54 protein-coding genes (1 of these 54 running past the window's edge) are annotated in these 57,671 nt (G+C 54.6%); 10 read left to right on the forward strand and 44 right to left on the reverse strand.

The features are described 5' to 3' along the window. Window positions 1-570 precede the first annotated feature (570 nt). Both BUA65_RS01965 and BUA65_RS01970 read left to right on the forward strand, forming a co-directional pair. Complete coding sequence (locus tag BUA65_RS01965) at window positions 571-1,095, forward strand: cation:proton antiporter regulatory subunit (RefSeq protein ID WP_072867097.1); 525 nt, start codon at window positions 571-573, stop codon at window positions 1,093-1,095. Beyond that, window positions 1,085-2,305, forward strand: coding sequence for a cation:proton antiporter (locus tag BUA65_RS01970; RefSeq protein ID WP_072867098.1), 1,221 nt, complete (start codon window positions 1,085-1,087; stop codon window positions 2,303-2,305). Before BUA65_RS01965 ends, BUA65_RS01970 begins: the two co-directional genes overlap by 11 nt. Before the next feature lie 142 nt (window positions 2,306-2,447). Here BUA65_RS01970 and BUA65_RS18730 read toward each other — a convergent pair whose 3' ends face one another. Beyond that, on the reverse strand, window positions 2,448-2,663 hold the full coding sequence (locus BUA65_RS18730) for a glycine betaine ABC transporter substrate-binding protein (RefSeq protein ID WP_242656207.1): 216 nt from the start codon (window positions 2,661-2,663) through the stop codon (window positions 2,448-2,450). A 234-nt stretch (window positions 2,664-2,897) separates the two neighbouring features. Between BUA65_RS18730 and BUA65_RS01980 the strand changes: the two genes are divergently transcribed. Continuing rightward, a complete protein-coding gene (locus BUA65_RS01980; protein ID WP_165613176.1) occupies window positions 2,898-4,142 on the forward strand; it encodes a metallophosphoesterase family protein in 1,245 nt (414 codons plus the stop codon). A 148-nt stretch (window positions 4,143-4,290) separates the two neighbouring features. Here BUA65_RS01980 and BUA65_RS01985 read toward each other — a convergent pair whose 3' ends face one another. The 3 genes from BUA65_RS01985 to BUA65_RS01995 all read right to left on the reverse strand — a co-directional run bounded on the left by BUA65_RS01985 (window position 4,291) and on the right by BUA65_RS01995 (window position 6,633). Next, window positions 4,291-5,013: an amino acid ABC transporter ATP-binding protein gene (locus BUA65_RS01985; protein ID WP_072867100.1), complete on the reverse strand. Its 723-nt coding sequence runs from the start codon at window positions 5,011-5,013 to the stop codon at window positions 4,291-4,293. Further along, the gene (locus BUA65_RS01990) at window positions 5,006-5,701 is read right to left on the reverse strand and encodes an amino acid ABC transporter permease (RefSeq protein ID WP_072867101.1); all 696 of its coding nucleotides are present in this window, start codon (window positions 5,699-5,701) and stop codon (window positions 5,006-5,008) included. Before BUA65_RS01990 ends, BUA65_RS01985 begins: the two co-directional genes overlap by 8 nt. A gap of 80 nt (window positions 5,702-5,781) precedes the next feature. Then, window positions 5,782-6,633 (reverse strand): basic amino acid ABC transporter substrate-binding protein, encoded by an 852-nt coding sequence (locus tag BUA65_RS01995; protein ID WP_072867102.1) that lies wholly within the window; start codon window positions 6,631-6,633, stop codon window positions 5,782-5,784. Between the two features lie 351 nt (window positions 6,634-6,984). On the opposite strand from BUA65_RS01995, the gene BUA65_RS02000 reads away from it, so the two are divergent. After that, window positions 6,985-7,905, forward strand: coding sequence for a DMT family transporter (locus BUA65_RS02000; RefSeq protein WP_072867103.1), 921 nt, complete (start codon window positions 6,985-6,987; stop codon window positions 7,903-7,905). Window positions 7,906-7,921: 16 nt separating this feature from the next. Then, entirely contained in the window at window positions 7,922-8,203 is a 282-nt protein-coding gene (locus BUA65_RS02005; RefSeq protein ID WP_072867104.1) for a DUF503 domain-containing protein, read from the forward strand. Between the two features lie 176 nt (window positions 8,204-8,379). On the opposite strand, the gene BUA65_RS02010 is transcribed toward BUA65_RS02005, so the two are convergent. The 18 genes from BUA65_RS02010 to BUA65_RS02095 all read right to left on the reverse strand — a co-directional run bounded on the left by BUA65_RS02010 (window position 8,380) and on the right by BUA65_RS02095 (window position 25,457). Further along, on the reverse strand, window positions 8,380-9,051 hold the full coding sequence (locus tag BUA65_RS02010; RefSeq protein ID WP_242656212.1) for a zinc dependent phospholipase C family protein: 672 nt from the start codon (window positions 9,049-9,051) through the stop codon (window positions 8,380-8,382). 115 nt (window positions 9,052-9,166) lie between these two features. After that, the gene (locus BUA65_RS02015) at window positions 9,167-9,475 is read right to left on the reverse strand and encodes an STAS domain-containing protein (protein ID WP_072867106.1); all 309 of its coding nucleotides are present in this window, start codon (window positions 9,473-9,475) and stop codon (window positions 9,167-9,169) included. A 230-nt stretch (window positions 9,476-9,705) separates the two neighbouring features. Then, window positions 9,706-10,590: a phosphate ABC transporter permease PstA gene (pstA, locus tag BUA65_RS02020; RefSeq protein ID WP_072867107.1), complete on the reverse strand. Its 885-nt coding sequence runs from the start codon at window positions 10,588-10,590 to the stop codon at window positions 9,706-9,708. Next, on the reverse strand, window positions 10,587-11,546 hold the full coding sequence (gene pstC, locus BUA65_RS02025; RefSeq protein ID WP_114281444.1) for a phosphate ABC transporter permease subunit PstC: 960 nt from the start codon (window positions 11,544-11,546) through the stop codon (window positions 10,587-10,589). Before pstC ends, pstA begins: the two co-directional genes overlap by 4 nt. A gap of 98 nt (window positions 11,547-11,644) precedes the next feature. Continuing rightward, window positions 11,645-12,541 carry a phosphate ABC transporter substrate-binding protein gene (locus tag BUA65_RS02030; protein ID WP_072867108.1) on the reverse strand — a complete coding sequence of 299 codons (897 nt, stop codon included), beginning with the start codon at window positions 12,539-12,541 and terminating at the stop codon, window positions 11,645-11,647. A 261-nt stretch (window positions 12,542-12,802) separates the two neighbouring features. After that, window positions 12,803-14,194, reverse strand: coding sequence for an oxaloacetate decarboxylase subunit alpha (locus tag BUA65_RS02035; RefSeq protein WP_072867109.1), 1,392 nt, complete (start codon window positions 14,192-14,194; stop codon window positions 12,803-12,805). Window positions 14,195-14,223: 29 nt separating this feature from the next. Continuing rightward, complete coding sequence (gene mdh, locus BUA65_RS02040; protein ID WP_072867110.1) at window positions 14,224-15,156, reverse strand: malate dehydrogenase; 933 nt, start codon at window positions 15,154-15,156, stop codon at window positions 14,224-14,226. A gap of 34 nt (window positions 15,157-15,190) precedes the next feature. Then, window positions 15,191-15,628, reverse strand: a complete 438-nt coding sequence (locus BUA65_RS02045; protein WP_072867111.1) for a biotin/lipoyl-containing protein — start codon at window positions 15,626-15,628, stop codon at window positions 15,191-15,193. Window positions 15,629-15,658: 30 nt separating this feature from the next. After that, a complete protein-coding gene (locus tag BUA65_RS02050; RefSeq protein WP_072867112.1) occupies window positions 15,659-15,853 on the reverse strand; it encodes a hypothetical protein in 195 nt (64 codons plus the stop codon). A gap of 23 nt (window positions 15,854-15,876) precedes the next feature. Continuing rightward, the gene (locus BUA65_RS02055) at window positions 15,877-17,412 is read right to left on the reverse strand and encodes an acyl-CoA carboxylase subunit beta (RefSeq protein WP_084061982.1); all 1,536 of its coding nucleotides are present in this window, start codon (window positions 17,410-17,412) and stop codon (window positions 15,877-15,879) included. A gap of 18 nt (window positions 17,413-17,430) precedes the next feature. Continuing rightward, complete coding sequence (gene mce, locus BUA65_RS02060) at window positions 17,431-17,841, reverse strand: methylmalonyl-CoA epimerase (RefSeq protein ID WP_084061984.1); 411 nt, start codon at window positions 17,839-17,841, stop codon at window positions 17,431-17,433. Next, on the reverse strand, window positions 17,838-18,263 hold the full coding sequence (locus BUA65_RS02065) for a cobalamin B12-binding domain-containing protein (protein ID WP_072867113.1): 426 nt from the start codon (window positions 18,261-18,263) through the stop codon (window positions 17,838-17,840). The genes mce and BUA65_RS02065 overlap by 4 nt, the downstream gene beginning before the upstream one ends. 18 nt (window positions 18,264-18,281) lie before the next feature. After that, window positions 18,282-19,952: an acyl-CoA mutase large subunit family protein gene (locus BUA65_RS02070; protein ID WP_072867114.1), complete on the reverse strand. Its 1,671-nt coding sequence runs from the start codon at window positions 19,950-19,952 to the stop codon at window positions 18,282-18,284. 20 nt (window positions 19,953-19,972) lie between these two features. Continuing rightward, window positions 19,973-20,839, reverse strand: a complete 867-nt coding sequence (gene sucD / locus BUA65_RS02075; protein ID WP_072867115.1) for a succinate--CoA ligase subunit alpha — start codon at window positions 20,837-20,839, stop codon at window positions 19,973-19,975. A 32-nt stretch (window positions 20,840-20,871) separates the two neighbouring features. After that, window positions 20,872-21,987, reverse strand: coding sequence for an ADP-forming succinate--CoA ligase subunit beta (gene sucC / locus BUA65_RS02080; protein WP_072867116.1), 1,116 nt, complete (start codon window positions 21,985-21,987; stop codon window positions 20,872-20,874). 73 nt (window positions 21,988-22,060) lie between these two features. Next, complete coding sequence (locus tag BUA65_RS02085) at window positions 22,061-22,615, reverse strand: Fe-S-containing hydro-lyase (RefSeq protein ID WP_072867117.1); 555 nt, start codon at window positions 22,613-22,615, stop codon at window positions 22,061-22,063. 29 nt (window positions 22,616-22,644) lie between these two features. Then, window positions 22,645-23,487 (reverse strand): fumarate hydratase, encoded by an 843-nt coding sequence (locus tag BUA65_RS02090; protein ID WP_072867118.1) that lies wholly within the window; start codon window positions 23,485-23,487, stop codon window positions 22,645-22,647. Window positions 23,488-23,750: 263 nt separating this feature from the next. Next, the gene (locus tag BUA65_RS02095) at window positions 23,751-25,457 is read right to left on the reverse strand and encodes a sigma 54-interacting transcriptional regulator (RefSeq protein WP_072867119.1); all 1,707 of its coding nucleotides are present in this window, start codon (window positions 25,455-25,457) and stop codon (window positions 23,751-23,753) included. Window positions 25,458-25,635: 178 nt separating this feature from the next. Here BUA65_RS02095 and lexA point away from each other — a divergent pair, with 178 nt between their 5' ends. After that, a complete protein-coding gene (lexA, locus tag BUA65_RS02100; RefSeq protein WP_072867120.1) occupies window positions 25,636-26,244 on the forward strand; it encodes a transcriptional repressor LexA in 609 nt (202 codons plus the stop codon). Between the two features lie 24 nt (window positions 26,245-26,268). Here lexA and BUA65_RS02105 read toward each other — a convergent pair whose 3' ends face one another. From BUA65_RS02105 to BUA65_RS02175, 15 genes are all read right to left on the reverse strand, one after another. After that, entirely contained in the window at window positions 26,269-26,904 is a 636-nt protein-coding gene (locus BUA65_RS02105) for a DUF1847 domain-containing protein (protein WP_072867121.1), read from the reverse strand. 64 nt (window positions 26,905-26,968) lie between these two features. Further along, entirely contained in the window at window positions 26,969-27,622 is a 654-nt protein-coding gene (locus BUA65_RS02110) for a succinate dehydrogenase/fumarate reductase iron-sulfur subunit (RefSeq protein ID WP_072867122.1), read from the reverse strand. 2 nt (window positions 27,623-27,624) lie between these two features. Beyond that, on the reverse strand, window positions 27,625-29,307 hold the full coding sequence (locus BUA65_RS02115) for an FAD-dependent oxidoreductase (protein ID WP_072867123.1): 1,683 nt from the start codon (window positions 29,305-29,307) through the stop codon (window positions 27,625-27,627). A 26-nt stretch (window positions 29,308-29,333) separates the two neighbouring features. After that, window positions 29,334-30,551: a Coenzyme F420 hydrogenase/dehydrogenase, beta subunit C-terminal domain gene (locus BUA65_RS02120; RefSeq protein WP_072867124.1), complete on the reverse strand. Its 1,218-nt coding sequence runs from the start codon at window positions 30,549-30,551 to the stop codon at window positions 29,334-29,336. Between the two features lie 36 nt (window positions 30,552-30,587). Beyond that, a complete protein-coding gene (locus BUA65_RS02125; protein ID WP_072867125.1) occupies window positions 30,588-31,994 on the reverse strand; it encodes an MmgE/PrpD family protein in 1,407 nt (468 codons plus the stop codon). A gap of 39 nt (window positions 31,995-32,033) precedes the next feature. Continuing rightward, window positions 32,034-32,930: a succinate--CoA ligase subunit alpha gene (locus BUA65_RS02130; RefSeq protein WP_072867126.1), complete on the reverse strand. Its 897-nt coding sequence runs from the start codon at window positions 32,928-32,930 to the stop codon at window positions 32,034-32,036. After that, on the reverse strand, window positions 32,931-34,157 hold the full coding sequence (locus tag BUA65_RS02135) for an ATP-grasp domain-containing protein (RefSeq protein ID WP_072867127.1): 1,227 nt from the start codon (window positions 34,155-34,157) through the stop codon (window positions 32,931-32,933). 12 nt (window positions 34,158-34,169) lie between these two features. Next, the gene (locus tag BUA65_RS02140) at window positions 34,170-35,072 is read right to left on the reverse strand and encodes an HpcH/HpaI aldolase/citrate lyase family protein (RefSeq protein WP_072867128.1); all 903 of its coding nucleotides are present in this window, start codon (window positions 35,070-35,072) and stop codon (window positions 34,170-34,172) included. A gap of 262 nt (window positions 35,073-35,334) precedes the next feature. Beyond that, the gene (locus BUA65_RS02145) at window positions 35,335-37,035 is read right to left on the reverse strand and encodes a sigma-54 interaction domain-containing protein (protein ID WP_072867129.1); all 1,701 of its coding nucleotides are present in this window, start codon (window positions 37,033-37,035) and stop codon (window positions 35,335-35,337) included. A gap of 18 nt (window positions 37,036-37,053) precedes the next feature. Then, window positions 37,054-38,337, reverse strand: coding sequence for a TRAP transporter large permease (locus tag BUA65_RS02150; protein ID WP_072867130.1), 1,284 nt, complete (start codon window positions 38,335-38,337; stop codon window positions 37,054-37,056). Between the two features lie 31 nt (window positions 38,338-38,368). Further along, window positions 38,369-38,878 (reverse strand): TRAP transporter small permease, encoded by a 510-nt coding sequence (locus BUA65_RS02155; RefSeq protein ID WP_072867131.1) that lies wholly within the window; start codon window positions 38,876-38,878, stop codon window positions 38,369-38,371. Window positions 38,879-39,000: 122 nt separating this feature from the next. Beyond that, window positions 39,001-40,029 (reverse strand): TRAP transporter substrate-binding protein, encoded by a 1,029-nt coding sequence (locus BUA65_RS02160; protein WP_072867132.1) that lies wholly within the window; start codon window positions 40,027-40,029, stop codon window positions 39,001-39,003. Window positions 40,030-40,162: 133 nt separating this feature from the next. Then, window positions 40,163-41,224, reverse strand: a complete 1,062-nt coding sequence (locus BUA65_RS02165) for a TRAP transporter substrate-binding protein (protein ID WP_242656208.1) — start codon at window positions 41,222-41,224, stop codon at window positions 40,163-40,165. Window positions 41,225-41,378: 154 nt separating this feature from the next. Continuing rightward, window positions 41,379-42,065, reverse strand: coding sequence for a response regulator (locus BUA65_RS02170; protein WP_072867133.1), 687 nt, complete (start codon window positions 42,063-42,065; stop codon window positions 41,379-41,381). After that, window positions 42,062-43,702 (reverse strand): ATP-binding protein, encoded by a 1,641-nt coding sequence (locus tag BUA65_RS02175; protein WP_072867134.1) that lies wholly within the window; start codon window positions 43,700-43,702, stop codon window positions 42,062-42,064. Before BUA65_RS02175 ends, BUA65_RS02170 begins: the two co-directional genes overlap by 4 nt. A 278-nt stretch (window positions 43,703-43,980) precedes the next feature. Between BUA65_RS02175 and spoVK the strand changes: the two genes are divergently transcribed. The 3 genes from spoVK to BUA65_RS02190 are packed head-to-tail and all read left to right on the forward strand — an operon-like array spanning window position 43,981 to window position 47,182. After that, a complete protein-coding gene (spoVK, locus tag BUA65_RS02180; protein WP_072867135.1) occupies window positions 43,981-44,943 on the forward strand; it encodes a stage V sporulation protein K in 963 nt (320 codons plus the stop codon). A 44-nt stretch (window positions 44,944-44,987) separates the two neighbouring features. Next, on the forward strand, window positions 44,988-46,235 hold the full coding sequence (locus BUA65_RS02185; RefSeq protein ID WP_072867136.1) for a methionine gamma-lyase family protein: 1,248 nt from the start codon (window positions 44,988-44,990) through the stop codon (window positions 46,233-46,235). Further along, on the forward strand, window positions 46,232-47,182 hold the full coding sequence (locus BUA65_RS02190; RefSeq protein ID WP_072867137.1) for a selenium metabolism-associated LysR family transcriptional regulator: 951 nt from the start codon (window positions 46,232-46,234) through the stop codon (window positions 47,180-47,182). Before BUA65_RS02185 ends, BUA65_RS02190 begins: the two co-directional genes overlap by 4 nt. A 2-nt stretch (window positions 47,183-47,184) precedes the next feature. On the opposite strand, the gene hfq is transcribed toward BUA65_RS02190, so the two are convergent. The 7 genes from hfq to mutS are packed head-to-tail and all read right to left on the reverse strand — an operon-like array spanning window position 47,185 to window position 56,702. Further along, window positions 47,185-47,427: an RNA chaperone Hfq gene (hfq, locus tag BUA65_RS02195; RefSeq protein ID WP_072867138.1), complete on the reverse strand. Its 243-nt coding sequence runs from the start codon at window positions 47,425-47,427 to the stop codon at window positions 47,185-47,187. Continuing rightward, window positions 47,424-48,419 carry a tRNA (adenosine(37)-N6)-dimethylallyltransferase MiaA gene (gene miaA, locus BUA65_RS02200; protein WP_072867139.1) on the reverse strand — a complete coding sequence of 332 codons (996 nt, stop codon included), beginning with the start codon at window positions 48,417-48,419 and terminating at the stop codon, window positions 47,424-47,426. Before miaA ends, hfq begins: the two co-directional genes overlap by 4 nt. Continuing rightward, window positions 48,419-49,282: a class I SAM-dependent methyltransferase gene (locus tag BUA65_RS02205; RefSeq protein ID WP_242656209.1), complete on the reverse strand. Its 864-nt coding sequence runs from the start codon at window positions 49,280-49,282 to the stop codon at window positions 48,419-48,421. Before BUA65_RS02205 ends, miaA begins: the two co-directional genes overlap by 1 nt. After that, window positions 49,239-51,014, reverse strand: coding sequence for a DNA mismatch repair endonuclease MutL (mutL, locus tag BUA65_RS02210; RefSeq protein WP_072867141.1), 1,776 nt, complete (start codon window positions 51,012-51,014; stop codon window positions 49,239-49,241). Before mutL ends, BUA65_RS02205 begins: the two co-directional genes overlap by 44 nt. Then, window positions 51,015-52,385, reverse strand: coding sequence for a histone deacetylase family protein (locus tag BUA65_RS02215; protein WP_072867142.1), 1,371 nt, complete (start codon window positions 52,383-52,385; stop codon window positions 51,015-51,017). Then, window positions 52,382-54,064, reverse strand: a complete 1,683-nt coding sequence (locus BUA65_RS02220; RefSeq protein WP_072867143.1) for a hydantoinase/oxoprolinase family protein — start codon at window positions 54,062-54,064, stop codon at window positions 52,382-52,384. The genes BUA65_RS02215 and BUA65_RS02220 overlap by 4 nt, the downstream gene beginning before the upstream one ends. A gap of 49 nt (window positions 54,065-54,113) precedes the next feature. Continuing rightward, window positions 54,114-56,702 (reverse strand): DNA mismatch repair protein MutS, encoded by a 2,589-nt coding sequence (mutS, locus tag BUA65_RS02225; RefSeq protein ID WP_207543838.1) that lies wholly within the window; start codon window positions 56,700-56,702, stop codon window positions 54,114-54,116. A 172-nt stretch (window positions 56,703-56,874) separates the two neighbouring features. On the opposite strand from mutS, the gene miaB reads away from it, so the two are divergent. Further along, on the forward strand, window positions 56,875-57,671 hold the 5' portion of the coding sequence (miaB, locus tag BUA65_RS02230) for a tRNA (N6-isopentenyl adenosine(37)-C2)-methylthiotransferase MiaB (protein ID WP_072867145.1). It continues 544 nt past the right edge of the window; the window shows 797 of its 1,341 coding nt (coding positions 1-797); it begins with the start codon at window positions 56,875-56,877; its stop codon lies off the right edge, out of view.

Genomic DNA, 57,671 nt, shown 5'->3' on the forward strand with positions numbered 1-57,671 from the left:
CCAGCCCTCCCGGTGTTTCCGCTGGCGCAGGGCATTCTGGAGACGGCAGATGGCTTCTCGTGCTTCCTCCAGGGAGACCTCTCGCCTGAACGTTAATGTCATCGCCTGGTGACTCAGTTTTCGTTGGTTGGCCAATCGGGTAACCCCCCTGGAAACATCCTTTCACCTATATATAGTACCGGGGGGTCGTTCAAGCCCCGGAAGCAACGGCAAAGTGGCCAGCGGAGGGCCGGGCACGAGCTTGCCGGTGAATTGAAAGCCTGTCGTGAACCACAAGGCTTGCAAGCGCAGTGCCCGGCCCGGAGCGCATCGAAGTGGCAGGAGTTTCCGGGGCCGGTTGACATAATACTTATTATGGGAACCAGTTCATAATTCAACTAAGGAAAAATCTTATCTATATCAATTTTACTTCTTCCCCTGAACCCACATGGAGGAGTGAATTTTATGTTAACCTTTTTATTTAAGTCGCCCACTGGGTCACCTCCATGGTATATGGTATAATGTTAGTGGATTAATTCAACTCGCGTATAAGAATATTGGGCACAAGAATTATTGAAGGAGGAGTCAACCATGGGGCTAATTAAGGAAGCGGAGCTACCCGGGTTAGGGAAAAAATATCTGCTGGAACTGGAAGACGGAGAACGTATCGGGGTGGTTGTCTATGACGAAGGTTTGCGGGACCTGTTTTATTTCCCAGCCGGGGAGAGCGAACCTGCGTACACAGTAACGCTTACCGACCAAGAAGCCCGCCAGATAGCCTCTATTCTGGGTGGAGTTTTTTATCAACCTAAAATGCTGGAAAAATTGGAAATGGCTATTGCCGACCTGCGCATTGAGTGGCTGAAAGTAGCACCACAGGCACCGGCAGTAGGAAAAAGTATTGGTGAGTTAAACCTGCGTAAAAACCACGGGATTACCGTTATCGCCATTATTGAAGACGCCGGCCGGGGCAAAAAGAAATGCACGGCCATAAACCCTGGTCCCAATTTTGTGTTCCTTCCCGGCCAGATGGTTGTGGCAGCGGGAAGAGCGGGAGACATTGAGGCCTTCGAGGAAATGATCACAGGGGGAGGGGTCCAAAACGGTGCCGTTTGAGACCACGACCAATCTAACCATTATTTTCTTCCTCATCACCCTGGCCATTTTACTAGCCAACAAGCTTCATTTCTCATCCATCCCCTTGCTCATCCTTCTGGGCATCCTTTTTGGCCCCTACGGTCCCCACAACGAATGGTTTGATTTAAGACTGGTGCAGAACTGTGAACTAGTGTCTTTCCTGTCTCATCTGGGGGTCCTGCTACTGCTTTTCTACCTGGGTCTGGAGTTTTCGGCCAGCCGGGTGGTGCAAAACGGCCCCACCATCCTCAAAGGTGGCACTGTTTATGTGGGGCTGAACTTTCTGCGCGGCCTAATCCTCGGTTGGGTGTTTTTTCATTCCCTGCCTGAAACGCTCATTGTGGCCGGGATCACCACCATTTCCAGCAGCGCCATGGTGACCAAGCTGCTCATGGAACTAAAACGCACCGCCAACCCGGAGACGGAACTGGTTCTGGGTTTTATGGTCTACGAGGACGCTTTCATGGCTGTTTATCTTTCCTTACTCTATACCTACTTTTTAACGGGAGGAACTTCCTTTACAAGCGGGCTCCTTAGCGGCCTGGTTACTCTGCTTTTTATCCTCGCCGTTCTATTCTCAGGTCCGCGATTTAGCCCCTACCTGGAAAGATGGCTGCACATCCGCAGCGGAGAGTCTTTTATTGCCATTGGCTTTACCCTTCTCCTCTTTACCGTCCTGGTAGCTGAAAAGCTACACGTGGCTGAAGCAGTAGGCGCTTTGCTCCTGGGCCTGATCCTGGCTGAAACCTCCCATGCCAAACGTCTCATACAGATGATTGCGCCCATGCGCGACCTCTTTGGAGCCGTTTTTTTCTTCGCCTTTGGTATGGGTATAGACTACCGTGAGTTTTCGGCCGTAGCAGGTATCACTGCCGTGGTGGTATTGGCTACCGTCTTTGGCAACCTCTTCACCGGATGGTTCAGCGCCTGGATTTGTGGCTATCGCGGACGACCGGCCCTGAACGTGGCCAGCATCATGATCCCCCGGGGGGAACTGGCTATTTTGGTTGCCGGCATAGCAGCCAGCGCTCAACTTACGGCAGTGTTTCAGCCCTTTGCCGCCCTTTATGTACTGGCACTCGCGTTAGTCAGTCCATCGCTGGCTAAAAAGTCGGGCCGGATACACAACATCGTGACTAATATTTGGTCAAGCCTGCGCCCTGCAAAACAATCTTCCAAGGCCAGTTAGTTAGACCCCTCCTCCCCCCGCTTCCCTACCCGGTATTCAAAAGCACCGATACGGGTAGACACGACGCCACGGACAACAAACCAGTCCTATTTTAGCCCCCTCCAGGTTGGGACCGAGATTATCCACCTTGTCTTTCACTTGTTTATAATAGTCCCCGGGGTGTGCGGTAACCAGGCGGCCACAATGCAAAATGGCCAGCTCCTATACCCGTCCACATTACTCCCGCATCAACTGCCTTGAGCTCAACGTCATAACCTAGTTTCATGAGCACATGCTTCACCACGTGGGTACTGGCAATCTCGGAATCCCACTCCACATAGCCCAGCTTGATTAAAATCCCTCCCCCATCCTTTTCCACTTGCCGGATGCAAGGGCTGAAGGATAAACTCTAGTTAAAGAAATGAAACATTTTGCGGGAAAGGAAAGAAAAATGGCTTTACCCATTGCAAAGAATTATCCGTTTAAAAAACCTAAACCTGCCCCTCACCCGTTAATACCACTTTTACTAACCACCCTGGCCGGGATATGCTTATTTGTTACTTTCCTGGGTCCGGCCACTTATGAGATCCAGGGTTTTCAAGTGGGAATTTCGTTGAAGCCAGCACTGGAAGGACAAACCATAGTGGAACTACCACCCCTGGGAAGCCTTTCAGCCCGCACCCACGCCACCCCTTTGGAGATAACGGTAATTCTCAAAAATGTTAATCTAGATATTTTTAACCACCAATCCACCTTTACGGTCAAAGCGTTTCAGGATATTTTTTTTCCGGCAGCCAGAGAAGCTCTGAACCGGTTTGTACTCCGACAGCTGCTGGTGGCGACCCTAGGCGCAGTCTTGTTAACGTGGCTTATATTGCGTTCGTCCATCAAGCGATTGGCATTTGCCGCTGCGGTAGGCCTGTTTTTAATGTTGGCCGTGCTGGTGCTTACCCGGTACAGCTACAGTTATGATGCTTTCCGCCAGGCTGAGTTCCAGGGAACCGTGGCGGCCGCTCCACAGGTATTGAATTTGACTAGTCAAACCCTCGATAAGCTGGCAGAGTTACGATCTAAAACCACGCTGGTGACGGCAAACTTAGAGTCATTGTCGGGACGCATTGGACAACTGGATCTACTCAACGCACCTGGAACAGGAAGCACCAAGTTATTGCTGGTTGCCGATATCCATAACAATCCCCTGGGGATAGACCTGATTCACGCGCTAGCTAAGCACTTTAATGTGGACGCCGTACTTGACGCAGGTGATCTTACCGACTACGGCTCCCTTTTAGAAACCGAACTCATAAAATCGCTACGGGAACTGGACATTCCCTACGTTTTTGCTGCCGGCAACCACGACTCTCCGGCGGTAATGAATTTTGTGCGTCAACTCCCCCGGGGCCATGTGCTGGAGGGAAAGGTAATAACCATCGCCGGAATTAAAATTTTAGGCATGCCAGACCCGTGGGCCTACCGCCCCGTTCCAGGGACAGGAAATGATTTTCAGGAGACAGTTAAGCAATTGGAAGAGACCTTATCCCGTAATAAATTTAAACCTGATATTTTACTCGTGCATAACCCGCAGGTAGCCGAAAAATTTGCCGGCCGCATACCTGTTTTGGCCAGCGGACACACTCACCAGCCCGAGATCAAAAAAATTGGCCCTTCCCTGCTGGTGAACCCGGGGACCACTGGCGCCGCCGGTATCCGTGGCCTACAAGCGAGCCAGGAAGTGCCCTATTCAGCATCTATTCTTTACTTTACCCCCGGCGAAAAGCCGGAAACCACAGCCATAGATATGATCAAATACGAACCCCTTTCCGGGCGCATTACGGTAGAAAGACAGGTTATCGACTAAAATTTAGTTAACAAACCGCGGGGCTTTCGGTTAACCTGTAAAGTGGGATTAAGGCTCTATCTTAACCATTGTCGCACCTATCTTCTTAAGGCTAGAGATATAAAATGGCCGGGTAACAAATGCCCGGCTTTAATTTTCTTCGGCTGTTTTACAGGATTTTACTAAGGAACACCTTTAAGCGTTCATTTTTGGGGTAATTGAAAATTTGCTCCGGAGTTCCTTCTTCCACAATGCGCCCCTCGTCCATAAACAGGACCCGGTCCCCCACCTCCCGGGCAAATCCCATCTCGTGGGTGACCACCACCATGGTCATACCCTCCCGGGCCAGGTCCTTCATTACCGACAGGACTTCGCCGACCATCTCGGGATCTAGCGCCGAAGTAGGTTCGTCGAAAAGCATCACCTTGGGACGCATGGCCAGCGCCCTTGCAATCGCCACCCTTTGCTGCTGTCCCCCCGATAGCTGGTCGGGATAGGCATGGGCTTTATCACTCAAACCAACCTTGGCCAGGAGGTTATGGGCGATTTCTTCCGCCTCGTGTTGCGTCATTCCCCGCACCTTTATGGGAGCCAGGGTGATGTTTTCCAGGGCTGTTTTATGGGGGAAAAGGTTAAAGCGCTGGAAAACCATACCCACTTCCTGCCGGACTTTATTAATGTCCGTTTTGGGATCCATGAGATTGACCCCATCCACCACCACTTCCCCGGCAGTGGGCTGCTCCAGGAGATTAAGACATCGCAAAAAGGTACTTTTCCCCGAACCACTGGGGCCAATAACCACCACCACTTCCTGGGGAGCCACATGGCAATCAATTCCCCGCAAGACCTCCAGGTGGCCAAAGCGCTTGTATAAGTTGGATACCTTAATCACCCGTCTTCAACCTCCTTTCCAGGTAATCCACTAACCGGGAGAATGAGACGACCATAACGAGGTATATAAAGGCCACGGTAAGATAGATCTGAAAGGCCTGGTAGGTAGCCCCCACAATGAGCTGGCCCCGGCGGAAGAGTTCCTCAAAGCCGATGACCGAAAGGAGGGAGGTGTCTTTAAGCATGGCGATAAACTCGTTGCCCAGGGGGGGGATCACCCGCTTAAAGGCCTGGGGCAAAATAACGTAGCGCATGGCCTGTCCATGGGTCATACCCAGGGAGCGGGCCGCTTCCATCTGTCCCTTCTCAATGGACTGAACGCCGGCCCGGAAAATCTCGGCTATATAGGCTCCACTGTTAAGACTACAGGCAATCACTGCTGCAAGAAAAATGGGTATATTTTCAAACACCGGGGTGATACCATAGGCCTGCACCAGCTGATTTTGAATATCTTTTAAAATCTGGGGGATGCCAAAATAAACAATCACGATCTGAACCAATAGCGGAGTGCCCCGGAAAAAATCCACATAACAGACGGCCAGAAAACTTAAAACACGATTCCGGGAAAGCCGCGATAACCCGGCAATTAAACCAAGAATACACCCGATAAACACGGAAATGGCCGTAATCTGCAATGTTTTTACGGCACCTAGCAATAGAACCGGCAGAGAACTTATAACAGTTTCCAAAAGACTTCACTCTCCCCGTAGACCGCTAACAGGCAAATATGCGTAACACGGAAGTGTTACGCATATTTGGCCTTGTCCCTTTATTTGGCCGGAGGCTCGCCGGGCAGGAATTCGGGAGGCTCCTTGCCAAACCACTTTTTATAGATCTCGGCATACTTGCCGTTTTCCTTCAAGGTCTTCAAGGCGCTGTTTACCTTTTCCAGAATATCCGGCTTGCTCTTGGGCACCGCAATGCCGTAGAATTCACTGGTCCGCAGGTCACCCACAATCTTAACGTCTTTGTTTCCCTGCTGGATAAAGTAGAACGTTACCGGGTAATCGTTTACCACGGCATCCACGTTGCCATTCTTTAAGGCCATAAAGGCCTCGTTAATGGTGTTATAGTCGGTGATTTTGGCACCGGGAATCTTGCGTGCCTCGTCCGCTCCCGTGGTAGCAATCTGCACCCCTATTTTCTTGCCGGCCAGATCGTCAAAACCTTTGATGGTGTTGTTGCTGGCCTTCACCGCCACACATTGGCCGGACTGGTAATAGGGCAGGGAAAAATTAACCTGTTCCTTGCGCTTGTCGGTAATGGTCATGGCCGAAATGGCCAAATCCACGCTGGCACTCTGCAGGGCGGGTACAATGCCGTCAAAATTCATGCTCCGGATTTCATAATCCCAGTTATTGACCTCGGCAATGGCCTGGATCAGTTCCATGTCAAATCCCACGTACTTGCCAGTGTTGGGATCTTGAAACTCAAAGGGTGCGTAGGCCGTATCCGAAGCCACCAGTATCTTTTGCTTGCCGGTTGGCTGCTGCCCGCCCCCGGTCTGGGCACTGGTCTGCTTACTGTCCTTAGTATCTTTTGCCTGTTGCCCGCCGCAACCGGCCACCGCTAGGGCCAAAACAACCAGCATGACCACTATCACTTTTACAGTTCTCAGCACAACTTGTCTACCTCCTTCGGTTATGTATTTAGCCAACCAGTACATTTCCGTAAGGGCACTCCGGATTTACCCCGCTGTAATTTGAACAACCAGACAACTATTTGAATTTTTGGACAACACCTCCCTCGTCACTTGGTCACAGACACTACACTTTCGCTTTAAAACGCCAAAATCCTGCTTAAAAGGTTTAAAAACCTGCATTTTTTTATGGAACCTCTTTCCACTTCCAGCTATCTCCCTTTATCTTAAAAATGTTGTTTATCTCGGCTTTCTCCCAAGTGCAGATAGCCCGGTTGACAGCCCTGAGCTGCCGTGAGACAATAAAAAAGATGCGGTCGGGAGGTGGCTTGATTGACCGGACAGAGGCAGAATCTTTTACAGTTAAAGGCCGATTTGGCCCTGCTGGGAGTAAGTTTTATCTGGGGTGTTACCTTTGTGGTGGTGCAAAACGCCCTCTCCTCCATCGGACCCTATTACTTCCTGGGCATTCGTTTTCTGCTGGCCTTCCTTTTTCTGGCCGCAATTTATCACCGGCAGCTAGTGCGACTTAACCGGGACACCCTGGGGGCAGGTTGCATCATTGGAGTATTTTTATTTGGAGGCTATGCCTTTCAAACCGTGGGTTTGCAGTATACCACCGCATCTAACGCCGGTTTTATTACTGGTCTATCGGTAGTGCTGGTGCCTGTTTTCAGTGCGCTTTTTACCAGACAAGCGCCCGGCGTTTTTGCCGCCATAGGCGTAGTCCTGGCCGCCACCGGGCTGGGGCTGTTGTCCCTGGGAAGAGGATTAAGTTTTAATTACGGGGATTTGCTGGTTTTCTTTTGTGCCCTTTGCTTTGCGTTACATATCATCACGGTTGGGCGTTATGCCCGCCACCTCCACCCTCCCCTGTTGGCTTTAATTCAGATCGGGATTGTTTCCCTGGCCGGTTTTCTTTTTGGACTGGCTACCGAGACCTGGCCGGAGCATTTGAACCGCCCGGTATGGGTAGCTCTGCTGCTGACCGCTATACCGGCCACCGCCCTGGCCTTTCTGATTCAAAACAACGTTCAACGCTTTACCTCCGCTACCCATACGGCGATTATCTTTACCATGGAACCCGTCTTTGCCGCTTTAAGCGCCTATTTTTTAGCAGGGGAAATACTCACCCCGCGCCAAATCATTGGATGCATCTTGATCCTCAGTGGCATGTTGCTGGCCGAACTGAAGGGAAAACACATCCGGATGATAAGTAAAACATCAAAAGAAGTGCAAACCAGCACCCTGTAGGCAGGAGGAACGCATATTGATTGTAGGTATACTGGTAATGGAGTTACGCATGAGTGAAGCTGATTCTCTAAAAAGCAAGCGGCGGGTGTTAAAAAGTTTGCTGGATAAGGTAAAGGCCCGCTACAACGTTTCCGTAGCCGAAGTAGGTAAACAGGACACCTGGCACTTCTCTACCATAGGGGTGTCTTTTGTCAGTAACGATAGTGCCCATGTTCACCAGACCCTGACGGCAGTGGTACGCTTTGTTGAGGACCTGGGAACGGTGGAACTGCTGGATGTGCGGATGGAGCTACTATAAATTTTGTCGGCATCATGTGAACCAGCTTTCCTCTCCCCCTTGTTACAGTTGCCCTTACAATTTCGTTATATAAGGGTATTTGTCTTCAAACATATATTGTCTTTTAAAAAAACGGGACTGACGGTATTGTACCGCAGTCCCTTTATATTGAAGAAGGAGGTAGTGGGCGGTAAAGGTTATGTAACCAAACTAAAAAAGTAAGCTAAAAAGCCGGCCGTTGTGCGCTGGGCCAGGCCCAGCAGCACACCAGTGACTTCGTGATATTCCTGCCCGGCGCTAACCCGAGGGTAATATTCCCTAGCCAGGCGGGCATTGGCATATACCCAATCACCGGCCCGGGTAGCAACCTGGTAATAGCCACCGCGGTTAACCCTGAAGAGGCCACAGTGTTCCCGCACCCAGGCTTCGTATCGTTGATGCCCGTTAAAAGCTACACCGCGCGCATGATGGGGAACACATAAATCCTGTACCAGGTGGACAGCGGCTCCCAGGTAAAAAAAGGCCAGATCCTTTTTTCCTTGATACCAGCAGGACAGCGCCTGCTGAAAATACTCCTCGCACTCACCGGCCGCATCGGGCCATGAGCCGAGGCCTCTACCGGAAAGGGGATCCAGGTAGTGGGCGAAACATTTCCACCCCCGGTCGGCCCAGAGTGTGCCCCGGTTGAATGTCACCAGGTGCCTGCGCAACAATTGGACCTGTTTTTTTAAACCATCCTGTTCTAAAATGGTTAAGGCCTGCTGGTTACAAAAAGTATGGGTTACTCCCCCGCGATCCACCAGGTTTTGCAGAGGATCGGCCACGGCTAAGAACCGCTTGGCTATGGCCCACGTCGAAGGGTTAATCACCAATGGCAAGTCCTCCCCCGTAAGCGCTCTATTATCATAACCTGATTTTGCAGGGATTAATCAGCGCACACGGGGGAAAACTCGACCCCACCTTTTTATCAAAGGGTGGGAATTATTACCCCACCTTAGTAAAGATTTGCTCGTCCAACCAGAGACGGGCTCCCACCGCCAGAAACTTGGAAAGCACCTTGTCCTGGGCATTGATCAGTTCCACCCGGATACCTCGCTGAGAGAGTTGATCAATGAAACTAAAAAGCTGGCATACTCCTGGCTCATCAATAAACTCCAGCTCACGCAAATCCAGGACAATGTGCCCTTCTTCCCGGGCCACATCTTCCACTACTCTTTGCAACTTCTTAAAATGGTGGTTCACCACAATACCGCTCACGCGAAGGAAATTGCCATCTCGCCAAATCTTAACCAAACAAGCCTCACCTCCTGGCCTTTATTATAACGTTCTTTTATTAACCTGCTGGTAAGTTTTAATTAAACTACGGTTAATTGTTTATGAACTTTTAGCAAGTTTTGCAGAACCTTTCACCGCTAGATAAAAAAAGGCCGGCCAATATGCGGCAAATTGCCGGCCGGGCCGGCTAGTAAAATTCTTCCCGGGCTTCTCTACTTAAACTGCCGTCCCCGTAATGTGTGACAAAATTACGTAGCGGTCAGCCGGCGGTAGATGCGCCGGCCCAGCCAGCGGGCACAGATATTAAAAAGCAGCACAACCAGAATAAGGACGGCAGCCGAACCGTCGGCCACCCGGCGCACGTCTGGGATCAATGCCTCGGAATTAATTTTCCAAATGTGCACCGCCAGGGTTTCGGCGGGACGGAAAGGGTTAAGGGGCGAGGTGGGACTCCACGGATTGAGATCGGAAAAATTTAAAATGGGGCTGCTCATGCCGGCAGTATACAGCAAAGCTGCCGCCTCACCAAAAACCCGCCCGGCGGCAATAATGGCCCCCGTAACCAAGCCTGGGAGAGCGGAAGGCAATATTACCCGCCACATAGTTTCCCAGCGAGTGGCCCCCAGGGCCAGGCTGGCCTCCCTTAGCTCAGAGGGAACGCTGCGAATGGATTCTTCGGAAATCCGCACCATCAACGGCAGGTTAATTACTGTCAGAGCCAGCGCCCCGGACATTAAGCTGTACCCCCATCCGGTCATGTTGACAAAGATAAGCAGGCCAAACAAGCCCACCACAATGGAGGGCAGGGAGGTAAGGGCTTCGATGGACAGGCGGATGTATTCGGTAACACGTCCCCTACTGGCGTATTCGGCCAGGTATATACCCGCCAGCAAACCCAGGGGGGCTGAAATGAGCATAGTTAACAGGAGCAAGTAAAAGGAGTTAAAAATTTGGGGTCCCACACCGCCGCCAGCAATGATAGTCTGCGGGGGCGTAGTCAGAAAACGCCAATCAATAACCCGGATGCCGTGCCAGAGAATATAGCCCAAAAGCAAAGCTAAAATGGCCAGAACCGCAGCGGCACCCATCCAGAACATAATGGTGGCCAGGCGATCCGCCAGCCGGGCATTCACCTAACCATCCCTCCCCGCACGACCACCCGAATAACCATAATAAACAGGAAAGACATGAACAGGAGAATCAAGCCCATGGACCACAGGGCGCTGTTCCACAGAGAGCCCATGATGGTATACCCCATATCCATGGTGATGGCGCTGGTTAAAGTAATCGTTGGATCCAGAAGGGAATGGGGAATGGTCCGGGTGTTGCCAATAACCATTTGTACGGCCAGGGCCTCACCAAAAGCCCGGGCCAGGCCCAGGACAACGGCCGTAATTAAACCCGAGCGGGCCGCCGGCACCAGCACCAGGCGGATGGTCTGCCAGCGGGTAGATCCCAGGGCCAGCGCCGCTTCCTTCCACTGGGGCGGCAGGGCCCGCAAACTGTCGGTAGATACGCTGATTATGGTTGGTAAAATCATGATGGAAAGAACAATAAAACCGGCTAAAACGGAAAACCCTTCCCCACCTAAATAATTGCGGATAAAAGGCACCAGCAGACTTAAACCCACATATCCGTAAACCACCGAGGGTATGCCGGCGAGAATCTCAATGGCTGGTTGCAATACTCTCTGTCCCCATACAGGCGCAATTTCCACCATAAAAACAGCCACAACGACGCTTAAGGGTGCGCTAACGGTCACCGCCAGCAGGGAAACCAGGAGGGAACCCAAAATGAAAGTTAATGAGCCAACAGCAGGGCCGCCTTCCTCAAGGGGCCGGTCGGGCCACCATTGGGTGCTAAAAAGAAACTCCGTCACCCTGACTCCGTGTACCGTAAAGGTGGCCAGTCCTTTACTCCCAATGAAATAAATAATAGATACAGTGAGTAACACCACCAGTGCTGCTGCCAGAAAGGCCGCCGAGCGCCCCAAAAATTCCCCGCATCTTTTGCGCCTTTGAATATTCCCTTTATCCGGGAACCGGAAGCTTTTTTCTGCATCCGGCCCCGGAGAAAATTCCTTGTGCATAACTACCTCCTCTTCTAGCAACACGAAAGGCAGCGAGGCAGTGCCGGTTCCCTAACCGCCGGCTGCCCCGCCACTGTCTAAAGCTGATCTCCAAGGTCTTATTTCTTGGTTACATTACCCTGGGCATCCCGTTCTACCTGCATCTTGGTAATGGGGATATAACCCATTTTCTCAACCAGTTGACCCTGGACCTCGTCACTGAGCATGTAATCCAGAAAGGCCTTCTTTAGGCCGGTGGGTTCACCTTTGGTGTACATGTGCTGGTAAGCCCATACCGGGTACTTGCCGTTGGCAATATTTTCTACAGTGGGTTCCACCTCATCGAGCTTGAGGGCTTTAACACTATTGTCAATGTAAGACAGTGCCAGGTAAGAGATAGCGCCCGGTGTTTCAGCGACCATCTTGCGCACAGTACCGGAAGAATCCTGCTCCATACCGGCGGCGCTGTCTTCCACGCCACCCAGGGCAAATTTCTTGAAGGTGGCACGGGTACCGGAACCCTTGGGCCGGTGGATGACCACAATTTTCTGATCCGGTCCGCCAACTTCTTTCCAGTTGGTAACCTTGCCGGTGAAGATATCCACCAACTGCTGTTTGGTCAAGTTATCCACCGTTAGGCCGGGGTTAACCACGGTAGCCATCCCCACCACACAAACTTTGTGGTCCACTAACTGGGAGGCATCAATGCCGCTCTTTTCTTCAGCAAAAATATCGGAGTTACCGATATCCGCCGCACCAGAGGCCACCTGGGTCAGGCCGGTACCGCTGCCACCACCCTGGACCACAATCTGTGCCTTGGGGTATTTAGCCATGAACTGGGTGGCAACTTGTTCCACCAGCGGTTGCATGGCTGTAGAACCAACCGCCGTAAGGTTACCTGCAATCTCTGCTTGTCCACCGGAAGACTGCCCTCCACCACCGCAACCGGCCAGGGCTACTACCAGCATCAGCACTGCAGCCAGCACCAAAATCCACTTTGCCCTGCTACCCAACATTCAATCCCCCTTTTCTTTTTCTTAAAAAAATCTTTTTTCTATTTCAAGCAGCCTTACAGGGGCTGCACTTTTTTTCACTAAGAACATTGTAGAGAAGGAGTGTTATGGGTAAGTTATCCTCAGGTTAGCGATAGGTTAAATCTATGTTAATTGGGGATTGATTTTACTTTCTTTCTGGTGTTAGATCGAATTCCAAAACAAAAAGCGCCAGTATATTACCAGCGCTCACAAATGACCCCAAGGGAGTTTTGCCTAATGCATTTAAGCGGGGTAGAATTCGCTACCCTGAGCAGCCAGCTCCAGGTCTACTTTTAGCTTTTTGGCCAGGCGTTCTTTCAGAAACTGGGGCGCGACCTGCGGGAAGAGGGCCACCGAAAGGACATCTTCCTCCTTTTGCATGTAAGGAGCCGCTTCCTTACGGGCCGCAGGCAAACCAGGCTCCAGCAAGTCCGCCGGCCGGCAGGTGATGGGCTTTTCGTCGCCAATAATCATCTTGCGCACTTCTTCATCCACCGGTGCCGGAGGCTGACCATAGTATCCCCGCATGTATTGTTTAACTTCATTGGTAGGCAATTTATAGCGGCCCAACAGCACATTGAGCACGGCCTGAGTACCCACAATCTGACTGGAAGGGGTCACCAGGGGCGGGTAGCCAAACTCCTTACGCACCCGGGGCAGTTCCTCCAGCACCTCGGGCAGCCGGTGGAGGGCGTTTTGCTGGCTTAGCTGGGAAATAAAGTTGGACATCATGCCGCCGGGAATTTGATAAATCATGACGTTGACATCCACGCTCGGTGAGGCCACATCAAATTCCTTATAATGCTTGCGCACTTCCTTGAAATACTCGGCAATTTCCGAAAGCAGCTTGAGATCTAGCCCCGTATCATAGGGGGTACCTTGCAAGGCGGCCACCATGGTTTCAGTGGCCGGCTGGGAGGTCTGCAGTGCCATGGTGGAAATGGCACAGTCGATGACATCCACACCCGCGTCTATGGCCCGCAGGTAGGACATGGAGGCCATGCCGCTGGTGTAGTGGCAGTGGAGCTGCACCGGTATCTTCAGTACCGATTTCCACTCTTTGATGATCTCGTAGGCCGGTTGGGGAGCCAGAATACCCGCCATATCCTTCAGGCAAATGGAATCTGCCCCCATCTCCTCCAGGGTCTTGGCGGTTTTTACGTAGTACTCCAGGTCATGTACCGGGCTGATGGTATATACCACCGTTGCCTGGGCGTGAGCACCCTCCTGTTTAACTACCTCGATGGCCTTTTGCATGTTGCGTACGTCGTTTAAAGCATCGAAGATGCGGAAGATATCCAGGCCGTTGTAAACCGTCTTTTTAATAAATTCGGTGAGCACATCGTCGGGGTAGTGTTTGTAGCCTACCACGTTTTGCCCGCGCAGGAGCATTTGCAAGGGAGTCTTTAAATGGCGGCGCAGGATGCGCAGCCGCTCCCAGGGGTCTTCATTGAGAAAGCGCATGCAAGCGTCAAAGGTAGCTCCACCCCAGACTTCCAGGGAATGAAAACCCACCTGATCTATTTTTTCGCAAATGGGCAACATGTGTTCTATGCGCATGCGGGTGGCCAGCAGGGACTGGTGGCCATCCCGCAGGGTGGTGTCGGTGATTTTTACCTTGCGTGCTTCAGTCATTTCTATCCTCCCCTCGACTGGCACAATTTTTAAAGCTGGGGCAATACCTCCATCAACTTGCGCACGGAGTTTGCGGACTTATCCAGGGCGGCCTTTTCTTCAGGCGTAAGCTCGATCTCCAAGACCTTTTCCACGCCACCCCCGCCGATAATGGCCGGCACACCCAGATAAATATCATGGTAACCGTATTCCCCCTGCAGATAGGCGGCCACCGGCAATATCCGTTTCTTATCCTTTAACACGGCCTCCACCATTTGCACCACGGAGGCACCGGGAGCATAAAAGGCACTGCCGGTCTTCAAATAGTTAACAATTTCAGCGCCGCCCTTGCGGGTGCGTTCCACCATGACCGCAATGCGCTCGGCGGGAATCAGCTTTTCAATGGGAATGCCACCGGCGTAGGTGTACCGCACCAGGGGCACCATGTCATCCCCGTGGCCGCCCATGACAAAGGTGGTCACATCCTCAAAGGAAATACCCAGTTCCAGGGCCACAAAGGTGCGGAAGCGGGCGGAGTCCAGGACGCCGGACATACCGAACACCCGGTTGGGCGGGAAGCCGCTGGTTTTTAAGGCCACGTAGGTCATTACATCCAGGGGGTTAGTCACCACAATGATGTAGGCGTTTGGTGAATACTTAACCACCTGTTCGGTAACTGACTGGACGATTTTGCAGTTAGTGGCCAGCAGGTCATCCCGGCTCATCCCCGGCTTGCGGGCAATGCCGGCGGTGATTACCACCACGTCCGAGTCCTTTGTATCTTCATAGTTGTTGGTACCGGTAATTATAGCATCAAAACCTTCCACCGGCGCCGCTTCCATAAGGTCCAGGGCCTTACCCTGGGGAATTCCTTCCACCACGTCAATGAGCACGATATCGCCCAGTTCTTTGGCCGCAGCCCAGTGGGCGCAGGTAGCTCCTACGTTTCCAGCCCCAACAATGGTTATCTTTTTTCTTTTCAAAACTGGTCCCTCCCTAAAAAACTCTTCTCAAAGATTAACCTATGATTACCAGCACATCGCCGTTGTTTACCGTCTGTCCCGGTTTCACCCGTACTTCTTTCACCGTTCCAGCTACCGGGGCAGTAATTTCGTTTTCCATCTTCATGGCTTCCAGGATCACCAGGGGATCACCCGCCTTGACCTGGTCCCCTACTTTAACCTTGACCGCATTGATATTCCCGGGCATGGGAGCGGTAACCGTTCCAGCTCCGGCCGGAGCTTCCGGTCGAGGGGCGGCAGCGGCAGCCGGTGCCGGCGCCTGTGCCGGGGGAGTGGTGGCTGCCGGTGGAGGTGCGGCCTGGGCCGGCGGGGCCGGGGGAGCAGCCGGGCGACTTTGTACCAGCTTAACGCTTGGCGGGGCGGCTGCCTCTTGGATTTCCTGTACCTGAACTTCAAAGGGTTCTCCGTTAACCAGCACTTTAAATTTTCTCATTACCTTCCCTCCTGTTTACCTAACCAAAAACTAACTGCTTAGATCCCGTCCGAGCATAAGTTCACGCAAACCAGCCATTTTCCAGGCGTTAGTCCGCTTCACGGGGCGAATGGAAGTAATCCGGCTGCCGGTGCTCAGATACCCGGCGGCCGCCAGGGCGGCAGTAATTGCCGCCACAATCTGGGGACGCACAGTAAAGGATGTTACTGGTTTGTTCAAAGCCATCAAAACCGCCTCTCCTTTCGAAGCTATACCGGCATGTTGCCGTGCTTCTTGCGGGGTCTCGTTTCCCGCTTGCCGGCCAGCGACTCCAGGGTAACCATAATCCGCGACCGGGTGTCCCGGGGATCAATAACATCCTCTATATAACCCCTGGCGCTGGCTACATATGGATTGGCAAACTTCTCCCGGTACTCGGCAGTCAGCTTGGCCCGCATTTCCATGGGGTTTTCCGCCTCGGCAATTTCCTTCCGGTAGATGATATTGACAGCACCCTCTGGCCCCATCACAGCAATTTCCGCGGTAGGCCAGGCAAAGACGGCATCAGCCCGTAGGGAGCTGCTGCACATGGCCAGGTAGGCTCCCCCGTAAGCTTTTCTCAAAATAATGGTGATTTTGGGTACGGTGGCCTCAGAGTAAGCATAGAGCATCTTGGCCCCGTGCCGGATAATTCCGCCATATTCCTGGGCTGTTCCAGGCAGGAAACCAGGCACATCCATAAAGGTGATCAGGGGTAGGTTAAAGCAGTCACAAAAACGGACGAAACGGCTAATCTTGTCGGAAGCGTTGATATCCAAGCAGCCGGCCAGATAGTCGGGCTGGTTTGCTACTATCCCCACCGCCTGTCCATTTATCCGGCCAAAACCAATTACCGCGTTGCGGGCATAGAGGGGCTGCACCTCAAAGAACTGACCGCCATCCACAATGAGATTAATTATTTTGCGTACGTCGTAGGACATATTCGGGTTATCGGGGATGATCTGCAACAGTTCTTCCGGATTGCCTGCCGGTTCCTGGGGAGCGTACAGGGGGGGGTCCTCCAGGTTGTTGGAAGGCAAGTAACTCAACAAAAGGCGAACCATCTGCAGGCACGTTTCTTCATCGGGGGCCATAAAGTGGGCTACCCCGCTGGTCTGGTTGTGGGTGGCTGCCCCGCCCAGGGCTTCCATGGTCACCTCTTCACCGGTTACAGCCTTAATTACCTGGGGTCCCGTAATAAACATCTGGCTGGTACCCTGAACCATAAAAATGAAGTCAGTCAACGCCGGGGAATACACCGCTCCTCCCGCACATGGTCCCATGATCACGGAAATCTGGGGGATTACTCCGGAAGCAATGGTGTTCCGGAAGAAAATTTCACCGTAACCGTTAAGGGCATCCACGCCCTCTTGAATGCGCGCTCCCCCAGAATCATTTAGGCCGACCACCGGAGCACCCGTCTTCATGGCTAGATCCAGTACATGACAGATCTTGGCGGCATGAATGCGCCCCAGGGAACCTCCTGCCACTGTAAAGTCCTGGGCAAAGATGTACACCTTACGCCCGTCAACTTTACCGTAACCGGTAACAACACCTTCGCCGGGGTTTTTGAGATTGGAAATGTCGGGGTCACCGGCAAAAGTATTTATTTCAACGAAAGTACCGGGATCAAAGAACATTTCAATCCGTTCCCGAGCGGTTCTCTTCCCGGCTTCGTGCTGCTTCTCGATACGTTTTGGCCCGCCGCCCGCATGGATTTGCTCGCGCAGCTGTTTTAATTGTTCCAGCCTTTCCTGCATACCCAATGGCGTTCCCTCCCTTAATTAATTGTCACGCTCGCACAATTCCACCAGCGTGCCAAAAGTGGACTTGGGATGAAGAAAAGCAATCCTGGCCCCCCCGGCACCCCGGCGAGGCTTTTCATCAATGAGTCGCACACCTTTGGCTTTTAATTCCTCCAGCGCCTGCTCCAGATTTTCCACCCGGAAGGCGATGTGCTGGATACCCTCGCCATTTTTCTCAATAAACCGGGCAATGGGCCCGTCAGGGGTAGTGGACTCCAGAAGCTCCACTTCACTGTCGCCGGTAGGCAAGAAGGCAACCTTTACCTTTTGCTCCTCCACCACTTCGGTTCCTGTTACCTTCAACCCTAAAAGGCCCTCGTAAAACTCAATGGCCTTGGCCAGGTCCTTAACGGCAATGCCGATGTGATCGATTTTTTTGATCCCGATCACTGTTTTCCCTCCCCCTTCTGGGTCCTTTTCGCCACTTCCTCCCGGATAAAGCGGATAATCTCCGTTGTGGGGGTGCCGGGGCCAAAAATTTCCGCGATCCCCGCTTCCTTCAAGAGAGGGATATCCTCATCGGGGATGATCCCCCCGCCCACCACCAGTATGTCATCAGCTCCCTGAGCCCGCAATCCCTCCACCACCGCCGGGAAAAGGTGCATGTGCGCGCCGGAGAGAATGCTCAAGCCCACCACCTGCACATCCTCCTGGAGGGCTGCTTCCACAATTTGCTCGGGGGTCTGCCGCAAGCCGGTATAAATAACTTCCATTCCAGCATCCCGCAGGGCCTGGGCAATAACCTTGGCCCCCCGGTCATGACCGTCCAGGCCCGGTTTGGCCACCAGGACCCGAATGGGCCGTTCACTCATCTATCTCCCCTCCTTGCCTTAAAAGACAATTTGCTGGCGATACTCGCCAAAGACTTCCCGCAGGGTATCGCAAATTTCTCCCAGGGTGGCATAAGCTTTTACGGCGTCAATGAACAGGGGCATCAAGTTTTCCTTCGTGGATGCCGCTTCCCGCAGGTTGTTTAATACCTGCTTCACTTTCTGGTTATCCCGGCGGGCCTTCAATGCCTGCAGCTTGGCCGTCTGGCGTTCCGCTACTGCCGGATCCACCTTTAACAAATTCTTGGGCTTCTCATACTCCATCTGGAATTTGTTAATGCCAATAACCACCTTTTTGCCACTTTCAATGTCCATCTGATAGCGGTAGGCGCTGTCCTTAATTTCTTTCTGCATAAATTCAATCGCCTCGGGAGCACCGCCCAGCTCGTCAATCTTATTAATATAAGCCATGGCCTTTTCTTCAATTTCATTGGTCAGGCTTTCAATATAGTACGAACCGCCCAGGGGATCCACCGTATCGGTAACGCCAATTTCATAACCGATTACCTGCTGGGTGCGCAGGGCTATGAGCACCGACTCGTCGCTGGGCAAGGCCAGGGCTTCGTCGTATGAGTTGGTGTGCAAGGACTGGGTGCCGCCCAGCACTGCACTCAGGGCCTCAAAGGCGGTACGCATGATGTTTACCATAGGCTGCTGGGCCGTCAGGCTGCAACCTGCCGTTTGGGTATGGAAGCGAAGCATCCAGGAGCGGGGATTCTTGGCACCAAACCGCTCCTTCATAATCTTGGCCCAAAGCCGCCTGGCCGCCCGGAACTTGGCAATTTCCTCGAAGAAGTTTAGGTGAGCGTTAAAAAAGAAGGATAGGCGGGGAGCAAAATCGTCCACATTTAAGCCGGCATCAATAGCCGCCTGGACATAGGCAATCCCGTCGGCCAGGGTAAAGGCCACTTCCTGCACCGCCGTGGAACCGGCCTCCCGGATATGGTAGCCGCTGATGCTGATGGTGTTCCAGTTGGGAACATTCTTGGAACAATAGGCAAAGACATCGGTAATCAGGCGCATGGATGGACCGGGCGGAAAAATATAGGTTCCCCTGGCGATGTATTCTTTTAAGATATCATTTTGGATGGTCCCGTTGAGCTTGTCGGGAGTAACTCCCTGCTTTTCCGCCACGGCAATATACATGGCCAGCAGGATGGCGGCCGGGGAATTAATGGTCATGGAGGTGCTCACCTTGTCCAGGGGAATGCCCTCGAACAGGGTTTCCATATCCTCTAAGGAATCAATGGCTACCCCTACCTTGCCCACCTCGCCCCGGGCCAGGGGATGATCCGAATCATAACCAATTTGGGTGGGCAGGTCAAAGGCCACGCTCAAACCAGTCTGTCCCTGTTCCAGCAGGTAGCGGAAACGGGCGTTAGTTTCTTCGGCTGTACCGAAGCCGGCATATTGGCGCATGGTCCACAACCGGCCCCGGTACATGTTGGGCTGCACTCCCCGGGTAAAGGGGTAGGAACCCGGAAAGCCGAGGTCCCGTTCGTAATCAAGATCAGCTATATCTTCCGGAGTATACAGGGTCTTGATTTCAATACCCGAATCGGTAGCAAACTCGGCCTGCCTCTCCGGTCTTTTTTTCACCTGGGCTTCCAGCCGTTCCCGGTATTCCTTGGCCGACACCCGGATGCTTTCCAGCTTTTCCTTTTCGAACATCCATCTCCCCCCTTAAAGACTCAACCTAGAGCTTCCTTAATCAACCCGGGCACCTCGAAAGGCAGGGTAGCCACCCCGGCACCGGCAGCCGTCAGTGCCTGTACCTTGCCCTCAAAGGTACCCTTCCCCCGCTCAATGATTGCCCCGGCATGGCCCATGCGTTTACCGGGAGGGGCGCTCTTCCCGGCAATATAAGCCACCACAGGCTTGGTCATTTTCTTGATGAACAAGGAAGCCTCTTCCTCCGCATTCCCCCCAATTTCACCTACCAGCACCACGGCCCTGGTTTCCGGATCCTTTTCGAATTTCTCCAAAACATCCACAAATGACAAACCAACCACCCGGTCACCACCCAGTCCGACCACCGTCGACTGTCCTAAACCGTTGGCTGTTAGATTGGCCACGATCTCGTAGGTCAGGGTGCCGCTGCGCGCCACTACACCAATGTGGCCCGGCACGAAGAACTGATTGGGTGGAATGCCAATTTTGCACCGTCCCGAGGAAACAATACCAAAGGTGTTAGGACCAATCACTATTGTGCCCCGTCGCCGGGCAAAAGCAATGATCTCCAGTTCATCATGGACGGGAATATGCTCGGTAATAATGACCACAACCCGTACCCCGGCGGCAATGGCTTCAAAAGCGGCATCTTTGGCAAAGGGAGCCGGAATGAAAAGCACGGAGGCATCAATTTGATGGTTTTCCATGGCCGCAGCCACGGTATCATACACGGGAACCCCTTCTACCGTCTGGCCACCCTTACCCGGGGAAACCCCAGCGACAATCCGTGTTCCATAGCCCAGCATCTGCTTGGTATGAAACGTGCCCTGGTTACCCGTTATCCCCTGAACCAGAACATTGGTTTTTTCATCAACTATAATGGCCACTCCTGACCGCTCCTTCCTTATCGAGGGTGCCTTTAACCCTGGGCCCTGGCCAGTTCCACAGCCTTGGCCGCAGCCTCATGCATAACTTTGTAGGCTTCAATGCCATTTTCCCTGAGGATGCGTACACCCTCTTCTTCGTTGGTACCAACTAGACGAATGACTACCGGAACATTGATTCCCTTCTCCTGCTTCACCTTGACCAGTGCCCTGGCCACATCATCACACCGGGTAATGCCCCCAAAGATGTTAATGAAGATCACCCGGGGATTGGTGGACAGGAGAATTTCTAATGCTTTGGCTGTGGCCTCCATCCCGGTGCCGCCGCCGGCATCAAGGAAATTGGCTGGCGCACCACCGTAATACTGAATGATATCCAGGGTGCCCATGGTAATGCCGGCACCATTCGCCATCACGGCAATATTCCCATCCAGCTGAACGTAAGAGAGTCCCAGAGCGTGAGCCTGCCGTTCGGCCTCGGTACGGTCATCCACTACGGGCAGATCCTTTTGCCGGTATAAGGCCTCGTCATCGATAGTCACCTTGGCGTCGGCGGCAATTAATTTTTCGCCGCTCAACACTAGCGGGTTGATCTCTACCAGTTCAGCATCCTTCTCCCGGAAAATACGGTAAAGAGTAGGTAACAAACGGCCAAATTCCTTAGCCACCGCGCCCGTTAGACCCAACCGGCGGCAAACTTCCCGGCACAAATAGGGCTGGACGCCCAGGCAGACATCCAGGTGTTCCTTGACGATGAATTCATCGGGGACCTCTTCAATATCCATGCCGCCTTGAGCGGAAGCAATTAAAACCGGCGCTTTGGCTGCCCCATCTACAGTAATGGCGACATAAAACTCATGATCGATGGCCAGCTTTTCTTCCACCAGGACCATTTCGACTTTCAGGCCCTGAACAGTCATGCCCAAAACCTGAGCAGCCGCCTCGCGAGCCTCTTCCGGGGTATCGGCAAACTTAATCCCGCCCCCCTTACCTCGTTTACCCGAAAGCACCTGGGACTTGATTACCACTGGGGCACCGATTTCCGCCGCTACTGCCGCCGCTTCATCCGGAGAGGTAACCATCTTACCCCGGGGTACGGTTAAACCGTAGCGGGCAAAAAGCTCCTTGCCCATATATTCATAGAGTTTCACAATTTTTCCCCCTTTGGCCAATAGCCCTTTTAAATCCCACGAAAAAACTTTTAGAAAAGGAAACTACCAGCCGCTACCGGCCAGCATAAATTTTGACTCCTTCTTCATACAAATCAGCACCAAGAACATCATTAACCACAATTACCGGAAAGTCCTCCACCACCAGCTCATGGATGGCCTCCGGACCCAGTTCCGGGTAAGCCACTACCCGGCATGATTTGATGGCCCGGGCTAGCAATGCCGCTGCACCTCCCACGGCAGCGAAATAAACGGCCTTGTATTGCTTCATGGCCTTAATTACTTCCGGAGAGCGTTTCCCCTTGCCAATCATACCCTTCAAACCCAGGGCAATTAAGCGCGGTGCATAAGGATCCATCCGGCCGCTGGTGGTGGGACCAGCCGAACCAATCACCCGCCCGGGTTTGGCTGGCGAAGGCCCCACGTAGTAAATAACCTGTCCCTTGATGGGAATGGGCAACTCTTCTCCCCGGTCCAACAACTCCACCATTTTTTTATGAGCCGCATCCCGGGCCGTATAAAGTGTACCGTTTAACAAAACCCGCTGACCAATGCGTAGCTTCTCTACTACCTCATCGGTAAGCGGGGTTGTCAACCTGATCTGGGGCAAATTCTTCTACCTCCCACACAATACTCGCGTTAGAGTATTGCTTCTTTGTGCCGGCTGGCATGGCAGTTAATGTTTACTGCTACCGGCAAGCTGGCTATATGACACGGAAAGACTTCCACGTGCACCGCCAGAGCAGTGGTGCGACCGCCCAGGCCCTGGGGACCGATACCCAGGTTATTAATAGCCTCCAGAAGCTCCCTTTCCAGGCAGGCAATCTCGGTATCAGGATGGGGTTGTCCCAACGGGCGCAGGAGGGCTTCCTTGGCCAGCAAGGCAGCCTTTTCAAAGGTGCCCCCAATACCCACACCCACCACCACGGGCGGGCAAGGATTGGGGCCGGCTGCTCTTACCTGCTCGATGACAAACTTTTTAACCCCCTCCACCCCTTCAGCCGGCTTAAGCATGCGCAGGCCGCTCATGTTCTCACTGCCGCCCCCTTTGGGAGCAACAATGATCTTGAGTTTATCACCGGGGACAATGCGGGTGTGAATTACTGCCGGCGTGTTATCCCCCGTATTTTTGCGGCGCAGGGGGTGATCAACGATGGACTTACGCAGGTAACCCTCCTGGTAGCCCCGGCGCACCCCTTCGTTTACTGCTTCGTACAGGTCCCCCCCGGAAACGACCACTTCCTGCCCCACTTCCAGAAAAACAACGGCAAAACCGGTGTCCTGGCACATGGGGACCTGCTCCTCCCGGGCAATACGGGCATTTTCCAGCAACTGTTGCAGGATATCCCTGCCCGTGAGGGAAATTTCCTGACCCAAGGCCTCTTTGAATGCCGCCAGTACATCTTCACCCAGCTCGTAGTTCGCTTTCTGACATAATTCGGCTACCGTGGCTGTAATGGTAGCAGTATCTACAAGTCGCAAAAAGCCTTTCCCCCCTTCCACCTTCACTAAGCAACTATTTCACAAGTGCAATTTTTATACCAAGTGCAGGACAAACCGACCAATACATCAAAAAGTGTTTTTGCCGCCTACTTAGGGCAATTCTAAAATATAAAAACAAAAGGGGTATCACCTTTTTTTTCTAAACTCTATAAAGAGAGACTTGAGATATCCATTATTTCTAGGGTAAAAAGGATAGACACTCTGTTCTAACCTTTAGAATTAGTCTAATAATTATAATCTTGTTAATTGGTGAAATCTTCAGTTCGACTTTTCTTTAGCTTGTTATACAGGGTGGCCAGGGAAATATTCAGCGCCTGGGCGGCCCGCCGCTTGCCTTCCACACTGGTACCAAATTTGGCGATAGCTTTTCTGATCAGCAATTGTTCCATCTGATCAATGGGAATAAGCTCAATATCCCGTTCCGGGGATGCCTTAAACTGGCTGACATGCTGGATAAAATGTTTCTTGGTAAAAACCTCCTCGTCTACGGTTACCATCACCCGTTCAAACACATTTTCCAGCTCCCGCACATTACCAGGCCAATCGTAGCTGTAGAGAATCTCCTCGGCATCCTTAGACAAGCCCTTCACTTTTTTGCCCAGTTTGCGGTTAAGCTTGATAATCAAGTTATTGATCAGAATAGGTAAATCTTCCTTGCGAACCCGCAAGGGTGGAATGGTAATCTCGACTACATTTAGCCGGTAGTAGAGGTCTTCACGGAACCTGCCCTGGCGGATTAATTCCCGCAGGTTGCGGTTGGTAGCCGCAATAACCCGCACATCCACTTTTATAGTCTGGGTGCCTCCCACCCGCTCAAACTCCATTTCTTGCAAAACCCGGAGCAGTTTTCCCTGCAAGTTCAGATTCATATCTCCAATTTCATCGAGAAAAATGGTTCCACCATGGGCCAGTTCAAACTTGCCGATCTTAGATTTAACGGCTCCGGTAAAGGCTCCCTTAGCGTACCCGAAAAACTCGCTCTCCAAAAGGCTGTCCGGGATGGCGGCGCAGTTAACCTTAATAAACGGCTTATCCCTGCGGGGACTGGCATGATGAATGGCATGGGCAAACAACTCTTTACCCGTACCGCTCTCTCCCAGCAACAGAACGGTGGAGTTTGTACGGGCTGCCCTCTCGGCCACCTGGATACAGCGGCGCAGTTCGGCACTATTGCCCAGGATATCGGCAAAAGTATATTTACTGGTGGTAACCTGGCCGAATTTATCGGAGAGATTCTCGATAATGCTGGTGCTCTGGCGCAATTGTTCCATCAAATTCATGACATCGGTAAAGTGCTGAAAAACCACCACCGCTCCTTCCATCTTGCCGTCCACAATGATGGGGGCGGCGTTGGAAATGACTTCCGCATTACTCCCCCCTACCCTTGTACGGTGCCCCACCACACTGCGGCCGGTGCGCAACACCGTGGCCAGAGCTCCGTCGGGGGAAGCTTCAAAAATATTCTGTCCAATCCTTTCCTTTTCACTGATACCGGTAATCCGGGTAAAGGCCGGATTGACGTATTTGATCACCCCGCGGGAGTCCGCCACTTCGATGGCCTCCTGGACCGAATCAAGGATGGCGGCCAATTCTCCCTGTACCCGCCGTGCTTCAAGCAACTTCTCCTTTTCCCTTAATACGGCCAGCATAAGATCCAGCGCCCGGGCCTCCATGATGGACGTTTTCCGCGGTTTTATCTGGTGCAGGTACATCTGGATTTCCGGTTCTCCGGTAGCCTCGATCAAAACATCCACGCCGGGCAAACGCACTATTTCCGTATAATCGGCAGTAGTAAAAACCCCGTCTGCAGCCGCAGCTTTAACTCCCGGAGATGAAGGATCGGGATCGGCCACCCCCAAAATTTCCACATCTCCCACAGCCTTTAACATGCGGTAAATGGAATAACCGTCCTCATTGCCCCCGATAATGGCTACGGTTAACCTGGGCATGCCGCTTCACCTTCTATGTGGTCCAAATTTTACGGGATTATTCCGACATTTTAGGGGATTATTTCGACGCTTATTTTCTAATCCCTTCTAAAAAATAAAAAACATTGATTTCGAACAACCGTTTTTTCACCAATACCTTTATGGTATAATTCAAAAGAAAAAGGGAGGTTGACGGTTTATGAACACCGCACTCACCCCCCGGGAGAAGATTATTTTAGAAGTAATAAAAGAAAACATACGCACCAAAGGCTATCCCCCTTCGGTTCGGGAGATCGGTCAAATTGTCGGGCTAAAATCCAGCTCTACAGTGCATTACTATTTAAAGCGTTTAGAAGATAAAGGCCTCTTACGCCGGGATCCCACCAAACCCCGGGCATTAGAACTACTGGAACACACTTTGTCCTTTAGCCGGCCCATGCAGATGGTCCCCCTTTTGGGACGGGTAGCGGCAGGTGAACCCATCCTGGCCGTGGAAAACCAGGAAGATGTTTTTCCCCTGCCGGCCAGTTTTACCGGAGAGGGAGAATTCTTCATGCTTACCGTCCGGGGCGACAGCATGATTGAAGCCGGCATCCTGGATGGGGACCTGGTGGTAGTCCGGCGCCAGCCCAGTGCCGATAACGGGGACATTGTGGTAGCTCTTCTGGAGGACGAAGCCACGGTAAAAAGATTCTTCCGGGAGAACGACCATATTCGCCTGCAACCGGAAAACAAGGCCATGTCTCCCATCAAGGTAAAAAACCCGCTAATCCTGGGCAAGGTAGTGGGCCTGCTGCGTAAACTTTAAAGTTAAAACCCCTCCCCCCTGTCCCTAATCCTTTTTGTAAGCTGCCAGCTTCGGGATATAATAATGAGCAGCGTAAACGGCTCCCAAGGGATTATGGGCCAGCACGCGGTCCTTGACTGCCAGAACGGTGACCGGAGCTGCCGAATATTTGATGAATAAACTATCGTGACCGACACAAAGGCCTAATAAAACGTTCAATTCCGTTCCGGCCCGGTTCAATATGTGTGCCTGCACGATGGGATTGCACATGGGTTCAAATTGACCGGGGCGGACCTTTTGTTCGTCAGTAATGCCCAAAAACTCCTTTGGCACCGAGCCAGTTTTACACATTACCGATATAACGCTAAACCCTGCTTGTTTCAAAATTTTTGATACCTCAGCTGCTTCCCTGCGCAAGCCCACGCAAAAGGCCAAACCCAGCATGGTGAAGCCAGCCCTCCGGCTGAACTGAATGATTTCCTCCAACCTTGTCCATTTTCCGTAACCGGCAGATTCAGTTAAGGCCGAGCTAAGGGCTAGATTAAATACGCCCGGTTCCTGGTATTCCTTTCTGGCTTCCTCATAAACGCTGCCTTCGGATTTCATGGGACAGTGCTCCGGAATCTTCCCCGTCTGACCCGAGTAGCAAGCATAAATTCCACATTCTGCACACCTGCTCATCATGGCTCACTTCCTTTCTCAATCGCAAAGGAATGGCATGTTAATGGCCATTCCTTTGTCTGATTTATACGTGGCATACGTCCTCAGGCACCGTGATTCCTTTGGGACACTTCTCAGGTAAATTTTTGATGAATAACCTTAAAATGTCACGAGGTACCTTCATTAACTGCAGGCGGGCGGCACCCAGGACATCCCGGGGATCCAGGGCCAGCCGCAAACCCTTTACCAGGGCCGCCGGTTTTACTTCTCCGGGATCATCCATGGCTGCGTGACAAACCCCACAGAGAATGCAGGTAGCCGGGCTTTCCAGTTTCCGTGCCACCTCCGGCGCCATGCGACCGTCGTGATTGTCCCGGATAACCACCCAGGGAACCACTGCTTTAAGAGATTCAAAGAAGGGGTCCAGATCCACCACCAGATCTTTCAGCTGCCTAAAGTGGGGTAGCGGCTCCAGGGTAATGCGTCCGCCCTCAGTTATGGCGTTACGAATCAGGGTCTGGCAGGCCAGGCCGGGGCGCCCGTTGATACAAAGGGCACAGGAACCACAAATGGCGCTACGGCAGGAGCGGCGAAAGGATAACCCTGGATCCTGCTGCCAGGCCTGCAGCAGGGCATCCAGCACCGTGTTATGCTCTTCCACCAACACGGTAAATTCTTGAAAGTAGGGTTTTACATCCACTTCGGGGTTAAAGCGGCAGATGTTTAACACCACGTTCATTCCTAGTACCCCCTCTCTTGCGGTGCATAACGGGTGATCTTCACCGGACCGTTACTAAACTCCGGTCCGTCTTCCCCGCGGCGCACAAAAGTATGGCACAGCCAGTTCTGATCATCCCGCTGCGGGTAGTCAAGCCGGTAATGGGCTCCCCGGCTCTCGGTGCGGCGCAACGCCCCCCGGGCAATGACTTCACACAAATCTAAAAGGTACCCTACCTCAAGATAATCCATCAGGGCGTAGTTAAAGGGCTGCATTCCGCCGGGGGCCTTAAGCCTTTGGTAACGTTCTTTTAGTTTAGCCAGCCGGTTAACCGCGTCTTCCAGCTCACTGCCCACCCTGAATACCCCAACCTGGTTGGTCATCAGGTTGGTCATCTCCTGCCGGATGGCAAAAGTGCTGTCCTCCTGAACCCCTTGTCCCCGACCGGCTAACAGGGATGACCAGGATTCATAAGCACGGGTTATGGTTGCTGCAGAAAGGGTTGGCCAGGGCTCCTGCCGGGCCAGTTGGGCAGCCCGATGACCAGCCCGCCGGCCAAAAACCACCGTCTCCAGCAGGGAATTACCCCCCAGCCGGTTGGCCCCGTGCACGCTCACATTGGCCACCTCGCCTGCGGCCAGAAGGCCGGTCAAACTGGTCATACCCCAAACATCGGTGCGTACTCCGCCCATACTGTAGTGCTGGGCCGGTTCGATGGGCATGGGTGCCCTGGCGGGATCCACCCCGGCATACCGGATGGCTAGATCCCGCACCTGGGGCAGGCGCTCCGCCACCAGGGCCTCTCCCAGATGGGTTAGATCCAGATGCACGTACTGTCCCTCAAATCCGCGCCCCTCCTTAATCTCCTTGAAAATGGCCCGGGAAACCACATCCCGGGGAGCCAGTTCCATCTTCTGAGGTGCGTAATGAACCATAAACCGTTCACCGTCATAATTGCGCAGGTAACCGCCCTCTCCCCGGGCCGCTTCGGAAATAAGAATGTTGGTACCGTACAAGGTGGTAGGATGGAACTGGACGAACTCCATATCCGAAAGAACTGCTCCCGCCCGGTAAGCAATGGCCATGCCGTCTCCCGTGTTGGCGTGGGCATTGGTGGTTTTGGCAAAGGCCCGGCCGTATCCACCCGTGGCCAAGATGACCGCCTTGCTGCGGATTACTTCCAACCTGGCCCGGGCCAGGTCATAGGCCAGCACCCCGGCCACCTGCCCGTCTTCCACCAGCAACTCCACCAAATGCCATTCCGGGTAAATCTTAATTCCCCGCCTGAGAACCTGTTCAAAAAGGGTATGCAGGACCACATGGCCGGAGAAATCGGCGGCAAAGCAGGCTCGGGGAAAGCCGGCACCACCCAGGGAGCGCTGGGCCACCCTGCCTTCGGGGGTACGGGTCCAGGGCACACCCATCCTCTCCAGCTCTAAAATCACTTCCGGCCCCTCGCTGCAAAGTACCTCGATGGCATCCTGATCCCCCAGGTAATCGCTCCCCTTTACGGTATCAAAAATATGGGCTTCCACACTATCGTCTTCCCCAAGGGCGGCGTTAAACCCCCCTTGCGCTGCCCCGCTGTGGGAACGGGTGGGGTAGATCTTGCTCAAAACGGCCACATCGGCCTTTTGCGAGGCCACCAGCGCAGCCATCAGGCCAGCCAGCCCGCCCCCTACCACCAGCACTTCGTGGATTAGCATTAAGGACACCTCCTTAATCTTCAAAGTCACTCTTGGGGGTTTTGATGAGTTTCCGGCGCCAGATGTAACTCACGGGCAAAGGGGATGCAGTGGATCTCGCGGTGATATTCCGGTACGGGCCAGCCGAAACGACGCCGTTGCCTTAACCGGAAGGCTGCCGCGTGCTTTTTCAGCTCGTATCCTATCCCGGCGGCCAGGCGGGCAGCTTCCAGGGGAATTGTTTCCACATAGCCGTTTTTCACGGCCCCATCCAGCAGCTCTTCACCAGCTGGACTGCGCACCAGGCAAGAAGATGCTCCTAAAGCCTGCCCGGCCCGCACCTGCGGGTCCCAGTAGTCCCCTACCGACAGGTCCGCCAGTTCCGCAGCCCAATCCACGCACATCTCGCAGCGATCCCGTTTGAAAGCAGGCATGAGATGGTGGTACATATACTCGTGGCGGTCCAGGAGCAGCCTCCGCCCGTCCTTCAGTTCCACCACCAGGTGGCCCGGCCAATCGCCGCCCCGGTAGCTCAGCGAGGCAATATCTTCCAGCCTGTCCACCCCCAGACGTTCTACCAGCAGGTGGCGCGTACCCTCAAAATAAAACTGGGAAGCGCAGAAAAGCCCCACCATCAGCACCACCCCCCGTGCCAGGGAAACGGGCTGACCGTAAAACTGCATCTTGCGCAAGCCGTGGATATGACAGGGCAAGCCCACCACCGCCAGGCGCCGGTAACCCTGTTCCAGAGCCTGGTTTAAAAGGGTGTTTACCGGTACACAGGCATATTTGCTCCTGGCAGCGGCCAGGAGTTGCTCACCATTAACCGCCAGCCTGGCCTCGGTACGCCAGGGCAGATCCTGCCGGAAACCGGCTACCAGCGCGCCATCGATAATGCCCTTTTCCAGGGCATAAATCAGCAGGGCCGTAACCAATCCCCCGCTGGCACCCAGTTGCCTGGTGACCCGGTCAGTGGCCCAGCCAACCCGGGCTTCCCGGTAAAAACCCAGGTCGGGAATCTGTTCTTCCCTAACCCGGCCAAAAACAAACTGTTCCAGGGCAGGTAAGTTCACCTCTTCCCCGGGGCAGACGGTGGTACAGATATTGCAGCCGGCACATTCCCCGGTTAATTCAGGCAGTGGTTCGTCATCCACATAAGCCCAGCCGATGGCCCCTGCCGGGCACACCCCGGCGCAAGTTCCACAGGCAGTACACAGCCCCCGCTGGATAACCCGGTTTTGCAATTCAGTAAAGGAACCTTTCATTAATACTGGCCTCCCCGGCTACACCGTGTTTCGTGTTCACCTTTCGTGCTGTGTTATTCCGCAGGAGGAGTGCCATACCCTCCCATAGTGGTTTGGCGAAAGTACCTGGAACAAATCGGCCACATCTACCACGTTCTCCAGATCCAGAACCGCCTGCGCCAGAACCCGCGACCTCTGTTCTCCCCAGGGTCCGGCAGCCAGAGCATGGAACTTGGTCACCAGTTCTTCGGCAGTAACCGGATTTTCCGGGTCGCCCCGGGGAAAATCCGTGCGCCCCTGGTATACCTGACCCGAATGGGTTTCTATCTCCACTATTGCCGGCCAGCGGGCGGGATGAAGGGCATCAAGCTCTTCGTCCATCACCAGGCTAACCCGGGACATGAGATCATGGATCACGGGATCCGAGAGTTTTTCCGGGGTGAAGTCCTCAAGGCCGCAGCGCCCGGTTTGCAGGGCCAGGGCCACACAGAAAGGCAGGCTGAACTTGGCTGCATAAACCGTGGCCGGCTGGTGATTGGCGGTAATGTCCAGGGCCGTGCGGTAAGTGCGCACGATAATGGTAGCCACGTCGGCAGGTTTAAGGCCGTGGCGGGCAACCAGTTCCAAGGTTACATCCACCGCGGGATGGGTATGGCGGCAGGAGGCGTGGATTTTAAAGGAATTTTCTTCCACCTTGTAGGGTTGCTTGCCCAAGTTCGCGGTAATTTTACTCAGGTCAAACCGGGGAGCCGTAGCCCGGCAGAACCCCCTTTCCCCTTCTAGAATACGCATGGCTCCGGTAAATCCCTCCCTGGCCAGCAAAGCGGCCAGCACGCCATTCTGGGCGGCCTTACCTGGGTGGAGATGTTTGGACATGGCTCCGTCGACTAGAAATTCCCACAATCCGGCAGCCTGGGTACCGGCATTGCCCAGGGCCCAGACCAGCTGTTCTTTATTTAAACCCAAAAGTTTTCCGGCCGCAGCCGCCGCACCAAAAGTACCGCAGGTACCAGTGGTGTGCCAGAAGTAATAGTGTGACGGGGTAACGGCTTCGCCAACCCGGATGGCCACTTCATAACCTACCACAATGGCCTCCAACAACTGGCGACCGCTCGCCCTGATCATCTCCGCCACAGCCAGGGCAGCCGGTATCACTGCCGCCCCGGCATGGATGATGGCAGCCCGGTGTACATCATCCAACTCCATGATATGGGAGGCGATGCCGTTAGCCAGGGCCGCATTGAGGCAGGAGATTTTCTCCCCGGTTGCCAGCAGGGTGGCCTGGGGAGAGCCCCCCTGCTGCTTGACAACCGCCTGGATTTTTTTGGCGGGCGCCTGCAGGCCGCCGGCCGCAGCCGAACCCAGCCAGTCCAGGAAAGCCATTCTGGCCATATGTACTGTGGCCGCGGGAAGCATATCATATTGGATCTGGCCAATAAAGTCAGCCAGCCGGTGGGACAACATGGAAAATCACCTTCTTTCTTCATTGAGATTCCCTCGTCCCTACCCCAGAATCTGTTTTAAAGTGGGAATCAGGTCATCGAAATTTTCCAGGACATGGGCACCGGCTTCCCTCAACCTGGCAGCCTTGAGGGAAGGACGACCGTAATTGCCGGAAATCAGGGCTGCGGCGTGTCCAAAAACAGTTCCTTCAGGCATGTTTTCCGTAAAGCGGCCGGCAATGTAAGCAATTAGCGGCTTGGTAAACCCTCTTTCCTGGATGAAGGCTGCCGCTTCCTCCTCCTGAGAAGTACCCGGCTCGGAAAAAACGACCACGGCGCGGGTCTGTGGGTCGGCTTCAAAAAGAGCCAGCAGGTCTTTAATGGTACTGCCAATGAGAGCATCCCCGCCAATGCTAACACTGGTGCTCACCCCGTAACCGGCACGCTTGATCATCCAGGAGGTTTCAGCAGTCATCCCACCGCTTCTGGAAATCACTCCCACCGGGCCGGGCACAAAGCAACGCTCCACATTATCTCCCCCAATGGCCCCCAGTTTCACCCGTTCCCCGGGATTGATCATGCCCACGGAATTGGGGCCGATCACCCGCACCCCGGCCCGGCGGGCCAGATTTAAGCATTTCACCGCATCCTTTTGCGGGACGTTTTCGGTGGGAATAAGAATTAGCTTGATCCCGTTGGCCACCGCCTCAGCCACGGCATCGTAAACAAAGGCAGGAGGGACGTAGATCAAGGACGTATCCGGTTGATGTTCCCGGCAGGCCGCCTTTAAGGTGTCGTACACCGGTACGCCGTGGACCTCCTGCCCACCCTTCCCCGGTGTCACCCCGGCCACGATACGGGTGCCGTAGGCCAGGGTGTGCTTGGTGACCATACTGGCCTCCCGGCCGGTGATCCCCTGAATCACAATGCGGGAATGGCGATCAATAAGAATGCCCATTTATGGTTGTCCCCCTTCCCCGTAAACTTCCTTCATCCGGGCCACCATCCGGGCACAGGCCTCGGTTAAAGTTACCTCATCCCCGTAATACTCCACCCCGGCTGCCGTAAAGAGCTCCCGGGCTATGGCGTCATTCACGCCGGCTTCCCGCACCACTACCGGAAAGGTGGTCGGATTGATGTTCAGTTCCTCCAGCGCCCGGATTATCCCCCGGGCCAGCACATCCACCTGCGTGTTATTGGTAATGTTATGGGCGACAAATAACCCTTTCACTCCAGGTTTGGAAAGGATTCCTTTGGTCAGGCCGTATACCTTTGCTTCGGGCGGGTTACCCCCTACTTCCGAATAATTGGCCGGTCGCCCCCCCAGGGACATCAGGGTATCAAAGCACAGGAGGCTGCCGCCACCGCCCCCGCACATGAATCCGATATCCCCGCCGGGCATCTCAGTATAGCGGGCTGTACCCCGATAGGGGTCGGATTCATTTACTTCCACCATTTTCTTTTCCAGTTCCGTAAGGGGACGCCAGGCCCGCTCGCTGCCCAGCTGGACCATGTCCGCAAGACGGGACTGGCGGTACATGGCGCTATCATCCACGCTCATCACTGCCGCCGCGGCTACCAGTTCTCCCCCGGTGGTTACTACCAGCGGGTTGACCTCCAAAAGATAGGCATCATAGCGGTCAAAGGTGGCATAGAGTTTGCTCAACAGCGCCCCTGCAGCACCCAGCAGTTTGCCCCCTACCCCCAGGTCCGCCCAGATCTCCCTGGCCCGAAAGCCAGGCAGGCCTTCAAAGGGATCCACATGGTGAATGACCATTTCACCCGGGTAGGAGCGGCTCAATTCCTCTACATCCACCCCGCCCCTGGTGCTGGCGATGATCACCGGCGCCTGTCTGCTCTTATCGTAGGTAATGGAAAGGTACCATTCCTGGGCCACGTCCAGTTTTTCTTCCACCAGGACCTTTTCCACGGGGAAATGCCGCACCGTGATGCCCAGCAACTCCCCGGCCCTTAAAGCTGCTTCCTGTGGCGTATCGGCAAATTTAATGGCACCGGCCTTACCCCGTTTGCCCACGGGCACCAGCGCCTTGAGCACTACGGGTTTCCCGATGCGTCGGGCGGCCTCTTCAGCCTCTACTGCGCTAGCGGCCACCTCATACAACGGCACCGTTATACCCATTTCTTTGAGCAACTGCTTGCTGTGATGTTCCAGCAGACGACCCACTGTTTTCCCCCCTCAAACTTTTTGTTCTCCCGATCCTTTTTCCCCCGCCAGACCTAAAGCCCGGGCAATGGCCAGTGTCCGCCTGGCCCAGGCTGCCACGGGGTAATCAATAAACTTACCCTCCAGCTGCACTGCCGCAATGCCTTCAGCTTCGGCCTGTGCAAAAGCCTGCACCACTTTAGCCGCATAATCAATTTCCCCGGACGTGGGAGAAAAGATTTCGTTTACAGGTCCCAGTTGCACCGGGTGGATCACCAGTTTACCGGCAAAGCCCAGACTGCGCACCAGGCGGCATTCTGCCGCCAGCCCTTCCTCATCTTTAATGTTGGGGTAAATTGTATCGATGGGTCCTTCAATGCCAGCCGCCCGGCTGGCCACCACCAGATGGGAGCGGGCATAAAAGATCTCCGTACCCTGACCGGTCAGCGATGTGCCGATGTCCAGGGTGTAATCCACGGCCCCGAAAGCCAGCCGTTTTACCCGCGGGCAGCTAGCGGCCACCCCATAGGCATTCATCACTCCCCGGGCCGTTTCCACCAGGGGAATGAGTTCCATCTCACCAGCCGGTAAGCCGTATTCCCTTTCCAGCTGGCCAATGAGCCAGTCGACCCGCCTTACTTCCTCGGCGTCTTCAGCCTTGGGCAGCATGATACCCGCCGGTCGCCCCCCGACCACCGCCATCAGGTCACCCACAATCCAGCGGGTGTTGACCCCGTTTACCCGTACGTAGACGCTCTTCCGGTCAGCACGACCCAGGACGTCCAGGACCAGGCTCCGGGCGCGTACTTTTTCCGACACCGCCACGGCATCTTCCAGGTCCAGGATCACCGCATCAGCTTCCAGGGATAAAGCCTTGTCCACCTTGCGCAAATCGCTGGCAGGAGCAAAAAGAAAACTACGCAGTGGCTTATGCATGCACCTCACCTCTTGCCAAAATAAACACGCAAAGTCCGTACCAGAATAATGGAGGATAACAAGGGACCCGGAACTACAGCAAAGTAGAGGTCCGGGGATGAAAGCACCACCGGAGGAGAATAGGCTAGTATTTCAATATTGAAATGGCCTTTGTAATCACGCAAGGTAAACCCCGTTGCAAATATGAAAAGCCACGGCTCTTATTATGGCCATGGCCTGCATAGGGAAAAATGTGTATTTCTTAAGTAGGGAAAACTTAAATTTAAACGGAAACCCGCGCCTTCTCAGGAAGCAAGCCCAGCCGCTTCATTTTGCGCCATAACGTGGTAGTGCTGATTCCCAGCCTCTCGGCTGCCCGCCGGCGATGGTAACCCGTTTCTTCCAATACCCGCAGGATGGTGGACCGTTCCACGGCCTGGGTGGTACCCTTTAACACACAGGAGCCTGGTGTTTTTACAAAAGGCGTTTCATCCTTGGCCCTATCCTGCTCCCCGGGGGAGCTGTTGCCGGACAGAGGAACCGGTGAAATTTGCCCGGCGCAGGAACCGCTAACCGTGTTTTCCGGTAGCCGGCAGGAGCAGTTGCGAATAAGGGCGGGAAGATCCGAGGGTAGGATTACTTCGTGGGTGGCCAGGTTCATGGTTCTTTCAATGCAGTTCTGCAATTCCCTTACATTGCCCGGCCAACTGTAAGCCATCAGGCATTCCAGGGCCTCGGGGGAAATATCCCGCACAAAGGTACCGAAGGTGTCCCGGAACTGCTTGATAAAGTGCCGCACCAGCAAGGGGATGTCCTCCACTCTTTCCCGCAGGGGGGGGATGCGCAGGTCCACCACATTGAGGCGGTAAAACAGGTCTTGGCGAAACTTGCCACTGGCCACCATTTGCCACAGGTCCTTATTGGTGGAAGCAATTACCCGCACATCCACGGGGATGGGTTTCTTCCCCCCGATGCGCACCAATTCCCTTTCCTGCAGTACCCGCAATAACCGGGACTGTAGTTCCAGTTCCATTTCGCTAATCTCATCCAGGAAAAGGGTACCGCCGTTAGCTTGTTCAAAAACCCCCGACTGGCCCTCCTTGCGGGCGCCGGTAAAAGCCCCTGCTTCATAACCAAATAGCTGGCTTTCCACCAGGCTGGCCGGTATGGCCCCACAGTTGATGGCTACAAAGGGACCACCGGACCGCTGGCTGGCATTGTGAATGGACTGGGCAAAGAGTTCCTTCCCGGTGCCCGTTTCTCCATAGAGCAACACGGTAGAGTTGGTTACCGCAACCTGGCGGGCCTGGCGGATGCAATGCTGGATGGCCCGGCTAGTGCCGATGATATGGGCGAAGGTATAGCGGGCATAATCACGCTGGCTGGTAGTAGCCAGCATTTTTTTCTGTTTTACCGCCAGGACATTGTTAAAACCCATACCAAACTCCGCGGTGACTGGAATGCGCACAGCCATGGCCCCCTCCTCCAGGAGGGACGGCCCTATAACCGGCCGCCCCAGTTCCATGGCCTGCCTGCCCAGATAAGTGAGTTCCCCCATGCCCCTGTCCGATTCCTTTCCGTCCGGGTCTACGGCAAAAAAACGAATCCCCTGGCGATCAAACAGCACCGCCTCCCCCCCGGCCACCCGGGCAATCAAGGGAAGGGCCTCCCGGAAGATGGCCTTTAAATCCCCCTCCCGGCGGGCGCGGAGCACGTTGTTTACGGCCAGCAGGCAATCCCCCAGGGGCAGGAAGAAGTGTAACACCCCTTCCTCCCGGCGGGAAGCAACCAGGAGGGGGCGGCGACATTCCCTAGCCTCCTCTAAACCCTCGTAGTTTTCAAGGGGGTAATGGGAAACTTCCTCCCCCGTCGCATCCACGGTTTTATAGGCGCCGCTGCGCAGATCAATGACCGTGGCATAGCCCCCGGCCAGACGGGCAATCATGCGCAGAGCCCCATAAAGGGCGCTGAATAAGTTCTCCATACTCCCCCCCTCCCGGGGTTAACGTTCCATGAGTACCCGCGGAATGTACAGGGAAATCTCGGGCCAGAAGATGAAGATAACCAGTCCTAGAATCAGAAGTAAGATGAAGGGCAGCACACCCCTGACTACCTCTTCAACCCGCTCTTTTGCCATGGCCGAAACCACAAAGAGGTTCAGACCCACCGGCGGGGTAATCATGGCCAGCTCCATATTCACCGTCATGACCACGGCAAACTGGATCAGGTCTATGTTCAGCGCCTTGATGATGGGCAGCAGCAGGGGCAGGGTAATCAGGGTAATGGAAACAGCCTCCAGGAAGGTACCCATGATGAAGAACATCAGGTTGGTGGCAAAGAAAAAGGCGTAACGGTTCAGGTGGCTCTCCGCAATCCACTCGGCCACCTTATTGGGCACCTGTTCTGAGGTCAGGAACAGGCCGAAAACCATGGCGGCCGCAATAATCAGATAGATCATTGAGGAGATATTAATGGCCTCCTGGAAAACTTTACGGATGTCCGGCAGCTTTAACTCCCGGTAAATAAAAGCGGAAACTATGATGGTATAGAACACGGAAAGTACCGCCGCCTCGGTGGGGGTAACTATACCCAAATAAATGCTTCCCAAAATAAAGAAGGGTAAAAAGGCACCGGGCAGAGCCTTGACGGTGGCCGTCCAGCGATCCCGCCAGGAGGCCGGTTCTCCCCGCCCGTAGCCCTTAATCCTGGCATAAATGATGGCAAAGACAATCAGCATGCCGGCCAGGAAAAGTCCGGGCAAAAGCCCCCCCATAAACAGCTTGCCTATGGATTCTTCCGACACGATGCCGTAAACCACCATGGTCACACTGGGCGGGATGAGAATACCCAGGGTACCCGAGGCAGCAATAAGACCCATGGCGTAACGCTTATCGTAACCCCCTTCAATCATCGCCGGAAGCATAATGGCACCGATAGCCGCAGCCGTGGCCGGACTGGAACCGGAAATGGCGGCAAAGATGGCGCAGGCCAGGATGGTAACCACCGACAACCCCCCCGGCAGGTGGCCGAACCAGCTGCGGAGGGCGGCAATGAGGTACCTGGCAATACCGCCGTGGGACATGAGCACCCCGGCAAAGACAAAGGCCGGAATGGCCATGAGGGGCGGGGACAGCAGGGAAGCAAACATGCGCTGGACAATCATGTACATGGTAAAGTCGGTGGTGGTAGCTAAAACAATGAGGGCAGCGACGGCCAGACTGATAGCAACGGGCACGTTGATCAGGAAGAGCAGCACGAATATAAAAAACAGCAACGCCGTTTCCATCGGCGGCACTCCTTTCTATCCTTCGTTCCTTCTAAAGCGAGCGTTTAGTCTGGGCGGCCATCCAGTCCTTGCCGCCGTTTTTAAAGTGGAAAAAGAGCTTTTCTGCAAAACGTACCGTAAACATGATGCCGCTGATGGGCATGACCAGGTTGACGATCCATAAAGGAAACTGGCTGTCGGTGGAACGCTGCCCGGACACGATGTAAGTATGTACCAGCTGGTACCCGTAAAAGGTGTAAAAGAGGGCAAAACCCACCCCGATTAAATGGGCCACAATGCTCACCTTGTGCCGGATCCCCAGGGGTAGCAGCCTGAAGAACATCTCCACTTTAATATGGTGGTCGTTTCTTAAAGCCACGGCAATACCGCATAAAGTCCCCCATACCACGAAATAAACGGAAAACTCATCCAGCAGGGACTGAGGACGTCCCCAGAAATAACGCAACAGAACGTTGACAAAAACCAGTGTCAGCCCAGTAAACAAAAGACCTCCAGTAAAGTAGTCCTCAAAGGCCGCATAAGCCTTCTTGAATTGCCCCACATTAAACCCCCCTCAAAAAAGGCAGGTGAATGTCATATTTTTTCGTAATTTGGCGAAGCAAGGAGCAAAAAGGGGGACGGGCTGGTGAACCATACCGGGGCCCGCCCCCGGTGAAAAGCTATTTATTTGGTGTTCCTGGCCGCTTCAATGTACTCCTTACCGATCTTGTCGGTATACTTGTCATATACCGGTTTCATGGCTTCGATAAAGGCCTGGCGGTCCGCATCGGTCAGGGTGTAGATTTCCAGCTTGCCGCTGTTCTTCAGGTTCTCGAAGCTCTTCTGGTTCAGTTCGTCGGCCAGCTGGCGTTCATAGTCAGTAGCCTCTTTCATGCATTCCGTGAAGAGTTTTTTCTGTTCGTCGGTCAGGCTGTTCCAGAAGGTGGTGTTGGTGAGCACAACGTAATCAATACGGCCGTGACCGGAGACAGTCATGTATTTCTGCACCTCGGCGTATTTCTGGGTGTCAATGTTGTTAAAGGTGTTCTCCTGGCCATCCACCGTTTTGTTCTGCAGGGCTACATACACCTCACCGAAAGCAATGGTCTGGGAGCCAGCTCCCAAGGCCTTAAACTGCTCATCCAGCACGCCACCGCTCTGGGTCCGGAATTTTAAACCCTTGAAGTCTTCCGGCCTCTTTAAAGGCCGCTTGCTGTTGGTAAAGTGCTTGGAACCGTTGGGCCACCAGGCCAGACCCAGCATACCCTGGGATTCCAGGGAACGCAGCAGCTTCTGGCCATATTCCCCGTCGTAGAACTTATAGGCGGCTTGGTCGCTCGCAAACAGGAAAGGCATATCCACCAGCTGGAAGGCCGGGTTAAATCCCACCAGCTTGGTCGCCGAAGGGGCAATGAGCTGCACGTTGTTAGCCCTCAGGGCCTCCAGCTCTTCCTTATCGCCGTAAAGCTGGGAGGAGGGGTAAACCTCTACCTTGAACTGGCCGTTGGACTTGCTCTCCAGCAGTTCTTTAAATTTTAAGGCCGCCTGTCCCTTGGGTGTGCTTTCAGCCACTACGTGGGAAAATTTAACTACAATGGGTTTCTTCTCCCCGGTCCCCTGGGCGCTCTTCTTTTCTCCGCCACAACCGGAAGCGGTAAGCGCCAGGCCCAGGGCTAAAAGGCCCACCAGAAGGATTTGCCATACCTTTTTCATGTCATTCGACCCCCTTATGATTTTATCAGTCACTCAACTTAAAAACTTCTGAATACTCAGTGTGCGGTTTCCCTGTTATGTAAACAGCACATACCCCCCTTCAGGTCATTTAATAGCAAATAACCATGGCCCTTCAGGAACCGGCGGCACGGGAGCCCTTTAAACGGAACGCTTCCTCCAGCAGCTCAGCACCGATAACCGGCCTGAATTGCTCGTAAAGGGGCTCCAGAGCCGCTTGCCACTTTTCCCTTTCTTCCGCAGTCAGGATGTGTACCTGGACCTTTCCCGACTCTTTAATTTGCTTGAAGTTTTTGTCATTTATGTGTGCCGCCTGATCCCGCTCCCACCGGGTTACCTCGGCCATGGTCTCCTCGATTATTTCACGGATGTCCGGAGGCAATGAGCGCCAGAAGGCGGCGTTGGTCAGCACCACGTAACCAATATAACCATGATTGCTAACCGTCATATAAGGCTGGAGCTGATAAAAGCGCTGGGAATAAATATTGGACATGGTGTTTTCCTGACCGTCCACCTGATTTCCGGACAGGGCACCGTAAACATCGCTAAAGGGCATTTGGGTGGCATTTGCGCCAAGGCTACGGAACTGTTCTTCCAGCACCCGGCTGTTAATCATCACCCGGAATGTTAAACCGGCAAAATCCCTGGGATGCACCAGGGGTCTTTTGCTGTTGGTCATCTGTTTAAATCCATTATCCCAGAAGGCCAGGGGATGAATATTATGGGGTTCCAGGGTGGCAAAAAGCTTTTTGCCTATTTCACCATCCAGCGCCTTGTGCACCTGTTCTTCGTTCTCAAAAAGATATGGTAAATCCAGCAACTGCCACTGGGGAGCCAAGCTGCTTAACTTGGATGTGGTAGGGGCAATGATCTGGACCGCACCTTTTTGCAGGGCGTCCAATTCCTCTCCATCCTTATAGAGTACGGAATTGGGGAAAACCTGGACTTCCACCCGCCCCCCGGTCCGCTCCTGCACCAGCCGGGCAAACCGCCGGGCCGCCTGCCCTTTAGGGGTATCCTCGGCCACCACGTGGGAAAACTTGATGACAATCTTTTCCCGGGGATCTACCTGTTCCCCGTCGGGCCCCCGCCGGTCGCACCCCGTGGTGATCAAGACCACCGCCATGAAGAACAACAACCATTTCTTTGCCCGATCAATCATGGCCGACCACTGCAACCTCCTTTGCGGAGTGACCCCGGGAAGCAAATCTCAATTCAGTAATATGTTAATTGCCCCAGTTTTCTGACACCTCGCCTTAATTCTACCCCCTTTTACCATCAATCCGCAATATTGCGGCCATAAAGTTAATTTTGGTCTTTATGTTCAGCGGTTAAACTATCTTATATCTTTTGACGGGACGTCCCACTGAACCGTACTGCAATTCCACCGTCACCTTGCCCAGCTGGCTCAAATATTCTAAATACCGGCGGGCTGTCACCCTGGCCAGGCCCAGGGCGACGGCCACCTCCTCGGCCGACAGGGCCCCGCCGTCTTTAATGAGCAAAAGTAAAACCTGCTTTAAGGTTACCCCGTTTAAACCCTTGGGCATCTCTTCTGCCCCTTCATCAATAACCACTGGCGCCCTTCCCCAGGCCAACTGGTCGATATCATCCTGTTCCAGCCGGCCTTCTTTATTTAAGCGGCTGTACAAAAGAGCGAAACCCTCCAGGGCACTCCTCAAACGACTGAACTTGAAGGGTTTGATGATGTAATCCACCGCCCCGTAGCGGAAGGCGTTTTGAATCGTCTCCGCATCCTGGGCCGCCGTTACCAGCAATACATCGGTGGGCAAGCCCAGGCGGCGAATTTCCTGCAGGGCGGCCAGGCCACTCATATCCGGCAGGTAAACATCCAAAAGGGTCAGGGCGGGCTTCAACCGGGCCGCCAGCTGCACCGCTTCCTTTCCCGTACGGGCTACGCCCACTACCTTAAAACCGGGTACGGCATTGACAAAACCCCGGTTTACCTCCACCACCATGGGATCATCCTCGACAATCAGTACCTCAATGACGCTCACGATGTCACCCCCTGGATTGCATTGCTCGAGGGTGTACTACAAGGACTTTCCCCCGGAATACGCACTGTAACAGTGGTCCCCTCCCCTTCCCGGGAGTGCACGGTAATCTTTCCGCCGGCAGTATCGACATGCTTTTTCACCAGATACAGGCCAATCCCCCGCCCGGTTCCTTTGGTAGAAAACCCCTGTTCAAAGATCCGCTCCTGGAGATGGGACGGTATGCCCAATCCCCAGTCCCGCACAACCACCACCAAGCCCCCCGAATCATCCCGCATCTCAAATGCCACCCGCCTGCGGGAGGGCTCCACCTCCCGCACCGCATCAAGGGCGTTTTCTAGAAGATTGCCCAGCACCACCCCCAGGGCGGCAGCATCCATATGGGGCGGCAACCGGGACAGCCGGGAGGAGCGGTTGATATGGAGGTCCACCTTTAGCTCCCGGGCCCGGCTATATTTGCCCAGCAACAACCCAGCTATGCTGTAATCACAGATGTTCTTGGTCAGCAGGCGGGTAAGTTCCTGTTGTTCCTCAGTAACGGCAAAGATGTAATCCACCGCCTCCTGCACCCGGTTCAACTGGAGCAGACCGGCAATGGTGTGCAAACGGTTGAGATATTCATGGTTTTGCACTCGCAGGGCCTCCACAAAGGATTTGACCCCGGTCAGTTCTTCGGCCAGGTGATGCACCTCGGTGCGGTCCCGAAAGGAAGCCAGGGCACCCACAACCTCCCCCTTCACCCGCACCGGCACCCGGTTAACAATAACCACCGTGTTTTTTAAAACCCGCTCCTGGTTAAACTCCGGTTGGCCCGTTTGCAACACCCGGGGTAAAAAACTATCCGGGAGCACTTCGGTAATGGACCGGCCCACCACCTCATCATCATCCGTACCCAACAAACGTTTGGCTTCTTCGTTGATCACCGTAATGCGCATATCCCGGTCGATGGCAATAATACCCTCGCCCATGGCCTGGAGCATGGCCGTACGCTCTTCCAGGATGCGGGCAATCTCTTCGGGTTCCAGGGTAAACATGGCCCCCTTAATCCTGCTGGCCAGGTAGAGGGAACCCAGCAAACCGGTCAGCAAACCGATGGCCAAGGATGGGTAGAGCTGGGCCTGGATGGCCCGAAAGAGCTCAGCAAAGGTAGGAGTAATAATACCTACCACCACCACTCCCACCTGTCGCGTGCCTTCATCTACCTTGATGGGGGAAAAGGCACGCACGGCGGGACCCATCACACCGGCGGTACGGGTAATATATTCCCGGTCGGACAGGGCCCGGTCCAGGTCCCTGTCCGAAAACCTGCCTCCGATGCGTTCCGCCACCGGATGGGAGTAACGCACCCGGTTCATATCCACCACGACAATGTACTCCACCCCGGTGGCCAGCCTGATTTTTTCAGCCACGGGCTGAATGATGCTGGCACCGCCGGGATGCCCCACATTATTCTGGATGGCCTCCATCTGGGCCAGGGTCCGGGCAATGGCCAGGGCGCGCCTGCCCATTTCCTCTTCCAACAAGTGGGAAACCTTAACCCCCATGAGTATTACGGCCACTAGAATGGCCAGCAACACCGAAACAAAAGATAAAATGGCCAACCTGGTGCCCAGCGGCAAAAAACGTCGGTAAATCTCCAAAGCACCATCTCTCCTCAGAAAATTAAGGCCATTGTAATTATTAACATAATTCGATACCCAGGGAACCAAACCCTCCTTATTTCAAGGAAATACTGTGCTATAGCAGGAGAAACCAAGGGGGTATAGAAAAATAGCTCTGGGCAGCTCCAAAACTTTAGGAAAAAAAGCCAATGGGAATAATAACCTAAAGAGGCTAAACAATTCCAAAGAAGGTCAATGATCCTCCCGGGCAGGCGTATAATTTTAAAGTAAACCCCTGGTCCGCGAGGTGATCACCTTTGGTGAAAATCAGGCTCTGGCAAAACCACAGTGAACAGAACGGAACTTTAGAAAATGAACGCCGAAACCTTCCTGTTTTTTCACCGGGGGGACAACTGGAAAAAAACCATGGTGGAGGTGAAGACCAGCGCCAGAAAAACGTCCGGGAAATTATGAAAGAACTGGACTCTTTAGTCGGTCTTGCCGGGGTAAAGAAACTGGTGGGCGAAATCCACGCCTTTGTGGAAATACAGCGCCGGCGGCAAAGGGAAAAGCTAGCCACCGAACCCCAGGTTTTGCACATGGTTTTTAAGGGCAATCCAGGGACGGGCAAAACCACCGTGGCCCGCATCATCGGCCGCCTATTCAAAGAAGTGGGGGTTTTACCCAAGGGCCACCTGGTGGAAGTGGAAAGGGCCGACCTGGTAGGGGAATACATCGGCCATACGGCGCAAAAAACCAGGGAGCAGATTAAGAAGGCCCTGGGGGGTATTCTTTTCATCGATGAAGCCTATTCCCTGGCCCGGGGCGGTGAAAAGGATTTTGGACGGGAAGCCATTGACGCCCTGGTCAAAGGAATGGAAGATCACAAGGACAATTTGATTCTTATCCTGGCCGGTTACCGCCAGGAGATGGAATGGTTCATGGAAAGCAACCCGGGCTTACGCTCCCGGTTTCCTATCCACATCACTTTTCCCGATTACACCACCACGGAGCTTTTGGCCATAGCGGACCTGATGTTGAAAAAGCGCCAGTACCATTTGTCCCCGGCAGCCCGGGACGAACTGCGCCTCATTCTGGAGGAAACCCGGTCCCTTCACGTGCACAGCGGCAATGCCCGCCTGGTGCGCAATCTCATCGAACGGGCCATACGCCAGCAGGCAGTGCGCCTGGTTCGCAAAGGACAGGTCAACCGGGAGGACTTGATGACCATCACCCGGGAAGATATACTCCGGGCCCAGGAAAACAATCCAGACATTTGATGTTCCTATGACATACAACTGCCATCACAAAGGGGAGTCTTAAGTTGCAAGCAAAGGACTTAACCGCGTTAGCGGCCACAGTAGAAGATGAAGTAAAGCCTTATTACGAAATAGTCGAAGCCGTATCACGCCAAAACCATGCCCGGGTACTGGCCGCCTTTAACCACGCCCGGGTAAGCGATTACCATTTGAAAGGTTCCACCGGTTACGGTTACGGCGACCAGGGACGGGAAACCCTGGAAAAAGTGTATGCCCGGGCGTTTCAAGCCGAAGCAGCCCTGGTGCGGGGGCAAATTGTCAGCGGCACCCACGCCATTGCCCTGTGCTTGTTTGGAGTTTTGCGTCCCGGAGACGAATTGCTGGCAGTAACGGGAGCACCCTATGATACCCTCCAGGAAATGATCGGCATTAGGGGTCACGCACCGGGAACTTTAAAGGAAATGGGCGTTACCTACCGGCAGGTGGATCTACTGCCCAATGGGAGTCTTGACATGGCTGAAATTGCCCGAGCATTGAATCAACGCACCCGCATGGTAATGTTTCAACGTTCCCGAGGTTACAGTTTGCGCCCTTCCCTAAGCCTGGATGAGATGAGCCGGGCCATCGCATGGATTAAGAAAAAACACCCCCACGTGGTAATCTTTGTGGACAACTGCTACGGTGAATTTGTGGAACCTCTGGAACCCCCGGCGGTGGGAGCGGACCTGGTGGCCGGATCGTTAATTAAAAACCCCGGCGGGGGCCTGGCTCCCGGCGGCGGTTACGTGGTGGGGAGGCAACCTTACGTGGAAATGGCTGCTAGCCGCCTGACGGCACCGGGCCTGGGCAGCGAAGTTGGGCCCAGTCCCGATTACCAGCGCCTGCTCTTCCAGGGGCTCTTCCTGGCTCCCCATGTGGTAGCCGAAGCTTTAAAAGGGGCCATCTTTACCGCCCGCCTCTTTGAACGGCTGGGTTTTAAAGTGGACCCTGTACCCCAGGAAAAACGCACCGACATTGTCCAGGCCATTCTTTTGGGCTCACCCGAAAGAGTGATCGCTTTCTGCCGGGGATTGCAGCAGTCTTCACCCGTGGATTCCCATGTGCGGCCTCAACCGGTGGACATGCCCGGTTACGGTGATGCGGTGATCATGGCTGCCGGCACCTTTGTGCAGGGTTCCTCCATCGAGTTGAGCGCAGACGCGCCCATGCGTGAACCTTACGCGGTGTACATGCAGGGGGGGTTGTCCAAGGAATATGTCCGGCTGGCCGTGCTCGCGGCAGCCAGGGCGGTACTGGCGGTGGAACAGGAATGAACTTAAAACAGCTGGAAACCTTTTTATGGGTAGCGGAACTGCAGAGCTTCACCCGGGCGGCCAAGCATCTTTACATGAGTCAGCCGGCAGTGAGTTTTCAAATAAAGTCGCTGGAGGAAAGTCTGGGTGCCACCCTTTTTTACCGGGGCGATAAAAAGGTGGAACTTACCGAAGCTGGACGCCTTCTCTACCCCGAAGCCCGGCAAATATTGCGCCATTTTCAAAAAATCAAAGCCGGACTGGATGAATTGAAAGGGCTTAAAAGGGGGCATCTTTGTCTGGGAGCCAGCACCATTCCCGGCGAATACCTGCTGCCTTTGCTGATCGGTCGTTTTCACCGTCATTACCCGGGAGTGGAGGTTACCCTGCGCATAGCAGGAAGCGGACAGGTCATCCGCTGGGTGCGGGAGAGGGAAATTGATCTGGGAATCACCGGAGCACCCGTCAAAGAGGAAGGGCTGGAATGTTTGCCCTGGTATCAAGACAGGCTGGTGCTTATTGTAGGAGTCGGACACCCCTGGGTAGACCGGGAAGCAGTGAGTCCGGATGAATTGCTGGCCCAACCCCTGATCTTGCGGGAGCCAGGTTCGGGTACGCGCCGTTCCCTGGAGGAAAAACTGGCCCAGGTAGGCCGTTCCCTGGAAGAAGCGCAGGTGGTAATGGAATTGGGCAGTACCCGGGCCGTTATTACGGCCGTACAGGCCGGCCTGGGGGTCAGCCTGGTTTCCGCCCTGGCCGCCGCCGAACCCCTGGCCCTGGGAAGGGTGTACCAGGTGAATCTGAAGAATATGGACTTGACCCGCTACCTTTATTTGATCCATGCACCAGAATGGCCGGGGAGTTTCGCCGCCGGAGCCTTCTGGGACTTTATTAAACAGGAAGAATGGGCAGGTAAACAAAATAAATCAAACAAAAAGGCCCCTCCAACGGAGAGACCGGCTCCTTGAATTTATTGTGTTTTTTGTTCGGAAAAGGAGGTACTCATGGGACGCATAGGGCTGACGGTGGAAATGGCGTGCTTATAAACCATCATTTGCTTGCCGTCACTTTCCAAAATGACGGTAAAATTGTCAAAGCCCCTGACCACTCCCTTTAGCTGGAAACCGTTGACCAGAAAGATGGTCACGGGAACATTTTCCTTGCGCACCTGATTTAAAAAGGCGTCCTGCAAATTTATTTGTGGCTTGCTCATTGGAAGGTCCCTCCGTCGGTAGTATTTTTTTCTAATTTGCTTTTCGACGTATCTAACAATACTCCTTCTGCCCGTCTCGTAATTTCTCGGGCGACTTCCGTTAAACTGGTATACTGCCCTACATTTACCCAGTTAATCCGCGGGTCCCGTTTGAACCAGGTAAACTGCCTTTTGGCAAAACGCCTCGTGTTCCTTTTGAGCAAACGAACCGCTTCATCCATCGTGGACAGCCCCCGCAGGTAGGCGATAATTTCCTTGTATCCGAGACCCTGCATGGAGGTTAAGCGGGGACTGTACCCCCGGTCTAAAAGGCCCTGCACCTCTTCTACCAGACCCATCTCCATCATCTGATCCACCCGGGCTTCGATGCGCTGGTACAGCCGCTGCCGATCCATGCTCAGTCCAAGGATGAAAAAATTATAAGGAGGCTTTTCCCCTTCTTCCCGCAAGGCGCTTGACATGGGGTGCCCCGTGAGGTGATAAACCTCCAGGGCCCGGATCACCCGTTTTAAGTTGTTTGGATGAACCCGGGCCGCCGTCTCCGGGTCCACCTCGACCAGGCGCCGGTAAAGGGCTTGCGGCCCTTTTTCCTCTGCCTCCCTCACGAGTTTACAGCGAAAATCTTCATCTACGCCGGCGCTGGTGAAATGGTAGGGTTCAATTACCGAGCGGATATAAAGCCCGGTACCCCCGACTAAAAGGGGTAGCCTGCCCCGCTCCCATATTTCACGGATGTGTTGCCGGGCCTGCGCCTGGTAAAGGGCCACGCTGTAGGGCTCATCGGGCTCAATGATGTCAATCATATGGTGGGGAATGCCCCGCCGTTCTTCCATTGTTGGTTTGGCCGTGCCGATATCCATATAGCGGTAGACCAGCATGGAATCGGCGGAAACAATCTCTCCCCCCAATCTTAGGGCTACCTCTACCGAAACGGCGGTTTTACCCACAGCCGTAGGTCCAACCAGGACCAAAAGGGGTGTTGGTGTTTCCATTAACCCGTTCCCCCTCTTTTTTCGATGATCCCGTAAGCCACGGGGGAAGATTTGCCACCCTGAACCCGGGTAAAACCCAACCGCGCAAACTCTCCGCTGTCCCGGGTTTCCTTCATCACCACCCGTCGCCGGGCCACTCTTACGGCTTCCTCTACCGCCTGAACTGAAATGGGGGCGGGATTAGCTACGAGGCGCACGGGGTTGATGGCCGCGGATTTTTCAAGAGGTTTGCGAAACATAGGATCAAAGTAAACCACATCAAAGCTCTCTGGGGCCAGCCCTTTTAAATAAGATAAATGATCGGCGCAAACCACCTCAATGCGGGCCATAGCTTCAATCAATTCCCGGGGGACGCGGTCGCGATAAGTTTTAAGGCCATGCTCTACAAGAACCGCGAGTACAGGGGACGACTCCACCCCTACCACCCGGCCCTGGTTACCTACCCAAAAGGAAGCCACGGTGGCGTCCACCCCCAGGCCCAGGGTGCAGTCTAAAACCCAATCCCCCGGTTGCAGGTCCATGGCTTTAATCATCCAATCAGTTTTTCCAGCCTTTATTGCACTTATACGCAACTTAGCCATGCTAGGGTGCAGAAAAAGCTCTTCACCATTATAGAAACAGGAAACCCGGCGGGCCGAAACCACCAGAACACCGGAAACTCCATATTTTTTAGCCAGAGCAGGAATGGAAAGGCCGGCACGGGGTACCAGGGGCACCCCCAGCCGCAAACTAAACCTGGTAGCCAGTTCCAACTCCGGGGCACCGGCCCGGTGGCCCGTGGTAACCACGCACACGGCCGACAAGAACACCACCTCTGCTTCAGGAGCGCTTAAAGCGTTGAGCCAGTTCATGGTGAGAAACATGGATAATGGTGGGCCTGCCGTGGGGACAGGTAAAGGGATTCCCGGCTGCCGCCAGTTGCTCCAAAAGGGACCTGGCCTCCGCCCCGGATAGTCCTTCCCCGGCCTTTATTGCCGCCCGGCAGGCAGCCTGAGCCGCCAAGTGATGCACCAGGTCCTCCCGGGATGGGGAGCGGCCGGGTTCATCCAGGTAACCAATTATGTCCCGCAAGTAGGATTCACCTTCTCCCGGAGGGAAATCCGGTGGTAGTCCCCGCACTACCACCGTATCCTGGCTGAAGAAATCCAGTACAAATCCCAGGGAAGCGAGGAATTCCCGGTGTGCTTCCAACAGGCGGGCTTCCCGGTGGGTGAGAAAGACATTCACTGGCAGCACAAGCATCTGGGAAGCTGCTCCCGGGCCGGCCAGCGCGGCCAGGTATTTTTCATAGAGAACCCGCTCGTGGGCGGCGTGCTGGTCAATGATATACAGGCCATCCGGTCCCGTGGCTAAAAGATAGGTGGGCATGAGCTGGCCCAGATACTCTACCGCAGGAAAGGAGGGCCCGGCATGGTCATACACCGGCGCCGCTTCGGCCACGTAACCCTCACTGCCAGTCGGGGGGAGGCTGTGCGGCGGATGGTCTGGAAACAAAACCTGTTGTCTGCCGGCCTCCGGCGGGAAGAAACGGGGTACCCGTGGCAGGGGCTCCTCCCGCAAATCAGGCTCGTGCTCCCGCAGCACTGCTCCTGGAATGACCAGCCGGTTGCCCATCAGGGCCTTCCGGACGGCGCGGGTAACGGCCTCCGACACTTCCCTTTCCCGGGCCAGCCGGACCTCCAGCTTGGCCGGGTGAACATTGACATCCAGCAGTTCCGGAGCGACGGAAAGGGAAATCACCGCCACCGGGTAACGGCCGGCCGGCAAAAGGGTGTGATAGGCCTCGCACACCGCCATGGTAACCAGGGAGCTGTACACGTAACGTCCGTTGATCAGCACGGTGACCTGGCGGCGGTTGCTACGGTGCAGGGTGAGCCGCCCGGCATAGCCCTTTATCTGCAGCCAATCCCCGGAGCAGTCCTCTACCGGAAGCATTTGCCGGGCAAGCTCTGAACCGTAGAAGGAAGCAATGACATCCAGCAGCTTGCCGGTCCCCAGCGAGGCAAAAACCTGCCGCCGGTTATGGGTAAACCGTATGGCCACCTCCGGCCGGGCCAGGGCTAGGCGGAAAACATAGTCTCCCACCACACCCCCCTCGGTGCCGGGGGACTTCATATATTTTTTCCTGGCCGGAGTGTTATAGAAAAGGTTTTCCACGGTGACAATGGTCCCCGGAGCCAGGGCGGCGGGGCCGCTATTGATCACCTTGCCCCCCTCCACCTCAAGAAAAGTTCCCCGGTCGGCAGTGGCGGTGCGGGTCTTCAGGGTCAATTTGCTTACCGCGGCTATACTGGGGAGCGCCTCTCCCCTGAAGCCCAGGGTGGTGATCCGGGAAAGATCCGCCGGCCCGCGGATTTTGCTGGTAGCATGGCGTAAAAGGGCAAGCTGCGCGTCCTCCTCGTCCATGCCGCAGCCGTTGTCCCGGACCACAATGCGGGTCAGGCCCCCCTGTTCAATCTCCACCGAGATGGTCGAAGCCCCGGCATCCAGGGAGTTCTCCACCAGTTCCTTGACCACCGAGGCCGGTCTTTCCACCACCTCACCGGCGGCAATCTGGTTGGCCGTAGTTTCATCCAGAATAACAATCTTCGGCAATTATTCCCCCACCTTTGGACCCTCGGAAACCCATTCCTGGCCTTTATCCCGGTCAAAGGCCAGGAAGGTATCGGTGGATTTATCCTGCAGGTAGACAAACTGGTACTGCGCAAGCCCCCTAGCCTGTTCGTAGGCATCGTAAGCCTCAGTTTGACAGGCCCCACAGGCCGTAAAGGGTATGGACACGCAAAACACCCGGTTGGAGTGGCCGTAGCCATGATCGGCCCGGGAGTCAATGGTAATATAGCCGGGGCAGTTGGGACAGCGGCGTACCCTTTCCAGCTGCTCCTCTTCAATGTAGTCGGTATCGTAATAGATGTGCTTACGGCGCTGAAAAAAAGTTCCTGTGCCAAAAATTTTATCTAGATCAACCCGGTCCCTGTTTTCCCATACGTTCCGGAGCTGTTCTACTACCCGTTGTACCCTGGCTACCCGTTCCGGGTTTTCCAGTATCGTTCCGGGCCATTCGGGCTCCCGCACGTAAGAATAGTCATGGCCGGCCAGGGCCAGCAGGATGGCCAAGTTGACATAGGGCAGAGCCGTTTCAATGGCATAACCCCCTTCCAACACCGCCAGGTGGGGATTAAGCTTGCGGGTGAACTCGGCGTAGCCCCTGGCCGTAAAACGCATGCTGCCCAGGGGATCGGTAAAATGGTTGTCCTGCCCCGCGGAGTTGATAATAAATTCCGGTTTAAATTCTTCTAAGATCGGTAAAATCAAATTATCTACCACATAATGAAAGGTCTCATCGCCCAGTCCCGGAGGCAGGGGAATATTAATGGTGCGGGCATAGGCCCCGGGGCCGCCCAGTTCATTGGGAAATCCCGTTCCAGGGTAAATGGTACGCCCGTCCTGGTGAAAGGAGATAAACAGGACATCGGGATCGTGATAGAAGATGTCCTGGGTACCATCCCCATGATGTACGTCCGAGTCGACAATGGCAATGCGCTTAATACCATGGTGGCGGCGCAGGTATTCCACTAGAATGGCCTCATTATTGATATTACAAAAACCCCGGTTGCCGTGGACCACCCGCATGGCATGGTGCCCCGGGGGACGCACCAGGGCAAAACCGTTTTTTAATTCTCCATGCACAATGGCATCGGCCAGCAGGGTGGCCGAACCGGCGGCAATAAGATGTGCCTCGGTAACCTGGCTTTGCACCCGGGGAACACAGAAGTGTACCCGGGCAATGTCGTGGATGGTGGCCAGGCGGGGGGCGTATTCCTCTATTTCGGGCAGATCTAAAACTCCTTCTTCAAAGATCTGATCCCGGGTGTATAAAAGACGTTCTTCCCGTTCCGGGTGGGTGGGCGAAATGGCCCAGTCAAAGGCCGGGAAAAATACCAGGCCGGTTTTATTATTTTTCATTCACTGGTCCCCCCCACTCCCACGTGGTATAAAATCCCCCGCCGGGTCTGTACGGTGACATCAATTAAGCGACCGACCGTCACCCAGTCCCGCACCATGTTGAAGACTTCCCGCCTGGTAACCTCCAACCCTTCCACGCAGTCTTCCAGCCCGTGACGGGCCGCCCGCTTGCACAGCCATTCTTTGGCTAGTTCTAAAGCCTTTTCCTCATTGAAGGAACGTTCGGTGATCTTTCCCTGGTAGCCCTCCTCCTGGATGATGTATATACCCTGCTCCGTGTCGGCCCTTAAGGTTACCTGCAGGGTAGGCCGAGCCACTGCCGCTCCGATGGCGTTGGCCACCGGAGCGTAGGGCGGGATCACCGGGTAACACCCCAAACGGGCAGCAATCTGGGAAACAAAACCGGCCGCCCCACCGCCCACACCCACCACGGTACTGGGGCGTACTTTCTTCTTCTGCAGCACTTCCCAAACCCGGTAAGCCGGCTCCTGCTCCCAGCGGCAAAACATGGCTTCAATTTCCCGGGTAATGGTTTCAATTACCCGGGTGGTCACCCGGCTGGCCATTTCGGCAACGGAAAGCCCTAAAGGTGCGCCCAGCATCTGCATGGCTTCCCGGGCCCGGTCGACATCTCCAAGCCTGGTTAACCCCAGCACCCTTAAGGCATCGGTGGGTGTAGGCAAGGGACCGCCCAGGCAGTAGGGGGCTCCCAGGCGCTCGGAATAAATGATAATGTCCTTCCCTACCCGTTCGACAACGCTGTCGCCTCCCACGGGCACCGATTTCACCGCCAGCGCCCGAACGTGAGTGAGCATGTCATCCACCCGGGCTCCCCGGGAAGCTAAAAGGGGTTGGCCGCTCAAGATCAGGGCCAGGTCGGTAGTGGTACCACCGATATCCACCACCACTGCCGTTTCCCCCGGCGGAGTCAACGCCTGCACTCCCAACGTACTGGCCGCCGGCCCGCTAAAAATGGTTTCCACGGGCGCCTCCAGGGAACTTTCCAGGGGCAGGGTACCGCCGTCGGCCTTGAGAATAAAAATGGCACCCTTTATTCCCCGCTGCGAGATGGCCTCCTGAACGGAACGAACAAAGAACTGGTACTTTTCCCGGGTGGCACAGGTGAGATAAGTGGAAACCACCCGGCGGGGAAAGTTCAATTGTCCGGCCACCTGATGACCCAGCTCCACATGCCAGTCGGGGTAGTTCCATAGTACGCGGGCGGCCACTTCCTTTTCATGACGGTGGTTGCGGCACGAAAATTTACCTACTACAGCCACCTTGCGATAACCCCTGGCTGCCAGTTCTGCGGCAGCCTGGTCCACCTCGGTCAAGCGCAGCGGAATAATCTCCCGCCCCCGGTAGTCAATGGCTCCCTGGATGATATATGTGTCGGTAGGGAAACGGTACAGGCTGGGGCTTAAGCCGGGCCCGGGCATGAGGATCAAGCCCACGGGATCGTATTTCTTTTCCGCAATCAAATTTGTGATCACGGTGGTGCTGAAGACCACCCGCTCCACCAGTTCCCCCTCCACTCCTTTCATAATCTCGTCCAGGGCTTCAAGAAGGGAGGATAACAGGTCCTCCCGGGTAGGCACCTTGGCCATAGCCCGGACCAGCCCCCGATCCAGGAGAACCGCATCAGTACATGTGCCCCCTACATCTATGCCTATATACACGGGAAGGTTTCACCCCCTACCGAAATCTCTTTTTCCAGGGATGACCACTCTAACTACCGTGGCCGGCTGCCCGCCTTACACCCTGTTTTAAACTCCGCTGCCAGGCGGCAAGGGTATTCAGGGCCTCCAGGGGGGTCATTTGCCACAGATCCAGTTTCACCAGTTCATCCAGGATAGGATGTTTGGGAACCGCAGTTTTCTCTTCCCTGTGAGCCGGCAAGTCCCTTGACGCCGGGTTTACAGCTCCCCCGTCCCGGCGGCACTCCAGTTCGTGGAGTATTTCTGCGGCTCTTTGCAGGATTTCCCCGGGCAAGCCCGCCAGGCGGGCCACCTGGATGCCGTAACTGCGATCTGCCCGCCCGGGACGCACCCGGCGCAGGAAAACTACGTCTTCTCCCCTTTCCTCCACGGCAACGGTAAAATTTTTGACCCCTGGCAAGACATCCAGCTCAGTCAATTCGTGATAATGAGTGGAAAAGAGGGTTCGGGCACCGATGCGGCGCACGATGTATTCCACCAGTGCCCGGGCAATGCTGATGCCATCGTAAGTGCTGGTGCCCCGCCCCACCTCGTCCATGATGATCAAGCTCCGGGGCGTGGCCGCACTGACAATTACCTGACACTCGCTCATCTCCACCATGAAAGTGCTTTGCCCCGCGGCCAGATCGTCGCTGGCCCCCACCCGGGTAAAAATACGATCCACAATACCTATTTCCCCGGAGGCAGCGGGAATAAAGCTACCCACCTGAGCCATTAATACCAGCAGGGCTACCTGGCGCATATAGGTGCTCTTCCCCGCCATATTGGGTCCGGTGAGCAGGATCAGGCGGGTATCGCCTCCCAGATCCACGTCGTTGGGTACAAATTCCCCCGGCTCCAGCACCTGCTCCACCACCGGGTGACGCCCTTCCCGGATGGTTATGCGGGAGCCGTCGTTTACTTCGGGACGGACATAATTTCCCTTCACCGCTGACTCAGCCAGGGAAAGAAGGGCATCGGTACGGGCTACCGCCCCCGCTGCCTGTTGAATGCGCCTCACCTGCGCAGACACTTTTTCCCTTATTTCGGTAAATATACGGTATTCCAGCTGAACAAGCCTTTCTTCCGCTCCCAGGATTTGTTCTTCCAGTTCCTTTAACTCCGGGGTAATAAAACGCTCCGCCCCGGCCAGGGTCTGCTTGCGTATGTAGTCGGAGGGCACAAGATTAAGGTTGGGGCGGGTTACTTCCAGGTAATAACCAAACACCTTATTAAAGCCTACCTTCAAGGAGCGGATACCGGTACGCTCCTTTTCCCGGGCTTCCAGCTGGGCCAGCCAGTTTTTACCCTCCCGGCTGGCCTGGCGCAGGCGGTCCACCTCGGGATGATATCCCTCCCGGATGACACCACCTTCCCTGGAACCGGCAGGGGCATCGGCGTCAATAGCTTCATCTAAAAGCTGGACAACATCTTCCAGGCAGTCCAGATCTCCGGCAATCTCCTGCCAGAGGGGAGCTTTTTTATTGCACAGCACCTTTTTTACCTGCGGCAAAACGGCCAGGGAGTTTTTTAAAGCAAGCAAATCCCGGGGGCCGGCGGTGCCATAGACTACCCGAGAGGATAACCTTTCCAAATCGTAGATGGTCTTTAAAAGTTGCTGCAGTTCCTGGCGGGCAAGACTATCATTGACCAGTTCCTCCACCGCATCCTGACGGGCCCGAATGGCCTGCACATCCAGCAGGGGGCGCTCCAACCAGGACTTCAACAAACGCCCGCCCATGGCCGTTACCGTGTGGTCCAGCACCCAGAGAAGGGTACCCCAACGGGAGCCATCCCTTAAGGAACTAGTTAACTCCAGATTGCGCCGGGTGACCCCGTCCAAATGCATGTACTGGCCCGCACTGTATATTTCTACCCGGTTGAGCTGGCCCAGTTCCCGCTTCTGGGTGGCTTTAAGGTAATTCAACATTCCCCCGGCACAGAGGATGGCCAGGGGCAGGCCGCTTAAACCGGAGCGGGTCCAACCCGTTCCCAGCTGTTCCTGTATGCTCCGGACCGCCTCCCCCCGCTCGAAGGCGGCGGGGCTCCAGAAGGAAGCAACCGCTTTGGGCAGCCGGGACTTGACGGCCCTGGCCAGCTCCCGGTAAAAGGGTATATCGGGCAGGAGAACCTCGGCCGGTTCCAGGCGGGTCAGTTCATCCAGCAAGGCATCCCGGCCGCTTATCTGGGTAACCATGAACAGGCCCGTGGTTACGTCCACCACGGCCAGACCGTAAGCATTGCCTTTTTCAACTACAGCCGCCAGGAAATTATGTCTCCTTTCCTCCAGGCATTCCATGATCGTGCCGGGGGTAACCACCCGGGTCACTTCCCGCTGCACGATCCCCCTGGCATCGGCCGGGTCCTCAACCTGGTCGCAAATGGCCACCTTGTAACCCCGTTCAATTAAACGGGCAATATAGGTTTCCGCCGCATGATAGGGCACCCCGCACATGGGCACCCGGCCTGCTGCCCCGGCGTCCCTTCCGGTAAGAGTAATTTCCAGTTCCCGCGAGGCTACCAGGGCATCATCAAAAAACATTTCGTAAAAATCCCCGAGACGAAAAAAGAGTATAGCATCTTGATAATTCTGTTTAATCTGCAAATACTGCTTCAGCATGGGGGTATAGGACACCAATAATCCCCTCCTGGGCACCATTATAACACAAAGAACTGCCTGGCAAAAGGAAAACCCGGTCCCGAGGGCCAGGCTCCGAAACCCTAATGAAAATAAGTTTGCGCCCGGTCCCCAAATAAGATATAATACGAGGAGTAACGGGAAGGGATCAGGTATGAAGGAAAGAATACCCACCTATGAAGTAATAACCTTTGGCTGCCAGATGAATGACCACGACTCGGAAGTAATGGCCGGCATGCTGGAATCTCTGGGTTACGAACCAGCTGCCAGCACTGATGAGGCCGATGTAATACTGGTGAACACCTGCTGTGTGCGGGAAACAGCCGAAAATAAGATATACGGCCTTTTAGGGCGCCTAGCTCACTTAAAGGGTAGAAGAAAGGGCAACCTGATCATTGGCATAGCTGGATGCATGACCCAGCAGCCGGAAGTAGCCCGCAAAATCAAAAACCGTTTTCCCCAGGTGGATCTCATCCTGGGTACCCATAACTTGCACCGCCTGCCCGAACTCCTTTTACAGGCCCGGGAATGCCGGGAAAGGGTCATGGAGGTATGGGATCAAGCTGGAGAGATTGTGGAAAACCTGCCCATCCGCCGGGCCTCCAAGGTGAAGGCCTGGGTAAACATCACCTACGGCTGCAATAATTTTTGCACCTACTGTATTGTACCTTACGTGCGCGGGCGGGAGCGCAGCCGCCGGCCGGAAGATATCCTTAACGAGATTCGCCGGCTGGTACAGGAAGGCTACCGGGAAGTCACCCTTTTAGGGCAAAATGTGAACTCTTACGGCAAGGATTTGCCCGGACCGATCAGTTTTGCCCGCCTGCTAACAGAAGTGGATCAAATTCCGGGCCTTTGGCGTATTCGTTTTACCACCTCCCATCCCCGGGATTTTACCCCGGAACTGATTGATACCATTGCCCGCTGTCCCCACGTATGCGAACATATACA

This window comes from Desulfofundulus thermosubterraneus DSM 16057 (assembly GCF_900142025.1).
GTDB lineage: Bacteria > Bacillota > Desulfotomaculia > Desulfotomaculales > Desulfovirgulaceae > Desulfofundulus > Desulfofundulus thermosubterraneus.

Excerpts from the sequence above, each read along its gene's own strand:
- mutS (WP_207543838.1), bottom strand. The coding sequence starts at position 56,702 with ATGCTGAAGCAGTATTTGCAGATTAAACAGAATTATCAAGATGCTATA.
- BUA65_RS01965 (WP_072867097.1), top strand. The coding sequence starts at position 571 with ATGGGGCTAATTAAGGAAGCGGAGCTACCCGGGTTAGGGAAAAAATAT.
- miaA (WP_072867139.1), bottom strand. The coding sequence starts at position 48,419 with ATGGAAACACCAACACCCCTTTTGGTCCTGGTTGGACCTACGGCTGTG.
- BUA65_RS02120 (WP_072867124.1), bottom strand. The coding sequence starts at position 30,551 with ATGAAAGGTTCCTTTACTGAATTGCAAAACCGGGTTATCCAGCGGGGG.
- BUA65_RS02065 (WP_072867113.1), bottom strand. The coding sequence starts at position 18,263 with ATGAGTGAACGGCCCATTCGGGTCCTGGTGGCCAAACCGGGCCTGGAC.
- BUA65_RS02125 (WP_072867125.1), bottom strand. The coding sequence starts at position 31,994 with ATGTTGTCCCACCGGCTGGCTGACTTTATTGGCCAGATCCAATATGAT.
- BUA65_RS02095 (WP_072867119.1), bottom strand. The coding sequence starts at position 25,457 with ATGCCCAGGTTAACCGTAGCCATTATCGGGGGCAATGAGGACGGTTAT.
- BUA65_RS02105 (WP_072867121.1), bottom strand. The coding sequence starts at position 26,904 with ATGAGCAGGTGTGCAGAATGTGGAATTTATGCTTGCTACTCGGGTCAG.
- BUA65_RS02050 (WP_072867112.1), bottom strand. The coding sequence starts at position 15,853 with ATGGCTTTGAACAAACCAGTAACATCCTTTACTGTGCGTCCCCAGATT.
- BUA65_RS02035 (WP_072867109.1), bottom strand. The coding sequence starts at position 14,194 with ATGACTGAAGCACGCAAGGTAAAAATCACCGACACCACCCTGCGGGAT.
- BUA65_RS02215 (WP_072867142.1), bottom strand. The coding sequence starts at position 52,385 with ATGAAAAATAATAAAACCGGCCTGGTATTTTTCCCGGCCTTTGACTGG.
- BUA65_RS02130 (WP_072867126.1), bottom strand. The coding sequence starts at position 32,930 with ATGGGCATTCTTATTGATCGCCATTCCCGCATTGTGATTCAGGGGATC.
- BUA65_RS02145 (WP_072867129.1), bottom strand. The coding sequence starts at position 37,035 with ATGGAGAACTTATTCAGCGCCCTTTATGGGGCTCTGCGCATGATTGCC.
- hfq (WP_072867138.1), bottom strand. The coding sequence starts at position 47,427 with ATGAGCAAGCCACAAATAAATTTGCAGGACGCCTTTTTAAATCAGGTG.
- BUA65_RS02030 (WP_072867108.1), bottom strand. The coding sequence starts at position 12,541 with ATGTTGGGTAGCAGGGCAAAGTGGATTTTGGTGCTGGCTGCAGTGCTG.
- BUA65_RS02045 (WP_072867111.1), bottom strand. The coding sequence starts at position 15,628 with ATGAGAAAATTTAAAGTGCTGGTTAACGGAGAACCCTTTGAAGTTCAG.
- BUA65_RS02150 (WP_072867130.1), bottom strand. The coding sequence starts at position 38,337 with ATGGAAACGGCGTTGCTGTTTTTTATATTCGTGCTGCTCTTCCTGATC.
- BUA65_RS02140 (WP_072867128.1), bottom strand. The coding sequence starts at position 35,072 with ATGCATAAGCCACTGCGTAGTTTTCTTTTTGCTCCTGCCAGCGATTTG.
- BUA65_RS02190 (WP_072867137.1), top strand. The coding sequence starts at position 46,232 with ATGAACTTAAAACAGCTGGAAACCTTTTTATGGGTAGCGGAACTGCAG.
- BUA65_RS02070 (WP_072867114.1), bottom strand. The coding sequence starts at position 19,952 with ATGTTCGAAAAGGAAAAGCTGGAAAGCATCCGGGTGTCGGCCAAGGAA.
- BUA65_RS02160 (WP_072867132.1), bottom strand. The coding sequence starts at position 40,029 with ATGAAAAAGGTATGGCAAATCCTTCTGGTGGGCCTTTTAGCCCTGGGC.
- lexA (WP_072867120.1), top strand. The coding sequence starts at position 25,636 with ATGAACACCGCACTCACCCCCCGGGAGAAGATTATTTTAGAAGTAATA.
- pstC (WP_114281444.1), bottom strand. The coding sequence starts at position 11,546 with ATGCACAAGGAATTTTCTCCGGGGCCGGATGCAGAAAAAAGCTTCCGG.
- BUA65_RS02205 (WP_242656209.1), bottom strand. The coding sequence starts at position 49,282 with ATGTTTCTCACCATGAACTGGCTCAACGCTTTAAGCGCTCCTGAAGCA.
- BUA65_RS02115 (WP_072867123.1), bottom strand. The coding sequence starts at position 29,307 with ATGCTAATCCACGAAGTGCTGGTGGTAGGGGGCGGGCTGGCTGGCCTG.
- BUA65_RS02110 (WP_072867122.1), bottom strand. The coding sequence starts at position 27,622 with ATGAACGTGGTGTTAAACATCTGCCGCTTTAACCCCGAAGTGGATGTA.